At 70.0% G+C, this 46169-nt stretch carries 36 protein-coding genes and 2 pseudogenes; 17 read left to right on the top strand and 21 right to left on the bottom strand.

Annotation, left to right across the window (positions count from 1 at the left end):
- Positions 1-40: 40 nt before the first annotated feature.
- The 5 genes and pseudogenes from A5702_RS17690 to A5702_RS17710 form a co-directional block, all read left to right on the top strand.
- Positions 41-1057 (top strand): annotated as a pseudogene (locus tag A5702_RS17690) (hypothetical protein); the annotation flags it as partial.
- A gap of 14 nt (positions 1058-1071) precedes the next feature.
- On the top strand, positions 1072-1725 hold the full coding sequence (locus tag A5702_RS17695) for a DUF4129 domain-containing protein (RefSeq protein WP_068222273.1): 654 nt from the start codon (positions 1072-1074) through the stop codon (positions 1723-1725).
- Positions 1725-2870, top strand: coding sequence for a DUF4350 domain-containing protein (locus tag A5702_RS17700; RefSeq protein WP_068222329.1), 1146 nt, complete (start codon positions 1725-1727; stop codon positions 2868-2870). Before A5702_RS17695 ends, A5702_RS17700 begins: the two co-directional genes overlap by 1 nt.
- Positions 2867-3847, top strand: coding sequence for a MoxR family ATPase (locus A5702_RS17705; protein ID WP_055399904.1), 981 nt, complete (start codon positions 2867-2869; stop codon positions 3845-3847). The genes A5702_RS17700 and A5702_RS17705 overlap by 4 nt, the downstream gene beginning before the upstream one ends.
- Positions 3847-5169, top strand: a complete 1323-nt coding sequence (locus A5702_RS17710; RefSeq protein WP_055399902.1) for a DUF58 domain-containing protein — start codon at positions 3847-3849, stop codon at positions 5167-5169. Before A5702_RS17705 ends, A5702_RS17710 begins: the two co-directional genes overlap by 1 nt.
- A 5-nt stretch (positions 5170-5174) precedes the next feature.
- Here the strand turns inward: A5702_RS17710 and A5702_RS17715 are convergent, their stop codons facing one another.
- A complete protein-coding gene (locus tag A5702_RS17715) occupies positions 5175-6167 on the bottom strand; it encodes a stage II sporulation protein M (RefSeq protein ID WP_055399900.1) in 993 nt (330 codons plus the stop codon).
- 36 nt (positions 6168-6203) lie between these two features.
- Between A5702_RS17715 and A5702_RS17720 the strand changes: the two genes are divergently transcribed.
- Positions 6204-7085 (top strand): RDD family protein, encoded by an 882-nt coding sequence (locus tag A5702_RS17720; RefSeq protein ID WP_055399898.1) that lies wholly within the window; start codon positions 6204-6206, stop codon positions 7083-7085.
- A 6-nt stretch (positions 7086-7091) separates the two neighbouring features.
- Here the strand turns inward: A5702_RS17720 and A5702_RS17725 are convergent, their stop codons facing one another.
- Entirely contained in the window at positions 7092-7490 is a 399-nt protein-coding gene (locus A5702_RS17725) for a hypothetical protein (RefSeq protein ID WP_055399896.1), read from the bottom strand.
- 207 nt (positions 7491-7697) lie between these two features.
- On the opposite strand from A5702_RS17725, the gene A5702_RS17730 reads away from it, so the two are divergent.
- A complete protein-coding gene (locus tag A5702_RS17730) occupies positions 7698-8402 on the top strand; it encodes a PadR family transcriptional regulator (protein WP_055399894.1) in 705 nt (234 codons plus the stop codon).
- Positions 8403-8427: 25 nt separating this feature from the next.
- Here A5702_RS17730 and glpK read toward each other — a convergent pair whose 3' ends face one another.
- The gene (gene glpK, locus A5702_RS17735; protein WP_055399958.1) at positions 8428-9894 is read right to left on the bottom strand and encodes a glycerol kinase GlpK; all 1467 of its coding nucleotides are present in this window, start codon (positions 9892-9894) and stop codon (positions 8428-8430) included.
- Positions 9895-10029: 135 nt separating this feature from the next.
- Between glpK and A5702_RS17740 the strand changes: the two genes are divergently transcribed.
- Both A5702_RS17740 and A5702_RS17745 read left to right on the top strand, forming a co-directional pair.
- Positions 10030-11511, top strand: a complete 1482-nt coding sequence (locus A5702_RS17740) for a glutamate--cysteine ligase (RefSeq protein WP_068222276.1) — start codon at positions 10030-10032, stop codon at positions 11509-11511.
- A gap of 4 nt (positions 11512-11515) precedes the next feature.
- On the top strand, positions 11516-12196 hold the full coding sequence (locus A5702_RS17745; RefSeq protein WP_067819464.1) for a class I SAM-dependent methyltransferase: 681 nt from the start codon (positions 11516-11518) through the stop codon (positions 12194-12196).
- 4 nt (positions 12197-12200) lie between these two features.
- Here A5702_RS17745 and egtE read toward each other — a convergent pair whose 3' ends face one another.
- The 9 genes and pseudogenes from egtE to A5702_RS17790 all read right to left on the bottom strand — a co-directional run bounded on the left by egtE (position 12201) and on the right by A5702_RS17790 (position 20889).
- Positions 12201-13349, bottom strand: coding sequence for an ergothioneine biosynthesis PLP-dependent enzyme EgtE (gene egtE / locus A5702_RS17750; RefSeq protein ID WP_068222279.1), 1149 nt, complete (start codon positions 13347-13349; stop codon positions 12201-12203).
- Positions 13346-14311 (bottom strand): L-histidine N(alpha)-methyltransferase, encoded by a 966-nt coding sequence (egtD, locus tag A5702_RS17755; RefSeq protein ID WP_055399886.1) that lies wholly within the window; start codon positions 14309-14311, stop codon positions 13346-13348. Before egtD ends, egtE begins: the two co-directional genes overlap by 4 nt.
- Positions 14308-15009: an ergothioneine biosynthesis protein EgtC gene (egtC, locus tag A5702_RS17760; RefSeq protein ID WP_068222282.1), complete on the bottom strand. Its 702-nt coding sequence runs from the start codon at positions 15007-15009 to the stop codon at positions 14308-14310. The genes egtD and egtC overlap by 4 nt, the downstream gene beginning before the upstream one ends.
- The gene (egtB, locus tag A5702_RS17765; RefSeq protein ID WP_068222284.1) at positions 15009-16298 is read right to left on the bottom strand and encodes an ergothioneine biosynthesis protein EgtB; all 1290 of its coding nucleotides are present in this window, start codon (positions 16296-16298) and stop codon (positions 15009-15011) included. Before egtB ends, egtC begins: the two co-directional genes overlap by 1 nt.
- Positions 16295-17569 carry an ergothioneine biosynthesis glutamate--cysteine ligase EgtA gene (egtA, locus tag A5702_RS17770; RefSeq protein ID WP_068222287.1) on the bottom strand — a complete coding sequence of 425 codons (1275 nt, stop codon included), beginning with the start codon at positions 17567-17569 and terminating at the stop codon, positions 16295-16297. The genes egtB and egtA overlap by 4 nt, the downstream gene beginning before the upstream one ends.
- Before the next feature lie 168 nt (positions 17570-17737).
- Positions 17738-18385: a sensor domain-containing protein gene (locus A5702_RS17775; RefSeq protein ID WP_156669666.1), complete on the bottom strand. Its 648-nt coding sequence runs from the start codon at positions 18383-18385 to the stop codon at positions 17738-17740.
- 39 nt (positions 18386-18424) lie between these two features.
- Positions 18425-19873, bottom strand: coding sequence for a catalase (locus A5702_RS17780; RefSeq protein WP_055399876.1), 1449 nt, complete (start codon positions 19871-19873; stop codon positions 18425-18427).
- Between the two features lie 50 nt (positions 19874-19923).
- Positions 19924-20354: pseudogene (locus A5702_RS17785) on the bottom strand (hypothetical protein).
- 157 nt (positions 20355-20511) lie between these two features.
- A complete protein-coding gene (locus A5702_RS17790) occupies positions 20512-20889 on the bottom strand; it encodes a hypothetical protein (protein WP_055399872.1) in 378 nt (125 codons plus the stop codon).
- Between the two features lie 254 nt (positions 20890-21143).
- Between A5702_RS17790 and A5702_RS17795 the strand changes: the two genes are divergently transcribed.
- Positions 21144-22514, top strand: a complete 1371-nt coding sequence (locus A5702_RS17795; protein WP_068222296.1) for a hypothetical protein — start codon at positions 21144-21146, stop codon at positions 22512-22514.
- A gap of 24 nt (positions 22515-22538) precedes the next feature.
- Here the strand turns inward: A5702_RS17795 and A5702_RS17800 are convergent, their stop codons facing one another.
- From A5702_RS17800 to A5702_RS17815, 4 genes are all read right to left on the bottom strand, one after another.
- Complete coding sequence (locus A5702_RS17800; protein ID WP_197506607.1) at positions 22539-23699, bottom strand: DUF4185 domain-containing protein; 1161 nt, start codon at positions 23697-23699, stop codon at positions 22539-22541.
- An 8-nt stretch (positions 23700-23707) separates the two neighbouring features.
- The gene (locus A5702_RS17805; RefSeq protein WP_068222302.1) at positions 23708-24742 is read right to left on the bottom strand and encodes an aspartate-semialdehyde dehydrogenase; all 1035 of its coding nucleotides are present in this window, start codon (positions 24740-24742) and stop codon (positions 23708-23710) included.
- Entirely contained in the window at positions 24743-26008 is a 1266-nt protein-coding gene (locus A5702_RS17810) for an aspartate kinase (protein WP_055399861.1), read from the bottom strand.
- Between the two features lie 94 nt (positions 26009-26102).
- A complete protein-coding gene (locus A5702_RS17815; RefSeq protein ID WP_067819435.1) occupies positions 26103-26900 on the bottom strand; it encodes a C1 family peptidase in 798 nt (265 codons plus the stop codon).
- A gap of 346 nt (positions 26901-27246) precedes the next feature.
- On the opposite strand from A5702_RS17815, the gene leuA reads away from it, so the two are divergent.
- Entirely contained in the window at positions 27247-29046 is a 1800-nt protein-coding gene (gene leuA / locus A5702_RS17820) for a 2-isopropylmalate synthase (protein WP_067819433.1), read from the top strand.
- On the opposite strand, the gene A5702_RS17825 is transcribed toward leuA, so the two are convergent.
- The 3 genes from A5702_RS17825 to A5702_RS17835 are packed head-to-tail and all read right to left on the bottom strand — an operon-like array spanning position 29043 to position 31094.
- Positions 29043-29609, bottom strand: a complete 567-nt coding sequence (locus A5702_RS17825) for a TetR/AcrR family transcriptional regulator (RefSeq protein WP_068222304.1) — start codon at positions 29607-29609, stop codon at positions 29043-29045. The genes leuA and A5702_RS17825 overlap by 4 nt on opposite strands.
- On the bottom strand, positions 29609-30058 hold the full coding sequence (locus A5702_RS17830; protein WP_068222308.1) for a hypothetical protein: 450 nt from the start codon (positions 30056-30058) through the stop codon (positions 29609-29611). Before A5702_RS17830 ends, A5702_RS17825 begins: the two co-directional genes overlap by 1 nt.
- Positions 30059-30101: 43 nt before the next feature.
- A complete protein-coding gene (locus tag A5702_RS17835) occupies positions 30102-31094 on the bottom strand; it encodes a DEDDh family exonuclease (RefSeq protein ID WP_068222311.1) in 993 nt (330 codons plus the stop codon).
- Between the two features lie 190 nt (positions 31095-31284).
- Between A5702_RS17835 and A5702_RS17840 the strand changes: the two genes are divergently transcribed.
- Genes A5702_RS17840 through A5702_RS17850 form a run of 3 tightly spaced genes read left to right on the top strand, consistent with a single transcriptional unit; the run spans position 31285 to position 33656 of the window.
- A complete protein-coding gene (locus tag A5702_RS17840) occupies positions 31285-32514 on the top strand; it encodes a Mur ligase family protein (protein ID WP_068222314.1) in 1230 nt (409 codons plus the stop codon).
- Positions 32507-33214: a type 1 glutamine amidotransferase gene (locus A5702_RS17845; protein ID WP_068222317.1), complete on the top strand. Its 708-nt coding sequence runs from the start codon at positions 32507-32509 to the stop codon at positions 33212-33214. Before A5702_RS17840 ends, A5702_RS17845 begins: the two co-directional genes overlap by 8 nt.
- Before the next feature lies 1 nt (position 33215).
- Positions 33216-33656 carry a hypothetical protein gene (locus A5702_RS17850; RefSeq protein WP_082956108.1) on the top strand — a complete coding sequence of 147 codons (441 nt, stop codon included), beginning with the start codon at positions 33216-33218 and terminating at the stop codon, positions 33654-33656.
- A gap of 6 nt (positions 33657-33662) precedes the next feature.
- Here the strand turns inward: A5702_RS17850 and recR are convergent, their stop codons facing one another.
- Both recR and A5702_RS17860 read right to left on the bottom strand, forming a co-directional pair.
- Entirely contained in the window at positions 33663-34274 is a 612-nt protein-coding gene (recR, locus tag A5702_RS17855) for a recombination mediator RecR (RefSeq protein WP_068222319.1), read from the bottom strand.
- A gap of 7 nt (positions 34275-34281) precedes the next feature.
- Complete coding sequence (locus tag A5702_RS17860; protein WP_055399844.1) at positions 34282-34629, bottom strand: YbaB/EbfC family nucleoid-associated protein; 348 nt, start codon at positions 34627-34629, stop codon at positions 34282-34284.
- A gap of 98 nt (positions 34630-34727) precedes the next feature.
- Here A5702_RS17860 and A5702_RS17865 point away from each other — a divergent pair, with 98 nt between their 5' ends.
- From A5702_RS17865 to A5702_RS17875, 3 genes are all read left to right on the top strand, one after another.
- Positions 34728-35501, top strand: a complete 774-nt coding sequence (locus A5702_RS17865) for an Rv3717 family N-acetylmuramoyl-L-alanine amidase (RefSeq protein WP_197506616.1) — start codon at positions 34728-34730, stop codon at positions 35499-35501.
- Between the two features lie 658 nt (positions 35502-36159).
- Positions 36160-42372: a type I polyketide synthase gene (pks2, locus tag A5702_RS17870; RefSeq protein WP_068222326.1), complete on the top strand. Its 6213-nt coding sequence runs from the start codon at positions 36160-36162 to the stop codon at positions 42370-42372.
- Positions 42373-42386: 14 nt separating this feature from the next.
- Positions 42387-46169, top strand: a 3783-nt coding sequence (locus A5702_RS17875) for a non-ribosomal peptide synthetase (RefSeq protein ID WP_156669667.1), incomplete at its 3' end; no start/stop codon positions are given.

A 46169-nucleotide genomic window follows, 5' to 3' on the forward strand; every position in this document is an offset into this window, starting at 1 on the left:
GAGCCGGTGCAGCAGCGTGGACTTGCCGTGATCGACGTGCCCGGCGGTGGCTATGACGAACAGTTACGGTCCGCCGCAACTGGTTCCGGGAGCGGTCAAGCCCGGCATCATCCCGCTGCGACCGCTGACCTTGGGTGACATCTTCAACGGCGCGGTCGGCTACGTCCGGGCCAACCCCAAGGCGACGTTGGGGCTGACCGCCATCGTGGTGGTGATCATCCAGATCGTCACGAAGGTGGCCGTCTTCGGGCCGTTGGCGGCCTACGGCCGGTTTTCGAGCGGCCACGGCAAGGAGCTGACCACTGGAGTGATCGGCGCCTGGTTCACGTCGATGGGCGCCGGCGTGGTGGTCGCCTGGCTGGGCGGCATGCTGCTGTCGGGCATGCTCACCGTCATCGTCGGGCGGGCGGTGTTCGGGTCGCCGATCACCATCGGGGAGACCTGGGCCAAAATCCGGGGCCGGCTGCTGCCGTTGTTCGGTCTGGCCGTGCTGGAAGGCGCCGCATTGGCGGTGGTCGCGGGCCTGGTGGCGGTGATCGTCGCCGTGCTGGCGGCGATCGGCAGCACCGCGGCGGTGATCATCCTGGGACTGCCACTCGCGCTCGCCGTGATCGCGTTGGTGGTGTGCCTGTACACGCTGGTGTTGTTCGCGCCCGTGCTGATCGTGCTGGAACGGCTACCGGTCCTCGACGCCATCACCCGATCGTTCGCGTTGGTCCGCAACGGCTTCTGGCGGGTGCTGGGCATCCGGGTGCTGACCCTGCTGGTGACATCCGTCATCGCCGGCGCGGTCGCGGTGCCGTTCAACATCGCCAGCCAGATCTTCATGGTCAGCACGTCCACCGCGGGTTTCGTGGTGAGCACGGCGATCGCGTCGGTGGGCGCGGCGATCGGCGAGATCATCACCGCGCCTTTCAATGCCGGCGTCATCGCGCTGCTCTACACCGACCGCCGCATGCGCGCGGAGGCCTTCGACCTGGTGCTGCAGACCGGCGCGGCCGGCGGACCGTACGCGGCCGCCTCCACCGACGACCTCTGGCTGACCCGGCCGGTCTGAGGACGAGTGACACGGTGCCCTCCATCGACATCGACCACGATGCCGCCCATCAGGCCGCCCAGGACGAACTCAACAAGCCGATCTACGCGAAGGGCTCGGTGGGCCAACAGGTAGCCGAATGGCTGAACGAGGTGCTTTACCGGCTGCTGCAGAAGACCGCCCACCTGCCGGGCGGATGGCTCACGGCCACGGTGCTTTTCATTCTGCTGGGGATCGCGCTGGTGGCCGCCGTTTACGTCGGGCGGCGCACGATGCGCACCAACCGCGGCGGCGACTACCAGCTGTTCGAAGCCGCGCAGCTCACCGCGGCCCAGCATCGCGCGACCGCCGAAAACTATGCGGCACAAGGCGACTGGGCCGCGGCGATCCGCCACCGGCTGCGCGCGGTCGCCCGCCAGCTCGAGGAGACCGGCGTCCTCAACCCGGCGCCGGGCCGTACCGCCAACGAACTGGCCTCCGACGCCGGCGCCGCATTGCCCCATCTTGCCGGTGAATTATCGCGGGCTGCAACGGCTTTCAATGACGTCACCTACGGAGAGCGACCCGGGACGCAGGGCGCATACCAGATGATCGCCGACCTCGACGACCACCTGCGGTTCCGCTCGGCGGCCGGGACCGGCACACCGGTGCACACCGCCACGCCCGACTCGTGGGCGCGGGTGCGGTGATGGCCACCATCGGCCGTCGCGAACCCACCGCCTCAACGGCGGTGCAGCGCTGGCGATCCGGGCGCTGGGTGGTCCTCACGCTGATCGTCCTCGCCGTCATCGCCGGCGTCGATGCCTACCTGACCGCCCCGCGGCCCGGCCCGCGGATGGATCCGGCGTCGACGAGTCCCGACGGCACCCACGCGCTGGTGGCGCTCCTGCGCGACGGCGGCGTCGACGTCGTGGTCGCCGGCAGCATCGCCGACGTCGAACGGGCGGCGCGCCCCGACGCGCTGATCCTCGTGGCCCAGAGCCAGTATCTGACCGACCCGCTACTGGATCGGCTGGCGAAGGCGCCCGGCGACCTGCTGCTGGTGGAACCGACGGCGCGCACCCGCGAGGCACTGCTGCCCGGCGTGCGCGTCTCGGCCGCCGACAAGTTCGACTCCGACCCCGATTGCACGCTGCGCGAGGCCATCCGGGCCGGGCCGGTCCGATTCGGGCCCAGCGACACCTACCACGCCACCGACGGCCGGGTGATGACCCGTTGTTACGGCGGCGCGCTGATCCGCTTCCGCGACGGCGGCCGAACCGTCACCGCGGTCGGCAGCACCGACTTCCTGACCAACGGCGCGCTGTTGGAGGCCGGCAACGCCGCCCTCGCGATGAACCTCGCGGGCGCGCGGCCGCGGCTGGTCTGGTACGCGCCGCACCGGATCGAGGCTGAATCACCGCCACCCGGTTCGATTTCCGACCTCATTCCGGCGAACGTCACGTGGATCGTCTGGCAGCTCTGCCTGGTGGTGCTGCTGGTCGCGCTGTGGCGGGGCCGGCGGCCCGGCCCGCTGGTCGCCGAGGAGCTGCCCGTCGTCGTGCGCGCGTCGGAGACCGTCGAGGGCCGCGGTCGGCTGTACCGTTCGCGCCGCGCTCGCGATCGCGCCGCCGCGGCGCTGCGCACCGCCACATTGCAGCGGCTGCTGCCCCGGCTAGGCCTGAATCTCGGGGCGTCGGCGCCCGCGGCGCCGGCCGCGGTGGCCGGCCGCAGCGGGGCCGATCCCGCATTCGTTTCCTACCAGCTGTTCGGGCCACCCCCGGCGACGGACCACGATTTGCTACAACTTGCCCGTGCGCTTGACGACATCGAAAGGCAGGTCACACGGACGTGACACAGTCTCCTTCCCCCGCCCAGACCCCCACCGCCGAGGCGGCGCGAGATGCGCTGCTGGCGTTGCGCGGTGAGCTCGCCAAGGCCGTCGTCGGACAGGAGGGGGTGGTCAGCGGCCTGGTGATCGCGCTGCTCTGCCGGGGCCACGTGCTGCTGGAAGGCGTTCCGGGAGTGGCGAAGACGCTGCTGGTGCGGGCGCTGGCCGCCGCGCTGCAATTGGAGTTCAAGCGCGTGCAGTTCACCCCCGACCTGATGCCCGGCGACGTCACGGGCTCACTGGTTTACGACGCGCGGACCGCCGCGTTCGCGTTCCGGCCCGGGCCCGTGTTCACCAACCTGCTGTTGGCCGACGAGATCAACCGGACCCCGCCGAAAACCCAGGCCGCGCTGCTCGAGGCGATGGAAGAGCGTCAGGTCAGCGTGGACGGGGTGCCGCAGCCGCTGCCCGACCCGTTCATCGTCGCCGCGACGCAGAACCCCGTCGAGTACGAGGGCACCTACCAGCTGCCCGAGGCACAGCTGGATCGCTTCCTGCTGAAACTGAATGTGACTCTGCCGCCCCGTGATTCGGAGATCGCCATCCTCGGGCGGCACGCCCAGGGCTTCGACCCCCGCGACCTGTCGGCGATCAAGCCGGTGGCCGGGCCCACCGAGCTGTCCGCCGGGCGCGACGCGGTGCGGCAGGTGCTGGTCGCCGACGAGGTGCTGGGCTACATCGTCGACATCGTCGGGGCCACCCGCTCGTCGCCCGCGCTACAGCTGGGCGTGTCGCCGCGCGGGGCGACCGCGCTGTTGGCCACGGCCCGGTCCTGGGCGTGGCTGTCCGGCCGCAACTACGTCACCCCCGACGACGTCAAGGCGATGGCCCGGCCGACGTTGCGGCACCGGGTGATGCTGCGCCCCGAGGCCGAGCTGGAAGGGGCCACCCCCGACGGCGTGCTCGACGGAATACTGGCGTCGGTTCCGGTGCCGCGCTAGTGATCCTGACCGGACGCACCGGCCTGGTCGCGCTGATGTGCGTCCTGCCCATCGCGCTGTCGCCGTGGCCGGCAAGGACTTTCGGCGTTCTGTTCGTCACGCTGGCGATCGCGGTGGCCGCGGACGTCGCGCTGGCGGCCAGCACCCGCAAACTGCGCTACATCCGGTCCCCGGACCGCTCCGCCCGGCTCGCCCAACAGGTGGACGTCGGGCTGTTGATCCACAATGACGGCCGGCGGCGGTTTCGCGGCCAGGTTCGCGACGCCTGGCCGCCCAGCGCCGGCGCGCAGCCCCGCATCCACCCCGTGCACATCCCGGCGGGGCAGCACCAGCACGTCCAGTCCCGGCTGCGACCCGTCCGCCGCGGCGAGCAGCGCGCGAAGGTGGTCACCGCCCGGTCCATCGGCCCACTGGGGCTGGCGGGACGGCAGAGCTCGCAAGCGGTTCCGGGCCTGCTGCGGGTGCTGCCGCCCTTCCTGTCCCGCAAGCACCTGCCCGCGCGGCTGGCCAAACTGCGCGAGATCGACGGCCTGCTGCCGACGCTGATCCGCGGGCAGGGCACCGAATTCGACTCGCTGCGCGAGTATGTCGTCGGGGACGACGTGCGGTCGATCGACTGGCGCGCCACCGCGCGCCGCGCCGACGTCGTCGTCCGCACCTGGCGACCCGAACGCGACCGGCGCGTGGTGATCGTGCTCGACACGGGCCGCACCGCCGCGGGCCGCGTCGGCGTCGACCCGACCGCCTCCGACCCCGCGGGCTGGCCCCGGCTGGACTGGTCGATGGATGCCGCCCTGCTGCTGGCGGCGCTCGCGTCGCGGGCCGGCGACCACGTCGACTTCCTCGCCCACGACCGGGTCACCCGGGCCGGCGTGTTCGGCGCCTCGCGCACCGAACTACTCGCCCAGCTCGTCGAAGCGATGGCCCCCCTGCAACCCGCGCTGCTCGAACCCGATTGGACCGCAATGGTTTCCGCCATTTCGCGGCGGGCGCGCCGGCGGTCGCTGGTGGTGCTGCTGACCGACCTGAACGCGACCGCGCTGGACGAGGGGTTACTGCCGGTGCTGCCGCAGCTGTCGGCGAAACACCACCTGATGGTGGCCGCGGTCGCCGACCCGCGGGTAGACCAGATGGCCGCCGGGCGCTCGGATCCCGCCGCCGTGTACGACGCCGCGGCCGCCGAACGGTCGCGCAACGACCGCCGCGCGATCGCCACGCGGCTGCGCCGCGGTGGGGTGGAGGTCGTCGACGCCCCACCCACCGAGCTCGCGCCCGCCCTGGCGGACCGCTATCTGGCGATGAAGGCCACCGGGCGGTTGTAACCGCTTCAGCCCGTGGGGATCACGTCGGGCGCGTCTTCGATGTCGCCGGTCTCACCGGCCCTGGCCGCGCGGCGACCGAAGTACACGATGTAGAACAAAAACGCCGCCTCGGCGACGATCCCGATGCCGACCCGAACGAAGGTGGGCAGCGGCGAAGGCGTTACCAGCGCCTCGATCAACCCCGAGACCAGCAGGACGCCCACCAGCCCGATCGCCACCGACACGACGGCGCGGCCCTGTTCGGCCAGCACCTGTCCGCGGGGCCGGTCGCCGGGCGAAATCACCGACCAGCCCAGCCGCATCCCCGCCGCCCCCGCCAAAAACACCGCCGTCAGCTCCAGCAGCCCGTGCGGAAGCAGCAGCCCGAGCAGCAGGCCGCCCTTGCCGGCCTGGAACATCAGCCCGGAGATCAATCCCAAATTGGCGGCGTTCTGGAACAGCACGATCGGGATCGGCAGCCCCAACAGGACGGCCAACGCGATGCATTGCGCGGCCACCCAGGAGTTGTTGACCCAGATCTGCAGGGCGAACGCGGCGGCGGGGTGTTCGCTGTAGTAGGAGGCGATGTCGTGGTTGACCAATTGCTCGATGTCGCTTGGCGTTCCGACGACCGACTGCACCTCGGGACTGCCGGCCACCCAGAACGCGATGACGACGACCACGGCGTAGAAGGCCACCGCGGTGCCCAGCCACCACCGCCAGGACCGGTACGCGACCACCGGGAAGGACACCGTCCAAAACCGCGTGAAGGTGCGGGTCAACGGCGCGTGGGCGCCGGTCACCACGGATCGGGCGCGCGCGACCAGGCTGGAGAGCCGACCGATCAGCAGCGAGTCCGAGGAGGCCGAGCGCAGCATCGACAGGTGGGTGGACACCCGCTGGTACAGCTCGACGAGTTCGTCGACCTCGGCGCCGGTCAGCGAGCGACGCCTCCCGACCAGCCGGTCGAGGCGGTCCCAGGTACCGCGATGGGCCAGCACGAATGCGTCGACGTCCACCCTGCGCAGCCTAATCGCCCTGTACCGTTCGGTGTTATGTCGGAGGTGGTGACCGGCGACGCCGTCGTGCTCGATGTACAGATCGCCCAGTTGCCGGTGCGGACGCTGAGCGCGCTGATCGATATCGCCGTGCTCGTCGTCTGCTACGTCCTCGGGCTGATGTTGTGGGCCGCCACGCTGACCGAGTTCGACCCGGCGCTGAGCACCGCGGTGCTGCTGATCTTCACGGTGGTGGTGATCGTCGGTTATCCCGTGGTGCTCGAAACGGCAACGCGCGGACGCTCGGTGGGCAAGATCGCGATGGGGCTGCGGGTGGTGTCCGACGACGGCGGCCCAGAACGCTTCCGGCAGGCCCTGTTTCGGGCGCTCGCGTCGGTGGTGGAGATCTGGATGCTGTTCGGTAGTCCCGCCGTCATCTGTAGCCTGCTGTCGCCCAAGGCCAAGCGGGTCGGCGACATCTTCGCCGGCACCATCGTCGTCAACGAACGCGGGCCCCGGCTGGGTCCCCCGCCGGTGATGCCACCCGCGCTGGCCTGGTGGGCCTCGTCGCTGCAGCTGTCCGGGCTATCCCCCGGGCAAGCCGAGGTCGCGCGCCAATTCCTCTCGCGCGCAACACAACTCGATCGGCAGTTACGCCAGCAGATGGCATATCGCATCGCCGGCGACGTGATGTCCCGCGTCGCCCCGCCGCCTCCGCCCGGCGCCCCGCCGGAGCTGGTGCTCGCGGCCGTGCTCGCCGAACGGCACCGCCGCGAGCTGGCCCGGCTTCGGCCCGCCATGCCGCCGGGCCCCGCGCCGTGGCCATCCTGGCCGCAACCGCAGGCGGTCCCGTGGCCGGAGCAGGCGCCACCCGCGCAGGCGCCCCCCGCGCAGGCGCCCCCCAATCCCGCGCCGGGCGGTTTTTCGCCCCCGGGCTGACGGCGGCTAACCGGAGACGCTGAGCGCCATGAGGGCGACGTCGGCGATCAGCAGCGCCCACCCGAACAGCGGAACGGCGATGCCGCCGCGGCGCTTCGCGGTGAACAGCGAGATGACGATCACCACGACGGCGACCGCGGGTGCGCCGTAGAACGCGACCCCGAAATCGATACCGCCGCGGCCCAGGTTGGGGCAACTGCGGTCGGCGCAGCCGGCGGTACTCATCACCGCGCCGAGCGCGAACAGCATCACGATGGCCGCGGCGGGCACGGTGGCCAGCGCCAGCGCCCAGTTGACCCACGGCCACACGTTGCGGCTACCACTTCCGCGACCGCTGTCACCCTGCCCGGGGCCGGTCGCGGCGGTCCCGCTGCCCACCGCCAGGTTGGAGTTATCGGCGTTCATCCCAAAGTTCCTACCCGCCGCCTGCGCGGCGCAAACCGCCCCGGCCGTCACAGCCGGAAACGCGTCGGCGCAGGTCAAGGGCATCGCGGCGGCGGCGCGCCGCGATTGCCGCCGACCAGACGTTGCATCGCGATAGTTTTCGATATATCGTGATATTCCGTAAGCGTGCAGATCGCGCGCTTCCCCGAGAACGTGAGGACTACAACCATGAGCAACCCATTCACACCCCCCAACGGACCGTTCGCCGGTGGATTCGGCTTCGCCCCCGGCCCGGCGCAACGGCGCGCCCTGCACGGCGCCCGCCGGCAGGCCCGGCGCGAATTCATCGAAAACCTCCGCGACCAGGCGGGTGACCACGGATTCGGCCCGGGTTTCGGACCCGGCTTCGGCCCCGGCTTCGGACCCGGGTTCGGCCCGGGATTCGGCTTCGGTCCGGGCGGCAGGCGCGGCGGATGGCGCCGTGGCGGCCCCGGCCGCGGTAAGCGCGGCGACGTCCGCGCGGCCATCCTGGCGCTGCTGGCCGAGCGGCCGATGCACGGCTACGAGATGATCCAGCAGATCGCCGAACGCAGCAACGGGCTCTGGAAGCCGAGCCCCGGCTCGGTCTATCCGACGCTGCAGCTGCTGACCGACGAGGGGCTGATCACCGCCAGCGAGAGCGAAGGCAGCAAGAAGCTGTTCGAGCTTACCGACGAGGGCCGCGCGGCGGCCGAGAAGATCGAGACCCCGCCGTGGGACGAGATCGCCGAAGGTGCCGACCCGGGTCAGATGAACCTGCGGGCCGCCGTCGGCCAATTGTTCGGCGCGGTCGCGCAGTCCGCGCACACCGCCACCGCCGAGCAGCAGCAGCGCATCGTCGAAATTCTCAACAACGCCCGGCGCGAGGTCTACGGCATCCTCGGCGAGGACTGAGCCCCGACCCGCAGCGGACCCTGGATCAGGACACGTCGACCCAGTCCAGGGTCCGCTGCACCGCCTTGCGCCAACCCTCGTAGCCGGCCGCGCGCTCCTCGTCGCTCCAGGCCGGCGTCCAGCGCTTGTCCTCGTGCCAGTTGGCGCGCAGGTCGGACGGGTCGGCCCAGAACCCCACCGCCAACCCCGCCGCGTAGGCCGCGCCCAGCGCGGTGGTCTCGGCGACCACCGGACGGACCACGTCGACGCCGAGCACATCGGCCTGGATCTGCATGCACAGGTCGTTGCCGGTGACGCCGCCGTCGACCTTCAACACCTCAAGGCGCACACCGGAATCCGCCGCCATCGCGTCCACCACGTCGCGGCTCTGGTAGCAGATCGCCTCCAGCGTCGCGCGGGCCAGGTGCGCGTTGGTGTTGAACCGGGACAACCCCACGATCGCCCCGCGGGCGTCGGAGCGCCAGTAGGGCGCGAACAGCCCGGAGAACGCCGGGACGAAATACACCCCGCCGTTGTCGGCGACCTGGCGCGCCAGCGACTCGCTCTGCGCGGCGCCGCTGATGATGCCCAGCTGGTCGCGCAGCCATTGCACCGCGGCCCCGGTGACCGCGATCGAACCCTCAAGCGCGTAAACGGGTTTGGCGTCGCCGAACTGGTAGCAGACGGTGGTCAGCAGCCCGTTGTCGGATCGCACGATCGTTTCACCGGTGTTGAGCAGCAAGAAGTTTCCCGTGCCGTAGGTGTTTTTCGCCTCGCCCTCCGACAGGCACACCTGGCCCACCATCGCCGCGTGCTGGTCGCCGAGGACGCCCGTGACCGGCACCTCGCCGCCGACCGGCCCGGTCTGCGCCGAGACGCCGTACGGCTGCGGCGACGACGACGGGGCGATGGACGGCAGCATCGCCCGCGGGATCGAGAAGAACGACAGCAGCTCGTCGTCCCAGTCCAGCGTCTCCAGGTTCATCAGCATGGTCCGGCTGGCGTTGGTCACGTCGGTGACGTGCACGCCGCCGCGCGGGCCACCGGTCAGATTCCACAGCACCCAGGTGTCCGGGGTGCCGAACAGGGCGTCACCACTCTCGGCGGCCTCCCGCACCCCGTCGACGTTCTCCAGGATCCACTGCAGCTTGCCGCCCGAGAAGTACGTCGCCGGCGGCAGGCCCGCCTTGCGGCGGATCACCTCGCCGCGGCCGTCCCGTTCCAGCGCCGACGCGATCCGGTCGGTGCGGGTGTCCTGCCAGACGATCGCGTTGTAATAGGGCCGGCCGGTGCGCCGATCCCACACCAGCGTGGTCTCCCGTTGGTTCGTGATACCAAGCGCGACAATGTCTTTGGCGGACAGATTGGCCCGATTCAACACCGACAACAGCACCGAGGAGGTGCGCTCCCAGATTTCCACCGGGTCGTGCTCGACCCAGCCGGCGCGGGGCAGGATCTGTTCGTGCTCGAGTTGATGGCGCGCCACTTCGGCCCCGTCGTGATCGAAGATCATGCAGCGGGTGCTGGTGGTTCCCTGGTCGATGGCGGCTACAAACTCGGGCACGTCAGGAGTCCATCACGGTCTGCCCCACTCGACAAGCGGCCGCGCTGCTTGCGTTACCGCGGGCAACCCTGTTCCATCGGCGGTGTGGGCGAAGAGGTCAAGCGCACCACGTACGACAGCGCGCAACGGCGGGAATACCAGCGCAAGCTCGAGCTTTGCCTGGACGTCCTGGAAACGATGCTGGCGCGGTCCCACTTCGACTCCGACCGGCCGCTCACCGGCATGGAGATCGAGTGCAACCTCGTCGACGCCGACTACCAGCCGGCGATGTCCAACCGCGACGTGCTGAACGCCATCGGAGACCCGGCCTTCCAACCGGAATTGGGTGCCTACAACATCGAATTCAACGTGCCGCCCCACGCCCTGCCCGGTCACACCGCGCTCGATCTGGAGGGCGAGGTGCGGGCCAGCCTCAACGACGCCGAGATCAAGGCCGGCACGGGCGGGGCGCACATCGTGATGATCGGGATCCTGCCCACCCTGATGCCCGAACACCTGGCCACCGGCTGGATGAGCGACTCGAGGCGGTACGCGGCGCTCAACGAATCGATCTTCACCGCCCGCGGCGAAGACATTCCGATCGACATCTCCGGCCCCGAGCCGCTGAGTTGGCACGCCGTGTCCATCGCGCCCGAATCCGCTTGCACCAGTATCCAATTGCACCTGCAACTGGCGCCGGAAAGGTTCGCCGCCAACTGGAACGCGGCCCAGGTGCTGGCCGGCCCGCAGCTGGCGCTGGGGGCCAACTCGCCGTACTTCTTCGGCCATCTGCTGTGGTCCGAGACCCGCATCGAGCTGTTCACCCAGTCCACCGACACCCGGCCCGAGCGGCTCAAGTCGCGGGGCGTGCGGCCGCGGGTGTGGTTCGGCGAACGGTGGATCACCTCGGTCCTGGACCTCTACCAGGAGAACATCCGCTACTTCCCGCCCCTGCTGCCCGAGGTGTCCGACGAGGACCCGGCCGCCGAGCTTTCCGCCGGGCGGGCGCCGCGGCTGTCCGAAATGCGGTTGCACAGCGGCACCGTGTACCGGTGGAACCGGCCGGTCTACGACGTGGTCGAGGGGCGCCCGCACCTGCGGCTGGAGAATCGGGTGTTGCCGGCCGGCCCGACCGTCGTGGACATGGTGGCGAATGCGGCCTTCTTCTACGGCGTGCTGCGCGTCCTGTCCGAGGAGGACAACCCCGTGTGGCACGGCATGGATTTCGCTGCGGCGCAGGCGAATTTCCTCGCCGCGGCGCGCAACGGCATCGATGCCCGGCTGCATTGGCCGGGCCTGGGCGAGGCTGCGGCGACCACGCTGGTGCTGGACACGCTGCTGCCGATCGCCGACGAGGGACTGCGCCGCTGGGGCATGGACGCGCAAGTGCGCGACCGCTTCCTCGGTGTCGTCGAGGGCCGCGCCCGAACGGGCCGCAACGGCGCCAGCTGGCAGGTGTCGACCGTGCGCGCGCTCGAAGCCGGCGGGATGACCCGCCCCGCCGCCTTGGCCGAGATGCTGCGCCGCTACTGCGAGCACATGCACGCCAACGAGCCGGTGCACACCTGGGAGTCGCGGGTAGGTTGAAACCATGACGGGCGATCAGGTCATGGACTGGGACAGCGCATACCGCGAGCAGGCGCACTTCGAGGGCCCGCCGCCGTGGAACATCGGTGAGCCGCAACCCGAACTGGCCGCGCTGGCCGCCGCCGGGAAATTCCGCAGCGACGTCCTGGACGCGGGCTGCGGGGTCGCCGAGCTGTCGTTGGCGCTGGCCGCGCAGGGTTACACGGTGGTGGGCGTCGACCTCACGCCGACGGCCGTCGCGGCGGCCACCGAGGCCGCCCGGGAGCGCGGCCTGACCACGGCCAGCTTCGTCCAGGCCGACATCACTTCGTTCAGTGGTTATGACGGCCGGTTCTCCACGATCGTCGATTCCACGCTGTTCCACTCGCTGCCGGTCGAGGGCCGCGACGGTTACCTGAGCTCCATCCACCGCGCGGCCGCGCCGGGGGCCGGCCTGTTCGTGCTGGTGTTCGCCAAGGGCGCCTTTCCCGCCGAGATGGAGCCGAAGCCCAACGAGGTCGACGAAGACGAACTTCGCGCCGCAGTGAGCAAGTATTGGGAGGTCGACGAGATCCGGCCGGCCCACATCCTGTCGAACGTCGTCGAAATCCCCAACGCGCCTTTCGAATTCCCGCCGCACGAACGCGACGAGAAGGGCCGAATCAAGATGCCCGCCTACCTGCTGACCGCGCACAAAGCGGACTGATCTCTCAGGCGGACGTCGCCGCCGTCGCCGCGATCAGCGCCTCGGCGAAGGTCTGAAGATCGTCGGCCCTGGCGTCGACGTGCGGCGAGATCCGCAGCACCGGCCCGGCCAGTTCCAGGGGCGCCCGCTGCACGCCGACGAAGGTGGTGAGAATCCGCCGCTCGGCGAGCAGCCACGCGTGCACCGCCTGCGGATCGGCGCCGTCGACCGGGGCCAGCGTAGTGATGGCGCTCGGCTCGTCGACCTCTTCGACCACCGCCCAGCCGGCCACGTCGGCCAGCGCCCTGCGGCTGGCGGCGCCCACCTCGGCCAGCCGCGTCCGCACGGCCTGCGGCCCGTACGCCAGATGCTCCCCCAAAGCCAGTGAAAAGCCCACGCGCGCGGCGATATTGGCTTCGCCGAACTCGAGTTGCTGGGCCACCGTGAACGATCCCGCGAGCCAATCCGGCGCCGCCAGCCTGGGCCGCAGGGTTTCCATCAGTTCCCGGCGCACCGCCAGCGCCCCGACGCCGCGCGGCCCGGCGATCCACTTGCGCGACGACGCGTAGGTCGCGTCGGCGCCGACCGCGCAGTCCACCTGGCCCAGCGCCTGGGCGGCGTCGACGACGAGCGGCAGCCCCAGTTCGCGGCACAGCCGGGCGATCATCGACAACGGTTGCACCACACCGCTGTGGCTGCCGACCGCGGTCAGGTGGACCAGATCGGGCGGTTCGTCCGCAAGCGCCAGCGCCGCGTCGTCGAGCGCGACGCGGCCGTCGTCGAGCGTCGGCAACAGCTGACGGTCGAATCCGTGGGCGGCAAACAGCGCCAGGTTCGGGCCGTATTCGCCGGGCAGGCACGCGACCCGGCGGCGATCCGTCGGCCAGGCGCCGAGCAGCAGGTCCAACGCGTTCAGCGAGCCCGTGGTGAACACCACCTCGGCGTCGGGCATGCCGACCAGCGCGGCGAACGCGACCCGCCCGGCGTCGAGCGCGGGCACGGCCGCCTCCGCCGCGACGTACCCGCCGACCTCCGACTCGTTGCGCGCGTGCTGGTCGGCGGCCGCGATCACCGCGAGGCTCTGCCGCGAACAGGCCGCGCTGTCCAGGTGCAGTCCGGCCACGGGCAGGCGGGCCGCCCGCCATCGCTGCGCCAGCGACCCGTCGGCCGTCACTTCACGGCCAACGACAACCCGAAATCGCCGGCGGCGTCCGTCCACCACCGGGTGCGCCGCAGTCCGGCGCCGGCCAGTTCGGCGCTCACCCCGTCCGGGCGGAACTTGCACGACACCTCGGTGAGCATCTCCTCCCCGGCCGCGAAATCGACGGTCAGGTCGAGCGCGTCGACGCGGACCCGCTGGTCCCGGCTGGCGCGCAACCACATTTCGATGCGTTCCTCCCCGGCGTTCCAGCGCGCCACGTGCTGATAAGCCTCGACGTCGAAATCGGCGTCGAGTTGCCGGTTGATCACGGCCAGCACGTTGCGGTTGAACGCCGCCGTCACCCCGGCCGAGTCGTCATAGGCGCGCACCAGCCGGCCGGTGTCCTTGACCAGGTCCGTGCCCAGCAGCAGGCTGTCCCCCGGCCGCATCTGGGCCGCCAGGCTGGCCAGGAACTCGGCCCGCGGACCGGGCGTCAGGTTGCCGATCGTCGACCCCAGGAACACGAACAGGCGCCGCCCGCCGGTCGGGATCTCGGTCAGGTGTTCCTCGAAATCGCCGCAGACGGCGTTGATTTCGACGCCGTCGTACTCGCGCTGGATGGCCGCCGCGGCCGTCGACAAGATGCCGGCATCGACGTCGAACGGGACGAAGCGGCGCAGCGCCCCGCGCTCGCGCAGCGCGTCGAGCAACAGCCGGGTCTTCTCCGACGTCCCGCTGCCCAGCTCCACCAGGGTGTCGGCCCCGCTGGCCGCCGCGACCTCGGCCGAGCGCGCGCGCAGGATCTCGGCCTCGGCGCGGGTCGGGTAGTACTCGGGCAACCGGGTGATCTGGTCGAACAGATGACTGCCCAGCGAGTCGTAGAACCACTTGGGCGGCAACGACTTCGGCGTCTGTTGCAGCCCCTCGAACACGTCCCGGCGCAAGGCCTGGTACGCGGAGTCGGCGGCCAGGTGGTTGGACAGTGTCAGCGTCATCGAGAACCTTCCGGGTGTTCCAGCGGGGTCAGCGTGACACCCGCCGCGGTGACTTCGACGAGGTGGCGATCCGGCACATCCTCCCAATCGGAGTCGTTGTCATAGGGTTCGCTGGTCAGCACGACACCGTCCGGGCGGCGCAGGAGCGACAACGTGTCACCCCAGGCCGTCGCCAGCAGGCGAGAGCCGTTGCCGGCCAGGATGTTCAGCCGGGCGTTCGGGTCGGCTGCCGCGATCTCGGTGATGGTTTCACCGAGCGCGTCGAGGCCGCGCTCGAAGATGACGGCCGCGAGAATAGCACTGTCGCAGACCGATTCGGCCCGCGCGGCGACCGGCAGCACCGCGCGGTCGACGATCCCGTTGTGCGACAGCAACCACTGGCCGTCGGTGAACGGGGCCGTCGCGCTGACTTCGATGGGCATGCCGACGGTCGCCGAGCGCACCGCTGCCACCACGCAATGGCTGCGCAGGGCCGGCGCGATGGAGTCGAACGACACGTCGCCCCACAACGGCGCCTGGCTGCGCCAGCGGCGTGGGGTGCCGCCGTCGAAGAATCCGACACCCCAACCGTCGGCGTTGAGCAGGCAGTGCTTCTGGCGGCGCGGGGCATACGACTGCACCCGCAGCCCGTACGGCGGGTCCAGCACCAGCGAGGAGACGCTGACGTCGGCCCCGAGCCAGCCGAGGTGACGGCACATCAGGCGAAATCCTCGACGTCCCAAGCCAATCGGACGCCGGAGAAGATCTGGCGCCGGATCGGGTGATCCCAGTTCCGGAAGCTCGGCCGCAGGATGGCGGACTCCACGGCCCACGAGCCACCGCGCAGCACCCGGTAGTCACGAAAGAAAAACGGCTGCGAATACCGCTCGTAGATCATCGGGACGAAACCCGGCCACGGCCGCAGCGGCGAGCTGGTCCACTCCCACACGTCGCCGAGCATCTGCTCCGCCCCGTACGCCGACGCACCGGCCGGATAGGCCCCGACGGGCGCGGGACGCAACGACATGCCGCCCAGGTTCGCGAGGGCATCCGACGGCGGCTCGGAACCCCACGGGTAGCGGCGCCGGGTGCCGGTGGCGGGGTCCCAGGCACAGGCCTTCTCCCACTCCATCTCGGTGGGCAGCCGGGCGCCGGCCCAGGCCGCGTAGGCCTGCGCCTCGAAGTAGGTGACGTGCTGCACCGGCTCGTCGGCGGGGACGTCTTCGACGTGGCCGAACCGGGTGCGGGTCCGCCCGTCGGCGCTCCAGAACTGCGGCGCGGTCAGGCCCGCGCGCTGGCGATGCTCCCAGCCGCGCTCGGACCACCACCGCGGCTGGCGGTACCCGCCGTCGTCCATGAAGTGCCGCCACTCGCCGTTGGTGACCGGCACCCGGCCGATCCGGAACGCCGGCAACTCGACGACGTGGGCGGGACGCTCGTTGTCCAGCGAATACGGTTCGCTCGCGGCGTCCACGCCCAGCACGAACGGCCCGGCGGGCACCAGCACCGAGGTCCCGGCCAGGCCGGGCCGGCCGGCCGGCAGCGCCGCGCCCTCCTGCAGCAGCGGGGCGCCGCTGCGCAGGTTCAGCGCCTGCAGCATGGTCTCGTCGTGCTGGTTCTCGTGGCTGACCACCAACCCGAACGCGAAGTCGTCGCTTTCCTCGGGCAACGCGTCGAGGGCATCGAGCACCGCCGACCGCACGGTGCGGCAGTACGCCCGCGCGCGGTCGGGGGACAGCAACGGCAACTCGACCCGGCTCGCGCGGGAATGCACGAAGGCGTCGTAGAGGCCCTCGACGGCCGGTGGCAACATGCCGGACCGGCCCGGGTCACCGGCGCGCAGCAGCCAGAACTCCTCCTGCTGCCCGATGTGCGCGAGATCCCACACCAGCGGGCTCATCAGCGGGTCGTACTGCCGGTACAGTTCGTCGTCGTCGAAAGCGACCAGGCGCAGTGTTCGCGCCCGCGCCCGCGCCAAATCGTCGGCAAGCCTTTGCGCGGACGTCACAGCTCCCCTTGCGCCAGTCGCGCCACGGTAGCCGCGATGCCGTGCCGAATCACGTTGTCGGAGAAGTCATCACCCGGACATCGGCCCCGTTCGACGGCGTCGAGCAGACGCTGCATCGAATCGCCGAGTTCGGGTGGGGCCAGCCGGGCGGCGACGGCCACGCACTTGGTCGCCGCGGTGTGCAGTCGACGGTCCCGCAGACCCAGCCGGGCGGCGGTGTCCCACGCGGTGGCCACCGTCTGGACCGCCTCGGTCGCGGCGGTGGCGGCTTCGGGATCGTCGAGCAGGGCCACCAGCGTGAACACCACGGCCGGCCAGAGTTCGTCAGGCAGGCTGTCGAGGTAGCGGATCTCCAGCCACTGCCTCGGGCGTACGGGCGGAAACAGCGTGGTCAGGTGGTATTCCAGGTCGGCGACCGTGGGACGGCGGTCGCCGAGCAGCACGCGCCCGTCGACCCAGTCGGCGAACGGCACCCATTCCATGACCGGCACGGCGTCCGGAGCGTGCACCAGCATGACCGGGGCCTTGAGCGCGTAGCGCGCCCAGTCGGTGCCCGGGTCGTCGCCGCTGGCGCCCAGGATGGGCCCGCACCGCGCCGAGTCCATCTGACCCCACACCCGCTGCCGAGTGGACGCCCACCCGGTGAAGTCCCCGCACAGCATCGGGGAGTTCGCGGCCAGCGCGATCATGGTCGGCCCGAGGGCGTGCGCCAGCCGCACCCGGTCCGCCCAGCCGGCCCGCGGCCCGGCGTCCAGGTTGACCTGGATGGATGCGGTCGACGTCATCATCGCCGCGCCCGCCTCGCCCGAGCGGCTGGACGCGAAGAACTGCTCCATGGCGCGGTAGCGCGCGCCCGGGTTGATGCGCTGCGGTGCCCGCAGCGGGTCCGCCCCGAGGAAAACCAGACCCAGCCCGGCGTCGGCGAACGCCGACCGCAGCACGGCCTGGTCGCGCCGCATCGCGTCGATCGCGGCAAGCACGCCGTCGGCCGGCGGGCCGGACAGCTCCACCGCGCCGCCGGGTTCCACCGTGACCCGACTGCCGCCCGGCAGCGCCGGCAGCACGCCGAGAACCTCGGCGATCTCCTCCCAGCCGGGCCTGCGGTGCGGGTCGGCCGGGTCGTGGCAATGGGCCTCCACCTCCAGGCCGACGCGGCCCAGGGGCGCGTCCACGAGGCAGGCGTCGGCGATGTAGCGCGCGGCGGCCTTGGAATCGGCCATGGCCGCGCTGTCCAGCTCGGAGCCCGCGGTAGTGATAGCGGCGAACGTCATATCACGATCCCTTCGGGCCCGAACAGCCTGAACACGCGCCGGCGGACCGCCCCCTCGCGGGGAGCTAAAGGGACGATAACCGCCACTACTTCATCTAGCAGATGGCCCCGACATATTCCCGTTCGTGCCGACTTTCAAGCGTGCTGAGAACGGGCCCCGAAACCCGATTCATTGACCCAGCGCATTCTGCATCGCCCCAGCCAGCACGTTGACCGCCGGTCCGGCGTTGCCAGATTGGCAGACCTTGGCCTGCAACAACACGTTTTCGCGCAGCCTGGTTTGATTGAAACACCGCCGATCGGTGCCGGCCTCCTGCTTGGTCCAGTTGGCGTCGGCGGCACCCGGTGGCCCGCCGTCGAACGACCACACCTGGGTGACGCCGTTGTCCAGATGCACCGCGGTGGTCTGGCCCGAGCAGCCCACCGTCCGGTCCACCACGCGGTGGAACGCGCGACCGGCGGCGTCGCCGGTGGCGAACACGCCCACCGCCTGCTTGACGAAGTGGGTCTGGTCGGTGGCCGACGTCTGGGTGACCGCGCCGTTGAAGGACGCCAGGTCCGGGTCGTTGTACACCTCGGGCAGCCCGATGTCGGCCCAGTTGTTGCACACCGGCACGTCCACCCAATCGCCTTGCACGGGTTGGGTGAACACCGATTCCCAGCCCATCGGGCCGCCGACGATGTTGCCGACCGAGCCCTTGCCCAGCACCGCGTAGTTCACCACCCCGGGTTCCGACGGGTGGGCGGCCGCGACCCGCAGGGCGGCCGCGGCGTCGACGGCGAGAGCGATGGCGATCGCGGCCGCGCGGACCCACATGGTCATTCCAGCGATCATGCCAGGAACGCCGGGGCGTGGTCAGCCCCCTTCTGCCCGCACGCCCTCTTCCACCTTCTTGCCCAGATCGGGGTCGACGTTGCGCCAGTACTCGAACACCCGCGACAGCACCGGCTCCTTCACACCCTTGGAGACGTGTCCAATGATGTTGTGCGCCAACCGGTCCCGCGCGGCGTCGTCCAGGACGTCGCGGACCATGGTGCCGGCCTGCCCCCAGTCGTCGTCCTCGGCGTGCAGCGTGTACGCGGCGCGGACCATGTCGCCGTCCGCGTGCCAGCGCACCTCCGCGGCGCGTGCCGGGTCGGCGTGCGGGCCACCGTAGGAATTGGGCGCGTACACGGGGTCGGAGACGTTCTGCATGCGCATCGCGCCGTCCTTCGAGTAGCTGTTCACCTCGACCTTCGGCGTGTTCACCGGGATCTGCCGGTAGTTGGTCCCCAGCCGGGCGCGGTGTGCGTCGGAGTAGGAGAACCCGCGGGCCTGCAGCATCTTGTCCGGGCTCAGCCCGGTGCCGGGCACCGTGTTGTTCGGCTCGAAAGCGGCCTGCTCGATCTCGGTGTGGTAGTCGGTCACGTTGCGGTTCAGCGTCATCTTGCCGACGTCGATCAGCGGGTAGTCGCCGTGCGGCCACACCTTGGTCAGGTCGAACGGGTTGAACCGGTAATTGCGGGCCTCGTCGTACGGCATGATCTGCATCTTGAGCGTCCAGCTGGGGTGCTGGCCGCCCTCGATCGCCTCGTAGAGGTCGCGCTGGTGGTAGTCGCCGTCCTCGCCGGCCAGCCTGTCGGCGTCCTCCTGGGGCAGGAAGTCGATCCCCTGGTCGGTGATGAAGTGGTACTTCACCCAGAAGATCTCGCCGGCGGCGTTGATCCAGCTGTAGGTGTGGCTGCTGTAGCCGTTCATGTGGCGCCACGTCTTGGGGATCCCCCGGTCGCCCATCAGCCAGGTCACCTGGTGGGCCGACTCCGGCGAGAGCGTCCAGAAGTCCCACTGCATGTTGTGGTCGCGGACGTTGCTGGCCTGCAGACGCTTCTGGGACCGAATGAAGTGCTGGAACTTCAGCGGGTCCCGCATGAAGAAGACCGGTGTGTTGTTGCCGACCATGTCGAAGTTGCCTTCGCTGGTGTAGAACTTCAGCGCGAAGCCGCGGGGATCGCGCCACGTGTCCGGGCTGCCCCGCTCGCCGGCGACGGTGGAGAACCGCGCCAGCATGTCCGTCTTGGTGCCGGGCTGGAACACCGCGGCCCTGGTGTATTTGCTGACGTCGTTGGTGACCTCGAAGGTGCCGAAGGCGCCGCCGCCCTTTGCGTGCGGCTGACGCTCCGGGATGCGCTCCCGGTTGAACTGGGCCATCTGCTCGATCAGGTAATGGTCCTGCAGCAGGATCGGACCGTCGGGACCGATCGTCAACGACTGGTCGTCACTGGGGGCGGCGATGCCCGCGTCGTTGGTGGTGAAGCGTTCCGTCATTTCGCTGTCTCCTCGTTTGGTGGGCTGCGCCGGTTATCCGAAGCGGTCGGTCAGGGACGCGGTGCCGGCGCGGCGGGCGGGCTCATCGACGGCCCACCGGGGCCGCTGACGCCCGGGCCGCTGACCGGTCCGCCGGGGCCGCCCGGACCGCCGGGCGGCATGGGCACGATCAACCCGGGGCCGCCACCCCACGGGCTGGCCGGGGTGGGTCCGGGACCCCATTGGCCGTTGCCCGGCCCGGGGCTGCCGCCCGGCCGGAACATCTGGCCGTGGTGATGGTGGCAGTGGTGGTAATACCCGTAAACGAAGGCGCCCGCGAAGAACACCGTGGAGATGATGAAGACGACGCCGGCGACGATGATCACCCAGGCCGCCGCCGCAACCGCGGCCCCGCCGCCGCCCCCGGAGCGGGTGCGGCCGCCGCGGCTCTACACGCGGCGGCGGGCGTCGGGGGGGTCGTCGGCTCGGGTGTCTGGCTCATGCCTTGAATATTGCCCAGCGCCGCGTCGGGCATAACAGGTTGCGCCGACAAACTTGCTGTGAATCGATACCCGCCGGTTAGTCGCCGGCGACGAAGCGACACGCAGCCCGGTGCTCTGGTGAGCACCGGGCTGCTGATTGATCGACGGGGATTTGGACTACCGGGAGGGGGCGACCGACGACGGAATCTGGCTGGGGCCGGGCGCGCCGGGAGTCGCCGACGCGGGTCCGCCCTGCTGCGCACCGGGTCCGCCCTGCTGGATGCCGCCCGGGCCGCCCGGGCCGCCCATGCGGTGCTGGTGCATCCACGCGGCGTGGTGCTTGTGATGGTGATGGCCGTGGTGTCCGCCGCGGTGGCCGAGGATGAAGCCGGTGAAGAAGACGACCGCGACGATGAACACGATCCCGGCGACGATGGCGACCCACGCGGCGAGTTGGAAGACCCGCGGGGCGCGGTATGCCGCCACGGCTTCCGCGGCGGCCGGTGCGGTTGCGGTGGACGACCGCACGGTGGGGGTTTCAGCTGTTTCACTCATGAGACAAATGATGAAGGCGTTAACAATAGTTCGGGCTATGCATTGGTTATGTAGCAGCTGTGAGCCCGGCCCCGTCTGAAACGACGGGCCGCGCCGGCCGCCGACATCGCCTGCCCCGCCGCGCATTCCTGCGGTTTTCGCGCCGCGCGGCCCGCGCAAATAAGCGCATACCCGGCCCCACTCGCGGGCTTAGGATTGCTCTGGTGGTGACCGGCGCCACCGCACCGCCCGCGGCACAAGGAGTACGAGCGGCTATGACGCAGACGCTGAACGTCGAGTATCAGGAGCTCCTCGCGCGCGCCGCCGAGATCGAGCAACCGCTGCCGCCCGTCCCGTCCACCAACCCACCGGGGCCGTGTGGCCTGACGTTCGTCACCGACGCGGCCGCACGCCTCGCGCTCAACGCCGACAACGTGCGGATGTACCTCAAAGGGTGCGAACGGGAGTGGAAGGCGCTCGCCAAATCCCTGCGGAACGCGGCCAAGGCCTACGAGCAGGTCGAGACGGAGTCCGCGGAGGCCATTGCAAGCACGATGAACAGCGGTTCATCCGCGTCGTCGGTGGCGCCCGCGGCGGTGGTCGCGGACGAAGAGCCGTGGACCGCGCCCCCGCCGTTGCCGGCGGCGTCGACGATCGAGCTCCCCTACTACGAGGTGCGGCAGGCGGCGGCGGAGATCGAATCCGGCGACCAGGGCACCGCCTTCAGGGGGTTCGCGCAGGAATGGATTACGTTCCAGCGGGCCTTTCTGGAGCAGACCAATCGATTCCGGCTGTTCAACAGCTGGGAGGGTGAGGCCAGGGACAGCGTCGAGCAGAACTTCCAGAAACAGCGGGAATACGTGATAACGATGGCGGCGCTGTGCGGGGACCTCGCCAAGCAGGCCAACCGGGTCGTCGACGTGCACAAGAAGGCCGCCGGCAAGACCGGTTATCAGGACCAGTACGCGTTGGAGGGCGCGCATCCCACGTCCTATGAGGTCGCCCTCTGCGATTACTGGTATGCGTATTACTCGCAGAACAACCAGGCCTACTTGCCGTCGGCCATCGACTGGTACGAGAAACTTCAGGCGCAATCGGAATCCGCGCTGAGTTATTACGTGAAATACGCGAACTTGCCCCTGGCGCCGGTGAATCCCCCGCCTCCCCCCAAGGCCACGGTGATCCACGCCCCCGGTGAAGGACCCAAGCCCGAACCCAAGCCAGAACCCAAGCCCGACCCGAAGCCGAATCCGACGCCCGGTCTGAACACCCCGCAGCTTGGTCAGGTCGCGGGAGGCCTGCAGGGCCTCGGCCAGGGGATGCAGGGTGTGATGCAGGGCGTGCAGGGCGCCGCGCAAAGCTTCCAGGGCCTCGGGCAGGGGGGCGCGGCCCCGGCGACGCTCGCCTCGGACACCACCCCGGTGGACGACGAGAAGAAGAAGGAAGACGAAGCGAAGGCCGAGGAGGAAGCCAAGGCCCAAGAGGAAGCGAAGGCCGCCGAGGAAGCGAAGGCCGCCGAGGAAGCCCAACGGCAAGCGTCCCTCGCCGAAGGCGCCGCGCCCGGCGGACAGACGGCCGGGCCGGTTCCCACCGAGCCCCCGCCCACCGACCGGCCGGAGGCGCCGCCGAAGGAGATCGTCCTCTGACGCGGGCGGCACGCGGCCCGCGATTCAGCCGGCTGACTCCGGTTTGAACGGGTTGACCGCGAATTGGATGACCCGGTACGGCGCGGCCACCCGAGCGCGGGTGTCCCACTGGCTGACGAAGAGCCGTAGCTCGTCAAGGGTGGAACCGGGCGAGATGTACCCGCCGTACGGCTGCGCAAGCCGGTTGTCGTAGGGCGGCGGCAGGCTCTCGGCCGGCTCGGGCCACTCGTCGTGCTGCACCACCGTGGTCACCGGGGCGTCACCCAGCGCCGTCGGGTCGTCGGCGACGCGGACCTCCATGTTGCCGGTGACGGCGTTGAAATAGGACAACACCGCTTTGCCGTCGATCTGCCGCACGCACAGCTCGCCCACCGCGTCGGCCCACAGCGGGGTCGGGGGCTTACCCCAGCCGCCGCCCGGTCCGGCCGCCCAGCCCTGCCAGCGGGACCGGTCGGTAAACGATTGCGGGGGCACCCGATACAGCACGACCGGTTCCCTGCGGGTGAAGCTGTCGGCCACGATGTACACCCACCCGGTGGGCGAGTCCGGGGTGGGGATCGGGTCGTAGTAGCCACTGATCTGCGTCTGCGAGCCGCCCTGATACGAGGCCGGTCGCCGCGACCCGGCGACGGTCTGCCACCCCGCCCGCGCGGGCTCGGCCGTCACCAGCCGAGAGCTCTGCGGCTCGAGGTTCTTCGTCGTCGTCACCATCACGTAGTTGCGCCGGTTGATCTGCACCACCCCGGCGGGCAGTTGCGAGGAGCCTGCCGGGGTGGGATCGGCCAGCAACGGGTTGCCGATCCCGGTCACGCCGGTGTAGCGGACCCCGGCCGGGTCGTCGACGGACGCGGTGTCCACATGCAGCGCGACCGGCGCATACCAGCCGCCGAACCCCACCCCCTGCCCGGCGAAGCTGTCCCCGCAGACCTGCAGCAGCTCGGTGGGAAACTCGACGAACTCACACAGGTCGGTCGCGCCGATGCCGTAGTCCCCGGTGAGGGTGCCGGTGCCGGCGGTGGGGCCGATCCGCAGCACCTGCCCGGGCGCCAACGGCTGCACGATAGGCTCGGGGGCCGGCGCCGGCGGGTCGGCGTGCGCCACCCAAAACCATTGCGGCGCAAGCAGAGTCAGTGCAAGCGAGCACCGCGCGACCAGTCGGGTGTGGGCTGAGCTCGATGAGCCCACCCGCCGATTCACAGCTGGGCGGCCAGCAGCTCGGCGATCTGGATGGTGTTCAGCGCCGCCCCCTTGCGCAGGTTGTCTCCCGACACGAATAAGGCCAGGCCGCGCCCGTCGGGCACACCCGGGTCGCGCCGGATGCGGCCCACCAGGGAGTCGTCGACGCCCGCGGCCCCCAGCGGGGTCGGCACGTCGACCACCTTGACGCCGGGCGCGCCGTCGAGCAGCGCTCGCGCACGCTCCGGCGGCAGCGGCCGGGCGAATTCGGCGTTGATCGACAGCGAGTGTCCGGTGAACACCGGCACCCGGACGCAGGTGCCGCTCACCGCCAGGTCGGGGATGCCGAGGATCTTGCGGCTCTCGTGCCGCAGCTTCTGGTCCTCGTCGGTCTCCCCGGAGCCGTCGTCCACCAGCGAGCCGGCCAACGGCACCACGTTGAACGCGATGGGCGCGACATAGGTCTTGGGCGCCGGGAACTCGGCCGCGGAGCCGTCGTGCACCAGCTGCTCGGCGTCCGCGATGACCGCGCGCGCCTGCGTCGCCAGCTCCTCCACCCCGGCCAGCCCGCTGCCGGACACCGCCTGGTAGCTGGAGACCACCATGCGCACCAGCTCGGCCTCGTCGTGCAGCACCTTGAGCACCGGCATCGCGGCCATCGTGGTGCAGTTCGGGTTGGCGATGATGCCCTTGGGTCGGTGGTGGGCGTCCCTCTCGAAGTTCACCTCGGACACCACCAGCGGCACCTCGGGGTCCTTGCGCCAGGCCGACGAATTGTCGATCACGGTCACCCCGGCGGCGGCGAACCGCGGCGCCTGCACCAGCGACATCGTCTTGCCGGCCGAGAACAGCGCGATGTCCAGACCCGCGGGGTCCGCCGTGGCGGCGTCCTCGACCTCGATCTCCTGCCCGCGGAACTCCAGCTTGCGGCCCTGCGAACGGGCCGACGCGAAGAACCGCACCGACGTGGCGGGGAAGTCCCGCTCGTCGAGCAACCTGCGCATCACCTGGCCGACCTGGCCGGTGGCGCCTACAACTCCGATCGCAACCATTTACCTGCCCGTTCCCGCATACACCGTCGCCTTCTCGTCACCGCCGAGCCCGAACGCCTCGTGCAACGCCACGACGGCCTTGTCTAGTTCGGTGTCCCGGCACAGCACCGAGATGCGGATCTCGGAGGTGGAGATCAGCTCGATGTTGACGCCGACGGCGGCCAGGGCCTCACAGAAGGTCGCGGTGACGCCGGGGTGGCTGCGCATGCCCGCGCCGATCAGCGACACCTTGCCGATGTGGTCGTCGTACAGCAGCTGGGTGAACCCGATCTCGTCGGAGAGCGCGTCCAGCTTGGCCACCGCCGTGGGCCCGCTGTCGCGCGAGCAGGTGAACGTGATGTCGGTCTTGCCGTCCTCGATCTTGGAGACGTTCTGCAGCACCATGTCGATGTTGACGTCGGCGTCGGCGACGGCCCGGAACACCCGGGCGGCGTACCCCGGGATGTCGGGGATGCCGACGACGGTCACCTTGGCCTCGCTGCGGTCGTGCGCGACTCCGGTCAGGATTGGGTCTTCCATGGCTATGTCCTTGATCGATCCGACGACGACGGTGCCGGGCTTGTCCGAGTAGGACGAGCGGACGTGCACCGGAATGTTGTACCGGCGGGCGTATTCCACGCAGCGCAGCATCAGCACCTTCGCGCCGCAGGCCGCCATTTCGAGCATCTCCTCGAAGGTCACCTTGTCCAACCGGCGCGCGTTGTGCACGATCCGCGGGTCCGCGGTGAAGATGCCGTCCACGTCGGTGTAGATCTCGCAGACGTCGGCGTGCAGCGCGGCGGCCAGCGCCACGGCCGTGGTGTCCGAACCACCCCGGCCCAGCGTGGTGACGTCGCGGGTGTCCTGGCTGACGCCCTGGAATCCGGCGACCAGCACGATGCGCCCCTCGTCGAGCGCGTCCTGCAGGCGCCCGGGCGTGACCTCGATGATCTTGGCGTTGCCGTGGGTGCCGGTGGTGATGACGCCGGCCTGGGAACCGGTGAACGAGCGCGCCTGCGCGCCCAGCGATTCGATGGCCATGGCCACCAGCGCGTTGGAGATGCGCTCGCCCGCGGTCAGCAGCATGTCGAGTTCGCGCGGCGGTGGGGCCGGGCAGACCTGCTGGGCCAGGTCCATCAGGTCGTCGGTGGTGTCGCCCATCGCGGAGACCACCACGACGACGTCGTTGCCCTGCTTCTTGGTCGCGACGATCCGCTCGGCGACACGGCGAATCCGGTCGGCGTCGGCCACCGAGGATCCGCCGTATTTTTGTACGACGAGCGCCACGTTTCTCTTTCCGTTCGCGGAGATAGGTCGCAAACAGAATACGTGGGTCCGCGCGCTCGGGTCCGGTCGCCGTCGCCGGGCTACCGGCCGGCCGCTACGACGACACCAGCTGGATCGCCCAGAAGTCGCTGGCCAGATGGGCCCCGTTGATGGGCGCGCTGTCGGACGCCGACTTTGCCCCGGTCAGGTACGCGTACGGCATGTAGAAGTAGCCGTGGTCGCCCCACGAGTCTCCCCACGAGTTACGAACGATCAAGTGTCCCTTGGGATCCGAATAGCCGACGGCGAGCACAGCGTGGCCGCCGACCGTCGACTCGCCCGGTTTGGGCATGGGCATGACGCCCGTGTGCGCGACGGCCTGCGACTCGAAGCTCTCGTAGACGGTGAAGCCGAACACCACGGGTAGTGCCGAGGAGATCGCGTCCTTCAGGTCGCCCAGCGTCTGGATCGACTCGTATTGCATCGCCTTGTCCGTGAGCGCCGCCACATAGCAACGCTTCGGCGGCTTGACCGTGAACATGCCGAGGTCATAGGGCCACAGCGTCTCCTGGCAGACCCCGTCGGAGTTGACCGTTTTGATGCCGTCCCTGATGACCGCACCCGAGTCGCTGGACACGGTGCCTTCGAGGGCGCGTTCGTTGTAGTAGATGAACAGTCGCGACGGCACGAAGTCCGGCAGACCCTGCCGGTCCCGCTCGTACTCCATCGCGGCGGCAATAGCGTTGCCGGTGCAGGAGCCGAGCTGCCCCTGGTCGTAGACCGGTGGCATCGACGGCCGCAGGTCGGCTTCGGCGGGCGCCGGCGTCCGCAGCCTCGCCGTGTAGACCCGGTCGCGCACGTCCGGAAGCTGCGGCCGCCAGCCGTAACCGCGAACGTGACTCCAATCAAGCATTGCCTCAACGTCTTTGACGCGTGGGGACTCTCGTAAAGCCGTCATGACACCCTCCTGTTTGTGTGGCTTCCCCGACCGTAGGGCCCGAGAACGCGGGTTGGCGTGAGTAGTGCGGTACTCGATTTCGGCGGCTCGCCGGCCACCCGGTGCCGGCCGGAGCCCGGCGGCCGCCGCTGTCGCAGCCAGCAGATTTCGATCGACGCGCCAATCGCGGTAGAGTGCTCCTCGTGCAGCGGGTGCTCCTCCTCGGACGCCGCGACGGGGTCTGATCCAGACCGGCCTCCCGTCGCGGGTGTTCGCGATGCGCCGGTCTGAGGTTCCTTCTGACACCCCCGGAGCAAATACCGTGACTTCCAATCCCGACTCCTTCACCTCGACACGATCGATCGTCAAACCCGCGGGCCCGCCGGGGCCCGGCCAGCCCGCGTGGAATCCGCAGCGCGGTTCGGCGATGCCGGTCAACCGGTACCGGTCCTTCGCCGAGGAAGTCGAAGCCATCCGCCTGCCCGACCGCACCTGGCCCGAGCGGGTCATCGACCGCGCCCCGCTGTGGTGCGCGGTCGACCTGCGCGACGGCAACCAGGCGCTGATCGACCCGATGAGCCCCACCCGCAAGCGCCGCATGTTCGATCTGCTGGTCCGGATGGGTTACAAGGAGATCGAGGTCGGGTTCCCGTCGGCCAGTCAAACCGACTTCGACTTCGTCCGCGAGATCATCACCGAGGGCGCCATTCCCGACGACGTCACCATCCAGGTGCTGACGCAATGCCGCCCCGAGCTCATCGAGCGCACCTTCACCGCGTGCGAGGGCGCGCCGCGCGCCATCGTGCACTTCTACAACTCGACGTCAATCCTGCAGCGCCGCGTGGTGTTTCGCGCCGACCGGGCCGCGGTGCAGGCCATCGCCACCGACGGCGCCCGCAAGTGCGTCGAGGAGGCCGCCAAATACCCTGGCACCCAATGGCGTTTCGAGTATTCGCCGGAGTCCTACACCGGAACGGAACTGGAATACGCCAGGCAGGTGTGTGACGCCGTCGGCGAGATCATCGCCCCGACGCCCGACAATCCGATCATCTTCAACCTGCCCGCCACGGTGGAGATGGCCACCCCCAACGTGTACGCCGACTCGATCGAGTGGATGAGCCGCAACCTGGCCAACCGGGAGTCGGTCATCCTGAGCCTGCATCCGCACAACGATCGCGGAACCGCTGTCGCCGCAGCCGAATTGGGCTTCGCCGCCGGCGCCGACCGCATCGAGGGTTGCCTGTTCGGCAACGGCGAGCGCACCGGCAACGTGTGCCTGGTGACGTTGGGGCTCAACCTGTTCTCCCGCGGCGTGGACCCGCAGATCGACTTCTCCAACATCGACGAGATCCGTCGCACGGTGGAGTACTGCAACCAGTTGCCGGTGCACGAGCGTCACCCCTACGGCGGCGACCTGGTCTACACCGCGTTCTCCGGCAGCCATCAGGACGCCATCAACAAGGGCCTGGACCAGATGAAGATCGACGCGGACGCCGCGGACTCCGACGTCGAGGACATGCTGTGGCAGGTGCCGTACCTGCCGATCGACCCCAAGGACGTCGGGCGCACCTACGAGGCGGTGATCCGGGTCAACTCGCAGTCCGGCAAGGGCGGCGTGGCCTACATCATGAAGTCCGACCACGGCCTGGCCCTGCCCCGGCGGCTGCAGATCGAGTTCTCCCAGGCGATCCAGAAGATCACCGAGGGCGAGGGCGGCGAGGTCTCGCCCAAGGAGATGTGGGACGCGTTCTACGAGGAGTACCTGGCCCCGGTGTGGCCGCTGGAACGGATGAAACAGCGGGTCGAGGCGTCGGAGGAGGACAGCGGCACCACCACGATCTCGGCGACCGTGAAGGTCAACGGCAAGGAAACCGAGATCAGCGGCGCCGGCAACGGCCCCCTGGCCGCGTTCGTCCACGCGCTGGACAGTGTCGGGTTCAACGTCGCGGTCCTCGACTACTCCGAGCACGCGATGAGCGCCGGTGACGACGCGCAGGCCGCGGCGTACGTGGAGGCGTCGGTGAACGGCCGCACCGTCTGGGGCGTCGGCATCGCGCCGTCGATCACGACCGCGTCGCTGCGCGCCGTCGTGTCGGCGGTCAATCGGGCGTCGCGGGTCTAGCCGTCGAAGTACGTCCCCAGCAGCCGGTCCACCAGGCCGGCGGGGTCGCCGGGTGCGCCCCCGATGGTCAGGTTGCTGAACACGTAGCCGTTGAGCAGGCGGCTCAGCTCCTCCATCTGCTCGGGCTCGGGCGTATAGCCCGCCGCCTCGAAGATCAGCGTGGCACTCTGCACCGCGGCTACCTGGAGGTCCTTCAGGAACGGCCGCAACTCGGGCCGGCGGGTGCCCTCCATGAACAGCTCGAACCGGGCCAGCGTGAACCGGCGGAACTGCTCGTCGGGCACCGAAAGCAGTTGCGTCATCAGCGCTTTGACGCCATCGCGGGTGAGCGATCCGATCGCGTCCCGCAGGGCTTCGACGCGCCGCCAGTGCAACTCGACGGTGCGCGCGGCCGTGGCTTCCAGCAGGGACTGGCGCGTCCGGAAGTAGTTCGAGGTCGTCCCGGCGGGCAGGCCGGCGCGGTCGTCGACCTGGCGATGCGTCAGCCCGCCGACGCCCACGTCGGCCAGGATGTCAATCGCGGCGTCGAGCAACTGCGCGCGGCGCTCCGGGTTGGGCGGCATCAGTCTTGCAAGCGCAGTCGCCAGAACATGGTCAGGAACGCCGGATAGACGACGAGCAGCAACAGATAGCTGAACCACATCGGAAACCAGGTCACGAACTTCAGGTCTTTGATCACGTAGTCGAGATAGATGTGCAGCGGCACGCTGCCGGCGATGTAGACCACCGATGCGGTGAACAGCGCCCGGTGCCGATTGCCGGAAAATTTGACGCGCCGCCATACCAGGATGCCGGTGATGCCGGCGTACGTCATGGGCACCAGCAGGATCCGGTCGTTGGTCAGCGTCGCGGCGTGCTGCAGGGTGAGGGCGTCGCCGAAGATCACGCGGTAGAGATGCAGGGCGCACCCGAGCGAGATGGTCAGCATGGCCGCGGGTCGGAAGAAGTAGCCGTGTCGGCGGAAGGACGCCCACCACGAACGCCTATCTACTACATCTGTAGTGGTCCTCATGTCGCAACGGTAGCACTACAGGCGTAGTGGTACAAGGGGTTCCTCAGAACAGCGCGAGCTGCTGGTCGACCTCGGTGGTGTCGGTGAACTCCTCCATGCTGGTGCCACCGAGGACGACGCGGATCGAGTCCATGAACTGCGCGTCGGAGATCACCGGCACCCCTAACTGGCGGGCCAGGTAGCCCTTGCCCTGATCCGGCGCCGGATCGTTGCACACCACCAGCGACGTCTCGCCGTCAACGGCGTCGGTGTAGGCCAGCCCGGCATGCAGGATGCGCTCGACGAGTTCCTCGTGGGTGCGGCCGACCTCGGCCGCGAGGGCCACCCGCATGCCCTGGACCAGGGGCCTGCCGCACACATACAACCCGGGGTTCAGATACGGGCAGGGCATCCGCGAGGCGAGCACCTTCAACGGGCGCAGCTCGTCGTGGGTGACCCGGCCGTTGGGCCAGCGGCGGCGGGTCACCGGGTGCACCGGCAGCCAGATGTCGCGTTCGCGCGCCCGCTCGAGCGCCGAGGCGAGCACACCCGTCAGCACCATCGCGTCGTCGAAGGCGTCATGCGGCCGTTCCTGGGTCACGCCCCAGTGCGCCGCGAGCGTCTCCAACCGCAGATTGTCGATGCCGAGGTCCAACCGCCGGGCCAGCTCGACCGTGCACATGACGGATTCGATGGGAAGTTCGGCCTCGGCGAGCTCGGCTTCGGCGGCCAGGAACGCGTAGTCGAATGCGACGTTGTGCGCCACCAGCGTGCGGCCGTCCAGCACCTTGATCACGTCGTCCACGACGTCGGCGAACTGCGGCTGGTCCTCCAGCATGGCGGCGGTGAGCCCGTGCACGTGGGTGGGACCTGGGTCCACGCCGGGGTTGAGCAGGCTGACCACGGATTGTTCGACGCGGCCGTCGCCGTCGAGACCGAGCACCGCCAGGCTGATGACCCGCGCCTGGCCCGGCCGGAAGCCGGACGTCTCGACGTCGATGACGGCCCAGCCCCCGTCCGGCTCGCTGGCCGGCCGCCCCCAGGACACCCGGTTCATGAATTGAGGATGGCACGTCCGACCGACATCGCCTGGTCGCTGCGCCGCCGTGTCGGTCGCTGAATTCGATCAGGGCGACCCGCAGCGCCCGGCGCTCTGCACCGCGCTCGCGATCGCCCTTAGCCGATCAGGGCGACCCGCAGCGCCCGGCGCTCTGCACCGCGCTCGCGATCGCCCTTAAACTGCCCGGGTGGTTACCGCCCGTGCACGCCTTGCCCTCGCCGCGGGAGCGAGCGCGCGCTGGGCCTCGCGGGTGACCGGTCGCGGGGCCGGGGCCATGATCGGTGGCCTGATCGCGATGACCCTGGACCGCTCGGTGCTGCGTCAGCTCGCGGCCGGACGCCGCACCGTCGTCGTCACCGGCACCAACGGCAAGTCGACCACCACCCGGATGACCGCCGCCGCCCTGGGCACGCTGGGCGCGGTGGCCACCAACGCCGAGGGCGCGAACATGGACGCCGGGCTGGTGGCGGCGCTGGCGGCCAACCGCGCGGCGCCGCTGGCGGCCCTGGAAGTCGACGAGATGCACGTGCCGCACGTTTCGGACGCCGTCGAGCCGGCCGTCATCATCCTGCTCAACCTGTCCCGCGACCAGCTGGACCGCGTCGGCGAGATCAACGTCATCGAGCGCACGCTGCGGGCGGGGCTGGTCCGGCACCCCGGGACGGTCGTGGTCGCCAACTGCGACGACGTGCTGATGACGTCGGCGGCCTACGACAGTCCAAATGTGGTGTGGGTGGCCGCCGGCGGCTCCTGGGCGAACGACTCGGTCAGCTGCCCGCGCAGCGGCGAGGTCATCGTCCGCGACCAGGGCCACTGGTATTCGACGGGGGCCGACTTCAAGCGGCCCAGCCCGCAGTGGTGGTTCGACGATGACACCCTGTACGGGCCCGACGGGCTGGCCCTGCCGATGCGGTTGGCGCTGCCGGGCGCGGTGAATCGTGGCAACGCCGCCCAGGCCGTCGCCGCCGCCGTCGCGCTCGGCGCCGACCCGGCGAAGGCGGTGGCCGCCGTTTCGGGCGTCGACGAGGTCGCCGGCCGCTACCGGACCGTCCGGGTGGGCGCGCACGAGGTGCGAATCCTGCTCGCCAAGAACCCGGCCGGTTGGCAGGAGGCGCTGTCGATGGTGGACAAGCACGCGGCCGGGGTGGTGATCGCGGTCAACGGGCAGGTGCCCGACGGCGAGGACCTGTCCTGGCTGTGGGACGTGCGCTTCGAGCACTTCGAAGAGACAGCGGTCGTCGCGGCGGGCGAACGCGGCACCGACCTGGCGGTGCGCCTCGGGTACGCGGGGGTCGAGCACACGCTGGTGCACGACACCGTGGCGGCCATCGCGTCCTGCCCGCCGGGGCGGGTCGAGGTCGTCGCCAACTACACCGCCTTCCTGCAGCTGCAACGGGCGTTGGCGCGCCATGGCTGACTCGACCGTGCGGATCGGGCTGGTGCTGCCCGACGTGATGGGCACCTACGGCGACGGCGGCAACGCGCTGGTGCTGCGCCAGCGGCTGCGGTTGCGGGGCATCCCCGCCGAGATCGTCGAGATCACGCTGGCCGACCCGGTGCCGGACTCGCTGGACCTCTACACCCTGGGCGGGGCGGAGGATTACGCGCAGCGGTTGGCCACCCGGCACCTGATCAAACATCCGGGGCTGCAGCGCGCCGCGGAGCGGGGGGCGCCCGTGCTGGCGATCTGCGCGGCCGTCCAGGTGCTCGGCCAGTGGTACGAGACGTCGGCGGGCGAACGGGTCGACGGCGTCGGCATGCTCGAAGCCACCACCTCGCCGCAGGATGCCCGGACCATCGGCGAGCTGATCACCAAGCCGCTGCTGCCCGGGCTGACCCAACGGCTCACCGGTTTCGAGAACCACCGGGGCGGCACGGTTCTCGGTCCCGCGGCGGCGCCGCTGGGCGCGGTGACCAAGGGCGCGGGCAACCGGGCGGGCGACGGCTTCGACGGCGCGGTGCAGGGCAGCGTCGTCGCCACCTATATGCACGGGCCGTGCCTGGCCCGCAACCCCGAACTGGCCGACCTGTTGCTGGGCAAAGTGGTGGGCGCCCTGGCGCCGCTGGACCTGCCAGAGGTGGAGCTGTTACGCCGGGAGCGATTGGGGGCGCGCTGAAGTGAGGAAAGACATCGCCAGGGGCAGCCGGCCGGCGTTGGCGGGCGGCGGCGCCCTGCTAGTCGCAGCCGCGTTGATCGCGCCGGTGCCCGCGCACGCCGCCCCGGAGGTGCCCAGCGGCCGGTACACCGTGCTCTATACCGACAGCGACAAGTCGACCAATTGGATGTTCGCCCCGTGCGGGTCGGACTGCACGCTGGCGACCTCGCAGGACGGCGGGACGTTCGTCATCAGCTGGGAGTTCGACCTCGCGAACGGACGCTGGACCCACAGCGGCGCGACGCAGGCGCCGTGCGCGAACGGAGCCTCCGTCCCGGCAACCGTCGACTACAGCTTCGACGCCATGTCGCTTGCCGGTGAGGGTCGGACGACCACGTCGGACGGGTGTGGCGGCGGTCCGGGCTCGACCGTCACTCGGCCGTTCCGGTTAACCAAGTCCTGAGCGACCTCAGACCATCGCCCGGCGGCCGGCGAGCGCGCGACCCAGCGTGAGTTCGTCGGCGAACTCCAGGTCGCCGCCCATCGGCAGGCCGGACGCGATCCGGGTGACGGTCAGCCCCGGGATGTCACGCAGCATCCGGACCAGGTAGGTGGCGGTGGCCTCGCCCTCGGTGTTGGGGTCGGTCGCGATGATCACCTCGGTGATGTCGACGCCGTCGACCCGCTCCCCGATCCGGCTCAGCAGCTCGCGGATCCGCAGCTGCTCGGGCCCCACCCCGGACAGCGGATCCAGCGCACCGCCCAACACGTGGTAGCGGCCGCGGAACTCTCGGGTGCGCTCGACGGCCTGCACATCCTTGGGCTCCTCGACGACGCACACCAGGGAGCCGTCCCGACGCGGATCCGAGCAGATCCGGCAGCGCTCGTTGTCCGAGACGTTGCCGCACACCGCACAGAACCGCACACCGTCGCGCACCTTCGCCAGCGCCGCGGTCAGCCGGTCGATGTCCGGCGGTTCCACGGACAACAGGTGGAAGGCGATGCGCTGGGCGCTCTTGGGCCCGATACCCGGCAGCTTGCCGAGCTCGTCGATCAAATCCTGGACGGGTCCTTCGAACATGAACGATCTAAAGCCCCGGCGCCGGCGCCGGTGGCTGGCCCGGCGGCGGCCCGCCGAATCCGCCGGCCAGCGCCCCCAGCCGCTCCTGCGCCATGCGGGTGACCTGCTTGGAGGCGTCGGACATGGCCCCGACGATCAAGTCTTGCAGCGTCTCGACGTCGCCGGGGTCGACCACCTTGGGATCGATCTGCACCGCGACCACCTCACCGCTGCCCTTCACCGTCACCCGGACCAGGCCGCCGCCGGCCTCGCCGTGCACCTCGGCGTTGGCGAGTTGTTGCTGGGCTTCCATCAACTTCTGCTGCATCTGCTGCGCCTGGGCGAGCAGCGCCGACATGTCGCCTCCGGGTTGCATGACAGTCCCCTCGCATCTTGGTCTCGAGTTGGTTTCGCCTGCGGGTGTCCGGCGATTCGAAACCCCCAGCGTAGACCGCGCGAGGCTACCTTTGCGCCGTGGACCTACGAGCGAGCAGGCGTGTCGGCATCAGGTTGGTCATCGGTGTGCTGGTTGCCGCTTCGGCGGCGATCACCCCGTCCACGACCCCCGCCGCGTGGGCGGTCCCGTCCAACATCGCCGGCATGGTGGTCTTCATCGATCCCGGCCACAACGGTTCCAACGACGCCTCCATCAACCGGCAGGTTCCCACCGGCCGCGGCGGAACCAAGGACTGCCAGGCCAGCGGGACGTCGACCAACAGCGGCTACCAGGAACACACCTTTACCTGGGACACCGCCCTGCGGGTGCGTGCGGCGTTGAACGCCCTGGGCGTCCGGACCGCGATGGCGCGGGGGAACGACACCGGCCTGGGGCCCTGCGTCGACGAGCGTGCCAACATGGCCAACGCGCTGCACCCCAACGCGGTTCTGAGCATCCACGCCGACGGCGGACCGGCGTCGGGCCGGGGATTCCACGTCAACTACTCCGCCCCGCCGCTCAACCAGGTGCAGGCCGGGCCGTCGGTGCAATACGCCCGGATCATGCGCGACCAGATGCAGGCCTCCGGGATCCCGCCGGCCAACTACATCGGGCAGAACGGGCTGTACGGGCGCTCGGACCTGGCCGGGCTGAACCTTGCGCAGTACCCGTCGATCCTGGTCGAGTGCGGCAACATGAAGAACCCCGCCGATTCTGCGCTGATGGAGTCGGCCGAGGGCCGGCAGAAATACGCCGACGCGATGGTCCGCGGCGTCGCCGGTTTCCTGGCCTCCCAGGGCCAGGCGCAGTAGAGCGCCCGCCGCGGAAGCGGTTCTCCGCCGGGCCGTCCGACCAATCCCGGCTTAACACCTGGCTAACACACTGATCGCAACGAGGAATTTGCCTCAACGCGGCGCGCGCCCAGGTGACCTTATGTATGGTTTGTTGCACGCATGTCGACTTGCGGTGTGGGAGAACCGATGATCGTCACTCTGTCGACAACGACAATGACAACGCGCTCGTCGCGGCCGGTGACAACCGGAGCGGGACGGGTCGGGGCGGGACTTCGCCGAGGCTTCGGCCACCTGCCGGACGGGCGAGAACACGCCCATCTGCGCTGCGTGCGTGCGCCGCGCCCGGCCCAATTGAATATCGGGGGCGGCGAAGGAGCGGCAGCGACCGCCCCGGCGCGGCCACCGGGATACAGGGCTTCGAGGCTGGGCAAGGCCGGATGAAATTAGCGGGCCGGACGCGTCCACTGCTGGGGCGGCAAACGGGAGCGTGGCCTTCGCGGGCATCGGGTCACTCCCGCGCGCACTGGCGGCCCGCTCTGTCGGTGGAGAACGGTGCCAATTTGCTTAGGAAGGTCACGAGCAAAGCACGGCGAGAGCACGAACGGCGGGGATCCACCAACCGATTTGGGCTCGAACGCTCGTACCGCCCCGTCGGATAAGAAGAGGGTGAACGGCCGTGGAGCCAGCGGGTGCCACTTCCACTGCTGTCATCGGCATGGCCTGTCGACTGCCGGGCGGAATCGACTCTCCCGAGCGGTTGTGGGAGGCGTTGCTACGCGGGGATGACCTCGTCACCGAGGTGCCCCCCGACCGGTGGGACGCCGAGGAGTACTACGACCCGCAGCCGGGGGTGCCGGGTCGCTCGGTGACCAAGTGGGGCGCGTTCCTCGACGACGTCGCCGGGTTCGACTGCGACTTCTTCGGGATCACCGAGCGCGAGGCCGTCGCGATCGACCCACAGCACCGATTGCTGCTGGAAACCTCTTGGGAGGCAATGGAACACGCCGGGCTGACGCGCGAGACCGTGGCCGGATCGCTCACCGGGGTGTTCGTCGGTTTGACGCACGGCGACTACCAGCTGCTGGCCGCCGACGCGCACGCCGTGGAGGGTCCGTACGGATTCTCGGGCAGCAGCTTCAGTTTGGCGTCCGGCCGCATCGCGTACGCGTTGGGCGTCCACGGCCCGGCGATGACCGTGGACACCGCATGTTCGTCGGGGCTGACGGCGGTGCACCTGGCCTGCCAGAGCCTGGGGAACGGGGAAAGCGACCTCGCCCTCGCGGGCGGCGCCACCGTGATCCTGGATCCGCGAAAGTTCGTGGCGGGCTCGGCGGAAGGCATGCTGTCCCCCTCCGGGAGGTGTCACGCGTTTGACGTCGCGGCCGACGGATTCGTCTCCGCCGAAGGCTGTGTGGTGGTGCTGCTCAAGCGGTTGTCCGATGCGCTGCGCGACGGTGATCGCGTCCTGGCCGTGATCCGCGGCTCCGCCGCCAATCAAGACGGCCACACCGTGAACATCGCGACCCCGTCGGTTGCCGCGCAGACCGCGGTGTACCGGGCGGCGCTGGCCGCCGCCGGCGTCGACGCCGGCAGCATCGGCATGGTGGAGACCCACGGCACCGGAACGCCGGTCGGTGATCCGGTCGAATACGCAAGCCTCGCAGCGGTTTACGGCGCGGACGGCCCCTGTGCGCTGGGCGCGGTCAAGACCAATCTCGGGCATGCCCAGGCGGCGGCCGGCCCGATCGGCCTGATGAAGGCGATTCTGGCCGTGCAGCACGGCGTGGTGCCGAAGAATCTGCACTTCACCAGCCTGCCCGACGAGATGGCCGCGATCGACACGAATCTTTTCGTGCCGCAATCGATTACCCCCTGGCCCGGCAGCGGCGGGCATCCCCGGCGGGCGGCGGTGTCCTCCTATGGGCTGTCCGGAACCAACGCTCACGTCATCGTCGAGCAGGCGCCCGAACCCCCTGCCGATCAGGTCCTTTCGCCCGAGCCGGTGACGGCGGCCCCGCTGGTGTTTCCGCTGTCGTCGAGCTCGGCCGGGGAGCTGCGCCGCACCGCAGGCAGGCTGGCCGACTGGCTGGCGGCACGCGAGGACGTGCAGTTACCGGACCTGGCGTACACGCTGGCGCGTCGGCGCGTGCACCGCCCGGTGCGCGGCGCCGTCATCGCGGACGGCCGCCCGGAGCTCATCGAGGCCTTGCGTGAGATGGCCGCCGGCGACAGTCCCTGCCCGGCCGCGACCGGCCAGGACGACCGCGGCGCGGTGTGGGTTTTCTCGGGGCAGGGCTCGCAATGGGACCGGATGGGCGCTGAATTGCTCACGGCTGAGCCGGTTTTCGCCGCGACCGTCGCCGCGGCCGAGCCCCTGATCGCGCACGAGTCGGGATTCTCGGTGACCGAGGCGCTGACCGGCTCGCAGGCCGTCACCGGTATCGATCGGGTTCAGCCGACCCTGTTCACCATGCAGGTCGCGCTGGCCGCAACCCTGCGCGCATACGGCGCGCACCCCGGCGCGGTCATCGGGCATTCCCTGGGCGAGGTCGCCGCGGCCGTCGTCGCCGGGGCCCTATCGCTTCAGGACGGGGCGCGCGTCATCTGCCGGCGCTCGCGGCTGATGTCCCGCATCGCCGGCGCCGGCGCGATGGCGTCGGTGGAACTGCCTGCCCAGCAAGTGCTTTCGGAGTTGGTCGCCCGCGGCGTCGACGACGCCGTGGTGGCGGTGGTGGCCTCGCCGCAGTCCACGGTGATCGGCGGTGCCACCCAAACGGTCCGCGACATGGTCGCGGCCTGGGAGCTACACGACGTGATGGCCCGCGAAATCGCCGTCGACGTCGCCTCGCACTCCCCGCAGGTCGATCCGATCCTCGACGACCTGGCCGACGCGCTCGCGGAGCTGCGCCCGATGCCGCCGGACGTCCCCTTCTTCTCGGCGACGTTGTACGACGCGCGCGAGCGGCCGCTGTGCGACGCCGAGTATTGGGTGCAAAACCTCCGCCAGATGGTGCGGTTCGCCCCGGCGGTCCGGGCCGCCCTCGAGGAGGGGTACCGGGTCTTCGCGGAACTGGCGCCGCACCCGCTGCTCACCCATGCGATCGAACAGACCGCCCGCAGCCTCGACATGCCGCTGGCCGCGCTGGCCGCGATGCGCCGCGGCCAGCCGATGCCGCACGGGCTGCGCGGCTTCGTGGCCGAGCTGCACAACGCGGGCGCCCCGGTCGACTTCTCCGTGCTCTACCCGAATGGCCAGCTGGTGGATGCGCCGTTGCCCACCTGGACCCACCGTCGGCTGTTCTTGGGCCGGGGTGAGCGGGAACCGTCGACGCGGGGCGGCACCATTGCGGTCCATCCGCTGCTGGGCGCGCACGTGCGCCTCCTGGAGGAACCCGAACACCACGTCTGGCAGGCCGAGGTCGGCACCGCCGCCCAGCCGTGGCTGGGCGATCACCAAATCCGCGACGTCGCCGTGCTTCCCGCGGCGGCGTACTGCGAGATGGCGCTGGCCGCCGCGCGCACCGTGCTCGGTGACCCCGCCGAGGTGCACGACCTGCGCTTCGAACAGGCGCTGCTGCTGGACGAGCAGACCACCGTCAGCGCCTCGGCGACGGTCTCGTCGCCGGGCACGGTCCGATTCGCCGTCGAAACCAAACAGCAAGGGCCCCATGCGACGGCGGTCCTGCGCGCCGCCGCCGACCAGCGGCCGGCCACCCGCGACGTGCCCGCGCTGCTTGCCGCCCACCCGCGCCGCGAGGACGGCGCAGAGGTGCGCGCACGCCTGGACCGGCGCGGTGTTCGCTACGGCCCGGCGTTCAGCGGCCTGATCGCGTTGCACACCGGTGAGCAGGAGACCGAAACCGTCCTGGCCGAGGTCGCCCTGCCCGGCCAAATCCGTTCACAACAACAGGCTTACGGGGTTCACCCGGCGTTGCTCGACGCGTGCTTCCAGTCGATCGCGGCGCATCCGCGGGTGCAGGCCCTGGGCCAGGACGTGTTGGCACTGCCGCTCGGCATCGGACGGATTCGTTTCCACGGCGCGGCCAAGACCGCCCGCTACTGCTACACACGGGTGACCAGAGCCGACCTCTCCGGGGTGGAGGCCGACCTCGACATCCTCGATGGGGATGGGGTGACCCTCCTGGTGTTGCAAGGGCTGCGGTTGGGCACCGGGGCATCCGGCCCCGAGCACCACGATCGCCTATTGGCGGAGCGGTTGCTGAGCATCGAATGGCGACAGCGGGATTTGCCCGAGGCGCAGTACGCCAGCGCCGGGACCTGGCTGCTGGTCAACACCGCCAGCGATCTGGGTTTGACGGATGCGCTGAAACGCGCTGGCGGGCAATGCATCACCATGTGCTGGCCAGCTGGCGCCGATCACGTCGCGGCCGCCACGGAGCTCCGCGATCAACTGCGAAATGGCGGATTCAGCGGGATGGTGGTGCTGACGGGATCGCGAACCGACGCGACCGATGACGAATCCCCGCGGTTGGGTTGTGAATCCGTGCAGCATCTGGTCCGCATCACCCGCGAATTCGCGGACTTCCCCGCGGCCCTTCCGCGTCTCTACGTGGTGACGCGTAACGCCCAGACCGTGGTGGCCGGCGACGTGGCCAACCTGGAGCAGGCCGGGCTGCGCGGCTTGGTGCGGGTGATCGGCACCGAAAATCCGCACCTGCGCGCCACGCAGATCGACGTGGACCAAACCACCGACCCCGAGCACCTGGCCCGGCAACTGCTCAGCGGGTCGGACGAGGACGAGACCGCGTGGCGAGAGGACACCTGGTATACGGCGCGGTTGTCCCCCGCCCCGCTGCGGCCCGAGGAGCGGCGCACCTCCGTCGCCGACCTCGGGCAGGACGGGATGCGTCTGCAAATCGGCGCCGCCGGCGACCTCGGGTCAATGGAACTCGTCTCCTGCGAACGCGTTTCGCCCGGGCCGGGTCAGATAGAGGTCGCGGTCAGCGCTTCGGGAATCAACTACGCCGACCTGCCGGCCGCGCTGAACGGTGACCCGCGGCGGCCGCCGGGTACCGATTTCGCCGGAGCGGTGACCGCGGTCGGCCCCGGCGTCGTCGGGCCCAAGGTGGGCGATCGCGTCGGGGGTCTGTGCGCCGGGGGCTGTTGGGGCACCTTCGTCACCTGTGACGCGCGCCTGGCGGTCACCCTGCCGGCCGGGCTGTCCGACGAAGCGGCGGCGGCGATTCCGACGTCGCACGCCGTCGCGTATCACGGATTACACGAGCTGGCCCGCATGAAGGCCGGTGATCGGGTTTTGATCCACTCCGCGACCGGTGGGGTCGGGCAGGCCGCGATCGCGATGGCCCGCGCCGCGGGCGCCGAGGTCTTCGCCACCGCTGGCAGCGAGGCACGCCGGGAACTGTTGCGCGACAACGGCATCGATCACGTGTACGACTCGCGAGACACCGCTTTCGCCGAGCTGATACGCCGTGACACCGATGGGTACGGCGTGGACATCGTGCTCAACTCGGCTCCCGGCGCCGTCCAACGGGCCGGAATCGAATTGCTCGCGCCCGGAGGGCGATTCATCGACATCAGCGGGCACGAGGCCCGCCTGGGCCAATTCCCCGCGCGCAACCTCGCGTTCCACAGCGTGGATCTCAAGTTGCTGGCGGCCAGCCAGCCAGACCACGTACATGCCCTGTTGACAACGGTGTACCGGCTGATAGCGGACGGCGCGCTCCCGACGCCGAGCGGCACGCACTACCCGCTTGCCGACGCCGACAGCGCCCTTCGCATGATGCAGGGCGCCCGGCACATCGGCAAACTCGTGCTCGACGTACCCCACAGCGGCGTGCGCCGGGTGGTGGTGCCGCCGGCCCAGGTCCCCGTCTTCCGACGCGATGGCGCTTACCTCATCACCGGTGGGCTCGGGGGCCTGGGGCTATTCCTGGCGGAGAAGATGGCGGCCGCCGGCTGCGGCCGCATCGTGCTGTGCTCGCGATCTCAGCCGACGCAGGATCAACTGGAGACGATCGAGCGCATTAGGACGAGCGGTACCGACGTCGCGGTGGAGTGCGGCGACATCGCCCAGCCCGGCACCGCACAGCGTCTTGTCGCCGCCGCGACCGACACCGGCCTTGCGGTGCGTGGGGTGCTCCACGCGGCCGGGGTGGTGGAGGACGCCACGTTGGGCAACATCACCGGCGACCTCGTCGAACGTGGCTGGGCGCCAAAGGTTTACGGCGCATGGCAGCTGCACACCGCCACCGCCGGCCAACCCGTGGACTGGTATTGCTCGTTTTCCTCCGCCGCGGCGCTGGTGGGCTCCCCGGGGCAGGGCGCCTACGCCGCAGCCAACAGCTGGCTGGACGCCTTCACCCATTGGCGGCGGGCTCAGGGCCTGCCGGCCACCACCATCGCCTGGGGCCCCTGGGCCCAGATCGGGCGGGCCACCGCCCTGGCCGAAAGTTCCGACCTGGCAATCCATCCCGACGAGGGCGCCCACGCATTCGAAGCGCTGCTGCGCCACGACCGCGCCTACACCGGGTACGCGCCCGTCACCGGCTCCTCATGGCTGCAGCTCGTGGCCGAGCGCAGCCCGTTCGCCGAAGCGTTCCGCTCCACGGGGAACCCGACGGGCACAAGCAAGCTGCGCGCCGAACTCGACGGGTTGCCATTGGATGAATGGCCAACCTCGCTGCGCCGCCTGATCTCCGACCAGGTCAGCCTGATCCTGCGCCGCAGCGTCGACCCCGACCGCCCGCTCTCCGGATACGGCATGGACTCACTCGGTGCGCTCGAACTGCGCACCCGCATCGAATCCGAAACGGGGGTGCGCATCCCATCCGCTGACATCTCCACCATCACGATCCGTGGTCTGGCGACCCTGCTGTGCGAGAAGCTCGCGCCCGCGGAGGTCGCCTGATGTCGAGCACATCGATGCAAGCCGACGAGCGCCGACTTCCGCTGACACCTGGACAGCTGGACATCTGGCTCGCCCAGGAAACGGGCCGCTCCGCGACCGACTGGCAACTCGGCCTGTTCGTGAAAATCGACGGCCGGGTCGAGCGGAAGCCCCTCGAGTGGGCGATCCGCCGAGCGCTGCGCGAGGCCGAGCCCGTCAGGGCCACGTTCTTCGCCGAGGACGGCCAGGTTCTGCAGAAGACGATCGATGAGCCCGATGTCGAGCTCGCTTTCCATGACCTGCGCGGCTCGGATCACGCCGTGCAGGAGGCCCGCGAAATCGCGGCATCGATTCAGCGGGCGCCCATGCCCCTCACCGGGCCGCTGTTCAAATTCGCGCTCTTTCAAACCGCATCCAACGAGTTCTATTGGTTCACTTGCTGTCACCACATCGTCGTAGACGCCTCCGGCATTGCGCTGATCGGCCATCGGATCGCCACCCTCTACTCCGCTGTCATGGCGGGTGCACCGATGCCACCGCCGTTCTTCGGCTCGCTCGAGGACTTGGTCAGATCCGAGGCGGAATACGAGGCCTCGACCGATTACCTGGAGGATCGGGACTATTGGGCTGAACACCTGCCAACGACAACGGTTTTCGACAGGCTCGCGCGCGACGGCGGTGAGCGCGGCCCATACCGGTCTTCCGCCCCGGTTGCGCTCGATCCGGTGGTCCTCCGCCGCGTCGACGAGCTGTCGCACGCGTGGGATATGCCCCGCTCGTCGGTGATCACCGCCGCGTGCGCCCTGTTGATGCGCGCGTGGTGCGGCGACCGCTCGGAGGTGGTGCTCGACTTCCCGGTGAGCAGGCGGGTTTCCCCGGAGTCCAAGACCCTTCCCGGAATGCTCTCCGGGGTCGTTCCGCTGGTCTTGAACGTTGCGCCGGAAGCAACGGTGAGCGATTTCTGTCGCCACGTTGACACCAGAATTCGGGAAGCGCTGCGGCATCAGCGCTTTCCGGTAGGCGCGCTGGAACGCAAAGCCCGGCCCGGGGATCCCCGTCAGTTCACCCAGCGAGTGAGCATCAACTTCCTTCCCGCTGCGATGGCGCTGGACTTCGCAGGCCTGTCGGCGTCGGCGTCGTACACCAATTCGGGCCTCGCCGACGGCTTGGGATTGTTCTTCTCCGCCGTCGGTGACCACCTGTTGTTCGGCATCGAAGGCGCCGGACAACAATTCCCGGACTTTGCCGTCGCGGACATCGCGGAGCGGCTGCGGCGGGTGCTGGCGGCGATGACCGCCGACCCGGCGCGCGGTCTGCTGTCGATCGACCCATCCAACGCCGAGGAGGCCGCGCGCCTGGACGGCTGGGGCAACCGTGCGGTGTTGACCCGGCCCGCGGTGCCGGCGACGATTCCGGAATTGTTCGCCGGCCAGGTGGCGCGGGCCCCGGAGGCGGTGGCGGTGACCTTCGACGGCCGCTCGATGACCTATCGGGATCTCGACGAGGCCGCTAACCGATTGGCGCACCGTCTGATTGAACGCGGGGCCCGGCCGGGCGGGTGCGTAGCACTGCTGTTGCCCCGGTGCGCCGACGCGGTCACGGCGATGCTTGCGGTACTCAAAACCGGTGCGGCGTACCTGCCGATCGATCCTGGTCTGCCGCAGGCCCGAATCGGGTTCATGCTGGCCGACGCCGGCCCCGTCGCCGTCCTGACGACCGCGGAGTTGCGGCCGCGGGTGGACGGGCGCGCGGTGACCGTCATCGACGTCGCCGATCCGGCGGTGGAGGCCCGGACCGCCACCCCGTTGTCCGCGCCCTCGGCCGACGATGTCGCGTATCTCATCTACACCTCCGGGACCTCTGGCGAGCCAAAGGGTGTTGCGGTCACTCATCAGAACGTGACGCAGCTCTTGCGATCGCTCTACTCGGATCACCCGGGACGGGCGTGGGCGCAATGGCATTCGTTGGCGTTCGACGCCTCGGTGGAAGAGATCTGGAGTGCGCTGTTGTTCGGGGGGCGGCTGGTGGTGGTCCCCGAATCGGTGGCCGGCTCACCGGATGAGCTCCGAGCCCTGCTGGAGGCCGAGCGGGTCGACGTGTTGAGTCAAACCCCCTCCGCCTTGGCGGTTCTGCCCTCCGAAAGTTTAGCGGCGGCAACGCTATTGGTCGCCGGCGAGGCATGCCCGGGCGAGATCGTGGACCAGTGGGCGCCGGGACGGGAAATGGTGAACGGCTACGGCCCCACCGAGACCACGGTGTGCGCGTCCAGGAGCGCGCCGCTGGCGCCGGGCTCGGGTGCGCCGCCGATCGGCGCGCCGGTGCCGGGGGCGGCGCTGTTCGTCCTCGACTGCTGGCTACGGCCGGTGCCGGTCGACGTGGTCGGCGAGTTGTATGTGGCGGGCCGTGGTGTGGGCGTCGGCTATTGGCGCCGGACGGGCCTCACGGCGTCACGCTTTGTCGCCTGCCCGTTCGGGCCACCCGGAACCCGGATGTACCGCACCGGGGACCTGGTGCGCTGGGGCAGCGACGGGCAGCTGCACTACCTCGGTCGCGCCGACGAGCAGGTCAAGATCCGTGGCTACCGAGTCGAACTCGGTGAGATTCGGGCCGCGCTGGCGGGGCTGAACGGCGTCGATCAGGCGGCCGTGATCGCCCGCGAAGACCAACCCGGGGCCCAGCGCCTGGTCGGCTACGTCACCGGGACAATCGACCCGGACGCCGCGCGCGCCGAGCTGGCCGAGCGGCTGCCCGGCTACATGGTCCCCGCGGCCATCGTCGTGTTGCAGGCGCTGCCGCTGACGGTCAACGGCAAGCTCGACACCCGGGCGCTGCCGGCACCGGAATTCGCCGATGCCAATAGATTTCGCGCACCGGCCACCGCCGTGGAAGAGGTGCTGGCCGACGCCTATGCCCAGGTGCTGGGGCTCGAGCGGGTCGGCGTCGATGAGTCGTTCTTCGACCTGGGTGGCGACTCGCTGTCGGCTATGCGTCTCGTCACCGCCGTCAACAAGTCGTTGAATGCCCGCCTTTCGTTGCGCACCCTGTTTGACGCGCCCACGGTCTCGCTGTTGGCACCCCACCTCGCCGAGGACGGGACCGCGCGTCAACCGTTGGTGGCGGGGGACCGGCCGTCCGTGATTCCGTTGTCGTTTGCCCAGAGCCGACTTTGGTTCCTGGCGCACTGGCAGGACCGCGCCGCCACCTACAACATGCCCACCGCGTTCCAAATCAGCGGGCCGTTGGATCTCGAGGCGCTGGCTGGTGCGCTCGACGATGTCATCGAGCGCCACGAATCCCTGCGAACCGTGTTTCCGGACACTGGCGGTGTCCCGTTCCAGCGGGTGCTGCCGTCCGAACGCGGCATGTGGCATCGCGGGGATGCGGCGGTGGTGCCGTTGCCGGAGGACGAAGTGACCGCCGAGTTGATCGCGCTCGCCGGCTATCGCTTCGACCTGTCGACGGACATCCCGATTCGTGTGCGCGTCTACTCGGTCGGTGCAGGCCAACATGTGGTGGGAATCGTCCTACACCACATCGCCTTTGATGCGTTGTCGCTGGCGCCGATGGTTCGGGACCTCAGCGCGGCGTATGAGGCGCGACGGCAGGGCCGCGCCCCCGATTGGGCTGATTTGCCGGTGCAGTACGCGGATTACACGTTGTGGCAGCGGGCACAGTTTGGTGACCTTGAGGATGGCGGCGGTCCGATCGCCCGCCAGTTGGCGTATTGGCAGGATGCGCTGTCCGGGATTCCCGAACGTGTGGAGTTGCCGACGGATCGGCCGTATCCGGCGGTGGCCGATCAGTGCGGGGACACGGTG

Origin of the sequence: Mycobacterium sp. E3339, assembly GCF_001666915.1 — a bacterium.
GTDB lineage: Bacteria > Actinomycetota > Actinomycetes > Mycobacteriales > Mycobacteriaceae > Mycobacterium.

Excerpts from the sequence above, each read along its gene's own strand:
- A5702_RS17790 (WP_055399872.1), bottom strand. The coding sequence starts at position 20,889 with ATGAGTGAAACAGCTGAAACCCCCACCGTGCGGTCGTCCACCGCAACC.
- egtD (WP_055399886.1), bottom strand. The coding sequence starts at position 14,311 with ATGACGCTGACACTGTCCAACCACCTGGCCGCCGACTCCGCGTACCAG.
- A5702_RS17825 (WP_068222304.1), bottom strand. The coding sequence starts at position 29,609 with ATGCCGCCCAACCCGGAGCGCCGCGCGCAGTTGCTCGACGCCGCGATT.
- egtC (WP_068222282.1), bottom strand. The coding sequence starts at position 15,009 with ATGTGCCGTCACCTCGGCTGGCTCGGGGCCGACGTCAGCGTCTCCTCG.
- A5702_RS17730 (WP_055399894.1), top strand. The coding sequence starts at position 7,698 with ATGAGCAACCCATTCACACCCCCCAACGGACCGTTCGCCGGTGGATTC.
- A5702_RS17845 (WP_068222317.1), top strand. The coding sequence starts at position 32,507 with ATGGCTGACTCGACCGTGCGGATCGGGCTGGTGCTGCCCGACGTGATG.
- A5702_RS17795 (WP_068222296.1), top strand. The coding sequence starts at position 21,144 with ATGACGCAGACGCTGAACGTCGAGTATCAGGAGCTCCTCGCGCGCGCC.
- A5702_RS17815 (WP_067819435.1), bottom strand. The coding sequence starts at position 26,900 with ATGCTTGATTGGAGTCACGTTCGCGGTTACGGCTGGCGGCCGCAGCTT.
- recR (WP_068222319.1), bottom strand. The coding sequence starts at position 34,274 with ATGTTCGAAGGACCCGTCCAGGATTTGATCGACGAGCTCGGCAAGCTG.
- A5702_RS17745 (WP_067819464.1), top strand. The coding sequence starts at position 11,516 with ATGACGGGCGATCAGGTCATGGACTGGGACAGCGCATACCGCGAGCAG.
- egtA (WP_068222287.1), bottom strand. The coding sequence starts at position 17,569 with ATGACGTTCGCCGCTATCACTACCGCGGGCTCCGAGCTGGACAGCGCG.
- A5702_RS17775 (WP_156669666.1), bottom strand. The coding sequence starts at position 18,385 with ATGTGGGTCCGCGCGGCCGCGATCGCCATCGCTCTCGCCGTCGACGCC.
- A5702_RS17725 (WP_055399896.1), bottom strand. The coding sequence starts at position 7,490 with ATGAACGCCGATAACTCCAACCTGGCGGTGGGCAGCGGGACCGCCGCG.
- A5702_RS17780 (WP_055399876.1), bottom strand. The coding sequence starts at position 19,873 with ATGACGGAACGCTTCACCACCAACGACGCGGGCATCGCCGCCCCCAGT.
- A5702_RS17805 (WP_068222302.1), bottom strand. The coding sequence starts at position 24,742 with ATGGTTGCGATCGGAGTTGTAGGCGCCACCGGCCAGGTCGGCCAGGTG.
- A5702_RS17700 (WP_068222329.1), top strand. The coding sequence starts at position 1,725 with ATGGCCACCATCGGCCGTCGCGAACCCACCGCCTCAACGGCGGTGCAG.
- A5702_RS17720 (WP_055399898.1), top strand. The coding sequence starts at position 6,204 with ATGTCGGAGGTGGTGACCGGCGACGCCGTCGTGCTCGATGTACAGATC.
- A5702_RS17860 (WP_055399844.1), bottom strand. The coding sequence starts at position 34,629 with ATGCAACCCGGAGGCGACATGTCGGCGCTGCTCGCCCAGGCGCAGCAG.
- A5702_RS17830 (WP_068222308.1), bottom strand. The coding sequence starts at position 30,058 with ATGAGGACCACTACAGATGTAGTAGATAGGCGTTCGTGGTGGGCGTCC.
- A5702_RS17835 (WP_068222311.1), bottom strand. The coding sequence starts at position 31,094 with ATGAACCGGGTGTCCTGGGGGCGGCCGGCCAGCGAGCCGGACGGGGGC.
- glpK (WP_055399958.1), bottom strand. The coding sequence starts at position 9,894 with ATGATCTTCGATCACGACGGGGCCGAAGTGGCGCGCCATCAACTCGAG.